The organism is uncultured Methanobrevibacter sp. (assembly GCF_946184425.1).
Taxonomy (GTDB): domain Archaea; phylum Methanobacteriota; class Methanobacteria; order Methanobacteriales; family Methanobacteriaceae; genus Methanocatella.
This window is the reverse complement of sequence record NZ_CAMHFP010000004.1, coordinates 1-57,671: the sequence shown is the minus strand read 5'-3', so window position 1 is coordinate 57,671 and position 57,671 is coordinate 1. Positions and strand designations below refer to the sequence as shown.

At 34.2% G+C, this 57,671-nt stretch carries 50 protein-coding genes and 1 tRNA gene (1 of these 51 running past the window's edge); 15 read left to right on the top strand and 36 right to left on the bottom strand.

Annotation, left to right across the window (positions count from 1 at the left end; all coding sequences use genetic code 11):
* On the bottom strand, positions 1-4,564 hold the 5' portion of the coding sequence (locus Q0P94_RS01415; protein WP_295112918.1) for a right-handed parallel beta-helix repeat-containing protein. 953 nt of this gene lie to the left of the window's left edge; only the first 4,564 of its 5,517 coding nucleotides appear in the window; the start codon lies at positions 4,562-4,564; its stop codon lies off the left edge, out of view.
* Between the two features lie 588 nt (positions 4,565-5,152).
* Here Q0P94_RS01415 and Q0P94_RS01410 point away from each other — a divergent pair.
* From Q0P94_RS01410 to Q0P94_RS01400, 3 genes are all read left to right on the top strand, one after another.
* On the top strand, positions 5,153-10,606 hold the full coding sequence (locus Q0P94_RS01410; protein WP_295112915.1) for a hypothetical protein: 5,454 nt from the start codon (positions 5,153-5,155) through the stop codon (positions 10,604-10,606).
* A gap of 184 nt (positions 10,607-10,790) precedes the next feature.
* Positions 10,791-14,369, top strand: a complete 3,579-nt coding sequence (locus Q0P94_RS01405) for a C1 family peptidase (RefSeq protein ID WP_295112912.1) — start codon at positions 10,791-10,793, stop codon at positions 14,367-14,369.
* Positions 14,370-14,492: 123 nt separating this feature from the next.
* Positions 14,493-14,708 carry a hypothetical protein gene (locus Q0P94_RS01400; RefSeq protein WP_295112909.1) on the top strand — a complete coding sequence of 72 codons (216 nt, stop codon included), beginning with the start codon at positions 14,493-14,495 and terminating at the stop codon, positions 14,706-14,708.
* Between the two features lie 179 nt (positions 14,709-14,887).
* Here Q0P94_RS01400 and Q0P94_RS01395 read toward each other — a convergent pair whose 3' ends face one another.
* Complete coding sequence (locus Q0P94_RS01395) at positions 14,888-16,345, bottom strand: sodium-dependent transporter (protein ID WP_295112907.1); 1,458 nt, start codon at positions 16,343-16,345, stop codon at positions 14,888-14,890.
* Between the two features lie 65 nt (positions 16,346-16,410).
* On the opposite strand from Q0P94_RS01395, the gene Q0P94_RS01390 reads away from it, so the two are divergent.
* Positions 16,411-16,788: a hypothetical protein gene (locus Q0P94_RS01390; protein WP_295112904.1), complete on the top strand. Its 378-nt coding sequence runs from the start codon at positions 16,411-16,413 to the stop codon at positions 16,786-16,788.
* Positions 16,789-16,801: 13 nt separating this feature from the next.
* Here the strand turns inward: Q0P94_RS01390 and Q0P94_RS01385 are convergent, their stop codons facing one another.
* The 25 genes from Q0P94_RS01385 to Q0P94_RS01265 form a co-directional block, all read right to left on the bottom strand.
* Positions 16,802-18,352, bottom strand: coding sequence for a hypothetical protein (locus Q0P94_RS01385; RefSeq protein ID WP_295112901.1), 1,551 nt, complete (start codon positions 18,350-18,352; stop codon positions 16,802-16,804).
* 31 nt (positions 18,353-18,383) lie between these two features.
* The gene (locus tag Q0P94_RS01380) at positions 18,384-20,207 is read right to left on the bottom strand and encodes a putative glycoside hydrolase (protein ID WP_295112897.1); all 1,824 of its coding nucleotides are present in this window, start codon (positions 20,205-20,207) and stop codon (positions 18,384-18,386) included.
* Between the two features lie 443 nt (positions 20,208-20,650).
* Positions 20,651-21,739: a CapA family protein gene (locus Q0P94_RS01375; RefSeq protein WP_295112894.1), complete on the bottom strand. Its 1,089-nt coding sequence runs from the start codon at positions 21,737-21,739 to the stop codon at positions 20,651-20,653.
* Positions 21,740-23,293, bottom strand: coding sequence for a signal recognition particle-docking protein FtsY (gene ftsY, locus Q0P94_RS01370; protein WP_295112890.1), 1,554 nt, complete (start codon positions 23,291-23,293; stop codon positions 21,740-21,742).
* Between the two features lie 166 nt (positions 23,294-23,459).
* Complete coding sequence (pfdA, locus tag Q0P94_RS01365; protein ID WP_295112887.1) at positions 23,460-23,894, bottom strand: prefoldin subunit alpha; 435 nt, start codon at positions 23,892-23,894, stop codon at positions 23,460-23,462.
* A 19-nt stretch (positions 23,895-23,913) separates the two neighbouring features.
* Positions 23,914-24,138, bottom strand: a complete 225-nt coding sequence (gene rpl18a / locus Q0P94_RS01360) for a 50S ribosomal protein L18Ae (protein ID WP_295112884.1) — start codon at positions 24,136-24,138, stop codon at positions 23,914-23,916.
* A gap of 24 nt (positions 24,139-24,162) precedes the next feature.
* Positions 24,163-24,834, bottom strand: a complete 672-nt coding sequence (locus Q0P94_RS01355) for a translation initiation factor IF-6 (RefSeq protein ID WP_295112881.1) — start codon at positions 24,832-24,834, stop codon at positions 24,163-24,165.
* Positions 24,835-24,879: 45 nt separating this feature from the next.
* On the bottom strand, positions 24,880-25,125 hold the full coding sequence (locus Q0P94_RS01350; protein WP_295112879.1) for a 50S ribosomal protein L31e: 246 nt from the start codon (positions 25,123-25,125) through the stop codon (positions 24,880-24,882).
* A 12-nt stretch (positions 25,126-25,137) separates the two neighbouring features.
* The gene (locus Q0P94_RS01345) at positions 25,138-25,293 is read right to left on the bottom strand and encodes a 50S ribosomal protein L39e (RefSeq protein ID WP_004032463.1); all 156 of its coding nucleotides are present in this window, start codon (positions 25,291-25,293) and stop codon (positions 25,138-25,140) included.
* A gap of 20 nt (positions 25,294-25,313) precedes the next feature.
* Positions 25,314-25,898: a hypothetical protein gene (locus tag Q0P94_RS01340; protein ID WP_295112876.1), complete on the bottom strand. Its 585-nt coding sequence runs from the start codon at positions 25,896-25,898 to the stop codon at positions 25,314-25,316.
* 5 nt (positions 25,899-25,903) lie between these two features.
* On the bottom strand, positions 25,904-26,269 hold the full coding sequence (locus Q0P94_RS01335) for a DNA-binding protein (protein ID WP_295112872.1): 366 nt from the start codon (positions 26,267-26,269) through the stop codon (positions 25,904-25,906).
* A gap of 21 nt (positions 26,270-26,290) precedes the next feature.
* Entirely contained in the window at positions 26,291-26,728 is a 438-nt protein-coding gene (locus Q0P94_RS01330; RefSeq protein ID WP_295112869.1) for a 30S ribosomal protein S19e, read from the bottom strand.
* Positions 26,729-26,822: 94 nt separating this feature from the next.
* Positions 26,823-27,080, bottom strand: a complete 258-nt coding sequence (locus Q0P94_RS01325) for a YhbY family RNA-binding protein (RefSeq protein ID WP_295112867.1) — start codon at positions 27,078-27,080, stop codon at positions 26,823-26,825.
* The gene (locus tag Q0P94_RS01320; protein ID WP_295112864.1) at positions 27,049-27,414 is read right to left on the bottom strand and encodes a ribonuclease P protein component 4; all 366 of its coding nucleotides are present in this window, start codon (positions 27,412-27,414) and stop codon (positions 27,049-27,051) included. The genes Q0P94_RS01325 and Q0P94_RS01320 overlap by 32 nt, the downstream gene beginning before the upstream one ends.
* A 358-nt stretch (positions 27,415-27,772) precedes the next feature.
* Positions 27,773-28,192, bottom strand: a complete 420-nt coding sequence (locus Q0P94_RS01315) for a DUF4143 domain-containing protein (protein WP_295112861.1) — start codon at positions 28,190-28,192, stop codon at positions 27,773-27,775.
* 144 nt (positions 28,193-28,336) lie between these two features.
* Positions 28,337-28,516, bottom strand: a complete 180-nt coding sequence (locus Q0P94_RS01310) for a hypothetical protein (RefSeq protein WP_295112859.1) — start codon at positions 28,514-28,516, stop codon at positions 28,337-28,339.
* Between the two features lie 58 nt (positions 28,517-28,574).
* Positions 28,575-28,733: a hypothetical protein gene (locus tag Q0P94_RS01305; protein WP_295112856.1), complete on the bottom strand. Its 159-nt coding sequence runs from the start codon at positions 28,731-28,733 to the stop codon at positions 28,575-28,577.
* Between the two features lie 48 nt (positions 28,734-28,781).
* Positions 28,782-28,910: a hypothetical protein gene (locus Q0P94_RS01300; RefSeq protein WP_295112854.1), complete on the bottom strand. Its 129-nt coding sequence runs from the start codon at positions 28,908-28,910 to the stop codon at positions 28,782-28,784.
* A 126-nt stretch (positions 28,911-29,036) separates the two neighbouring features.
* Positions 29,037-29,582 carry an adenylate kinase family protein gene (locus Q0P94_RS01295; protein ID WP_295112851.1) on the bottom strand — a complete coding sequence of 182 codons (546 nt, stop codon included), beginning with the start codon at positions 29,580-29,582 and terminating at the stop codon, positions 29,037-29,039.
* Positions 29,583-29,610: 28 nt separating this feature from the next.
* Positions 29,611-30,705 (bottom strand): GTP-binding protein, encoded by a 1,095-nt coding sequence (locus Q0P94_RS01290; RefSeq protein ID WP_295112848.1) that lies wholly within the window; start codon positions 30,703-30,705, stop codon positions 29,611-29,613.
* 50 nt (positions 30,706-30,755) lie between these two features.
* The gene (locus tag Q0P94_RS01285; protein ID WP_295112845.1) at positions 30,756-33,458 is read right to left on the bottom strand and encodes an STT3 domain-containing protein; all 2,703 of its coding nucleotides are present in this window, start codon (positions 33,456-33,458) and stop codon (positions 30,756-30,758) included.
* A 197-nt stretch (positions 33,459-33,655) separates the two neighbouring features.
* Positions 33,656-35,812, bottom strand: coding sequence for a DNA topoisomerase I (gene topA / locus Q0P94_RS01280; protein WP_295112842.1), 2,157 nt, complete (start codon positions 35,810-35,812; stop codon positions 33,656-33,658).
* A 156-nt stretch (positions 35,813-35,968) separates the two neighbouring features.
* Entirely contained in the window at positions 35,969-36,130 is a 162-nt protein-coding gene (locus tag Q0P94_RS01275; RefSeq protein WP_292881453.1) for a hypothetical protein, read from the bottom strand.
* A 42-nt stretch (positions 36,131-36,172) separates the two neighbouring features.
* Entirely contained in the window at positions 36,173-37,765 is a 1,593-nt protein-coding gene (gene serB, locus Q0P94_RS01270) for a phosphoserine phosphatase SerB (RefSeq protein WP_295112839.1), read from the bottom strand.
* A gap of 12 nt (positions 37,766-37,777) precedes the next feature.
* Positions 37,778-38,323: a TATA-box-binding protein gene (locus Q0P94_RS01265; RefSeq protein ID WP_292605725.1), complete on the bottom strand. Its 546-nt coding sequence runs from the start codon at positions 38,321-38,323 to the stop codon at positions 37,778-37,780.
* A gap of 506 nt (positions 38,324-38,829) precedes the next feature.
* Here Q0P94_RS01265 and cyaB point away from each other — a divergent pair.
* The 6 genes from cyaB to fen are packed head-to-tail and all read left to right on the top strand — an operon-like array spanning position 38,830 to position 43,976.
* Positions 38,830-39,363, top strand: coding sequence for a class IV adenylate cyclase (gene cyaB / locus Q0P94_RS01260; protein ID WP_295112836.1), 534 nt, complete (start codon positions 38,830-38,832; stop codon positions 39,361-39,363).
* A 49-nt stretch (positions 39,364-39,412) separates the two neighbouring features.
* Positions 39,413-40,576: a homocitrate synthase family protein gene (locus Q0P94_RS01255; protein ID WP_295112834.1), complete on the top strand. Its 1,164-nt coding sequence runs from the start codon at positions 39,413-39,415 to the stop codon at positions 40,574-40,576.
* Positions 40,577-40,585: 9 nt separating this feature from the next.
* Positions 40,586-41,839, top strand: coding sequence for a homoaconitase large subunit (hacA, locus tag Q0P94_RS01250; protein ID WP_295112831.1), 1,254 nt, complete (start codon positions 40,586-40,588; stop codon positions 41,837-41,839).
* Positions 41,840-41,848: 9 nt separating this feature from the next.
* Complete coding sequence (locus tag Q0P94_RS01245) at positions 41,849-42,412, top strand: chorismate pyruvate-lyase family protein (protein ID WP_295112828.1); 564 nt, start codon at positions 41,849-41,851, stop codon at positions 42,410-42,412.
* A 10-nt stretch (positions 42,413-42,422) separates the two neighbouring features.
* Positions 42,423-42,983 (top strand): chorismate lyase, encoded by a 561-nt coding sequence (locus tag Q0P94_RS01240; protein WP_295112825.1) that lies wholly within the window; start codon positions 42,423-42,425, stop codon positions 42,981-42,983.
* A gap of 9 nt (positions 42,984-42,992) precedes the next feature.
* Positions 42,993-43,976: a flap endonuclease-1 gene (gene fen, locus Q0P94_RS01235; protein WP_295112822.1), complete on the top strand. Its 984-nt coding sequence runs from the start codon at positions 42,993-42,995 to the stop codon at positions 43,974-43,976.
* A gap of 224 nt (positions 43,977-44,200) precedes the next feature.
* Here the strand turns inward: fen and Q0P94_RS01230 are convergent, their stop codons facing one another.
* From Q0P94_RS01230 to Q0P94_RS01215, 4 genes are all read right to left on the bottom strand, one after another.
* Positions 44,201-44,806 carry a hypothetical protein gene (locus tag Q0P94_RS01230; RefSeq protein ID WP_295112819.1) on the bottom strand — a complete coding sequence of 202 codons (606 nt, stop codon included), beginning with the start codon at positions 44,804-44,806 and terminating at the stop codon, positions 44,201-44,203.
* On the bottom strand, positions 44,807-45,451 hold the full coding sequence (locus Q0P94_RS01225; RefSeq protein WP_295112816.1) for a flavodoxin: 645 nt from the start codon (positions 45,449-45,451) through the stop codon (positions 44,807-44,809).
* 86 nt (positions 45,452-45,537) lie between these two features.
* Positions 45,538-46,188 (bottom strand): DUF2119 domain-containing protein, encoded by a 651-nt coding sequence (locus Q0P94_RS01220; protein ID WP_295112813.1) that lies wholly within the window; start codon positions 46,186-46,188, stop codon positions 45,538-45,540.
* Between the two features lie 27 nt (positions 46,189-46,215).
* Entirely contained in the window at positions 46,216-47,466 is a 1,251-nt protein-coding gene (locus tag Q0P94_RS01215) for an adenosylhomocysteinase (RefSeq protein WP_295112810.1), read from the bottom strand.
* 146 nt (positions 47,467-47,612) lie between these two features.
* On the opposite strand from Q0P94_RS01215, the gene Q0P94_RS01210 reads away from it, so the two are divergent.
* From Q0P94_RS01210 to Q0P94_RS01190, 5 genes are all read left to right on the top strand, one after another.
* Positions 47,613-47,722 (top strand) — tRNA-Met (locus tag Q0P94_RS01210).
* Positions 47,723-47,840: 118 nt separating this feature from the next.
* Positions 47,841-49,007: an aldo/keto reductase gene (locus Q0P94_RS01205; RefSeq protein WP_295112808.1), complete on the top strand. Its 1,167-nt coding sequence runs from the start codon at positions 47,841-47,843 to the stop codon at positions 49,005-49,007.
* A gap of 8 nt (positions 49,008-49,015) precedes the next feature.
* Complete coding sequence (locus Q0P94_RS01200) at positions 49,016-49,753, top strand: HesA/MoeB/ThiF family protein (RefSeq protein ID WP_295112805.1); 738 nt, start codon at positions 49,016-49,018, stop codon at positions 49,751-49,753.
* Positions 49,754-49,966: 213 nt separating this feature from the next.
* On the top strand, positions 49,967-51,337 hold the full coding sequence (gene glnA, locus Q0P94_RS01195) for a type I glutamate--ammonia ligase (protein WP_367270191.1): 1,371 nt from the start codon (positions 49,967-49,969) through the stop codon (positions 51,335-51,337).
* 83 nt (positions 51,338-51,420) lie between these two features.
* Positions 51,421-53,103, top strand: coding sequence for a DUF128 domain-containing protein (locus tag Q0P94_RS01190; protein ID WP_295112799.1), 1,683 nt, complete (start codon positions 51,421-51,423; stop codon positions 53,101-53,103).
* Here Q0P94_RS01190 and Q0P94_RS01185 read toward each other — a convergent pair whose 3' ends face one another.
* The 5 genes from Q0P94_RS01185 to Q0P94_RS01165 all read right to left on the bottom strand — a co-directional run.
* Positions 53,104-53,394 (bottom strand): DUF2097 domain-containing protein, encoded by a 291-nt coding sequence (locus Q0P94_RS01185; RefSeq protein ID WP_295112796.1) that lies wholly within the window; start codon positions 53,392-53,394, stop codon positions 53,104-53,106.
* Between the two features lie 124 nt (positions 53,395-53,518).
* Positions 53,519-53,809: a DUF2097 domain-containing protein gene (locus Q0P94_RS01180; protein ID WP_295112792.1), complete on the bottom strand. Its 291-nt coding sequence runs from the start codon at positions 53,807-53,809 to the stop codon at positions 53,519-53,521.
* A gap of 46 nt (positions 53,810-53,855) precedes the next feature.
* Entirely contained in the window at positions 53,856-54,731 is an 876-nt protein-coding gene (locus Q0P94_RS01175) for a formylmethanofuran dehydrogenase subunit C (protein ID WP_295112789.1), read from the bottom strand.
* Between the two features lie 2 nt (positions 54,732-54,733).
* Positions 54,734-56,449, bottom strand: a complete 1,716-nt coding sequence (locus tag Q0P94_RS01170; RefSeq protein WP_295112964.1) for a formylmethanofuran dehydrogenase subunit A — start codon at positions 56,447-56,449, stop codon at positions 54,734-54,736.
* A 7-nt stretch (positions 56,450-56,456) separates the two neighbouring features.
* A partial coding sequence (locus Q0P94_RS01165) for a formylmethanofuran dehydrogenase subunit B (protein ID WP_295112786.1) occupies positions 56,457-57,671 on the bottom strand: 1,215 nt, incomplete at its 5' end.

Genomic DNA, 57,671 nt, shown 5'->3' with positions numbered 1-57,671 from the left:
CATAGCTTGCGGAGTTATTTGAGATGACTGTTCTCATCACAATGAAATTATCTGAAATATCCAAAGCACCACCACTTATTCCGGCAGTGTTGTCAGTAAATATTGAATCAATAATTTTTCCGTCTTTTGCCCTTGCCTGTATAGCTCCACCATTTTGAACCGCCTGGTTGAAGTAAAATTCACTGTCTGAAATATGGAATTTATTGAAATTTCCGCTTATGGCACCGCCAGCATATCCTCTTGAAAATGCAAAATAATTTAAGTTGTTTGAACCTAATGAACGCCTTGTATCGTTTGCCCTGTTGTTTAAAAATGTACTGTTCTTTATTTCTAAATCCGGCAAATCAGTATGGGTTGCTATCGCTCCACCGCTTCTTGCTGAATTAGAAATGAATTCTGAATTTTCAATAAGCATGTCATTGTTGGCATAAATCGCTCCGCCCACTCCAAGTGGCAGGTCACAGTCTGAACCTATCTGATGGCGATTTCCCTCATCAATAGACCATCCGGTTGAATATAATCTAAGTTTACAATAGTCAAGAGTTGTTAAAGCAGTATTATTGTTAAACAAAGAATTCCTAATGGACATTTTATATGTAGTATTGGAGTAGATTGTCCCCCCATGAACGCCCAAATTGTTGATAAATAAAGTTGATTCGATGGATGTTTTTCCAAGATTGGCTATTGCTCCTCCATAATGGCCCAAATTATTTGAAAATACGCTTGAATTTATGATTAATTCTCCTTTGTTTAAAATAGCTCCACCCATACCTGTATTCTTGCAGTCTACGGTATAAGCTGTTTTCAATCCTCCATCATCATATGTTCTATTTTCACTGAATTCAGGATGGGAATTATCGAAATAGGAACTGGAATCAGATATGAAAGAATTGTTTATTATTAGCTTACCGTTGTTAATGAATACTGATCCACCTTCAACATTGTGTGCATTTCTGATTTTAAATCCTGAAATGGAAAATGTGGAATCAAGAGATATATTGAACAGCTGATTTGTGTTTGCATCAATAACAGCATTGCCTAAAGCCATTAGAGTTAAATTTTTATTAATCTGAATATTTGATTCATTGTAGTTTCCGCCGGAAACATAGATTACTGAATAGTTCAAAGCATTTTTAATTGCTTTAGAAATGGATGCGTAAGGATTTGATTCACTTCCATCACCTGTTTCATCGCTTCCACTGGAAGATACAAATATGTCACGAGGAGTGTTTAAGTCAACCACATCATATTTAGCATTGACCGCAACATCAGCATATTTTAAACCGTTTGAACTAATCAGATAATTTCCAACAATGAAATTAGAAAGATTACTGTTGGAAATTACTTCAACTGCATATTCTCCACCTTTCTTAGAGTGTGAAATAATACGGTTTTCGCCAATCATATAACCGGAAGAGTTTGTAAGTGAAACACCAGCCTGTTTTATTCCTTCCCCATCAATGTAAACATTGTTTTTTGTGAATTCCCCTTGTTTTGAATTAAATGCATCATATCCGTAAACTGAATTTCCAGATGCATAAATTTCATTTCCTGTGACATTATCCCTTAAAGAAGCATTTGAAGAGATGACAACCAGAGAATCGGAACTTGCATTTATAATATTGCTGCCGATTAATGTATCACAGGCATTTTCAAGAGAGATTATTTTACTTTTAGAGGATACGTTAAAGCAGTTATTGGAAATTTGATTATATTTTGAATTGATTATTGTGATTTTAGACAAATCAGTTACATTATTGTATTTGAAGTGATTGTTTTGTCCCCCGTTAACTGTTAAAGATGAATTGACAAATGCATTATTCTGAATAATTACATTAGAAGAATTATTTAGAATTAAAGTTGAATTTATAAGAGTAATTCCATATATCCTTGAATTTGAAGCGTTAACATCAAGAATTATTGAAGCAGATATAGGAATTTCAGCATCATATGATGATATATCGACATCGGAATTGACTTTAAGCATTCTGTTATCTGTTAAATTATATAATAATAAAGTTGATTTTCCCCCAATCAGGTCATTTCTAAGGCATCCTTCTTCATCAAAATAAATGTTATAATTATTGTTGTCAATGACATAGACATTATTTTCCACATTTTCAACGACGAAAATAGGTTTTGAGGTATTTGTGTAAATTAGATTATCACTTATCACCAAGTCCCTGCAGTCGGAATTGATTATTGAATTACCTGAATTTTGTGTGAAAACGGATAAGGCATTTCCCATGATTGATGCATTTTTCAAATCATTGGCAGAAATTCCATAAATCTCATTGCTTTGTCCATACAGCTTATTGCCAGATACATTTGTATTTGTAACACCCTGAAGATTTACAAGATATGCCTTTTTAAGAGAATGTATTATAATCTCATTATCGCACACATCCATGTCAGATAATCTTCCTTTTATGTTAAATCCGTAGGCTTCACCGTCTGCAATGATGTTGATGTTGTTTGATATGAACTGACTGGAATTCAGTGAACCTACTGAAATCGCTTCACAGTCTTTGGAAGAGATGATGATCATGGTATTGTTTGCCAATAGGAATCCTTTGGACAATTTCCTGTCGTTTGCACTAATTGCATAAACATTGGAAATTTTTGAATTGATAAATAGGTTATTATTGGAGATTACTGAATTTTCACAAACATTTCTGATTATGATTACAGAATTATCACCTTTAGCTTTATTGAATGCAGAGTTAATGTTGTTTTTAACAATACTGACATCATTTACATTATCAAGTACAATAGCTTTACGGTTGCTGTTTATAAAATTAAAATCACGAACAAGTGATCCGCTTGCATTGCTTTTGATGGTGATTGTTACATTGAAGAGCAAATTGCTTTGCTTATTGCTTATTACATTGATTTTTTCATTTAGGATTATATTCTTGTTTGTAAGAAATGTTAAAATCATGACTTTGGTTTTGCCTTCAGGAAATGTATATGTCAAAACTCCATTCCTATCAAAGTAATCATAATAATTGCTATCATTTACAACAATTGCGGTAGATTTTAATATTACCCCATTTATCATATTGTCCTGTTCGATATTTGATAACTCATCGGTGATATCCTTGTAGATACCTACACTGCTGTTGGTCTCTATAACATTGTCTATAATAGTAGTGCGATAAACCAAACCTGCAATATAAACACCATGACTGTCACTTGTAATGGTATTCCTTGAAATAGTGTTATTGTAATATCTTATACCATTGTCTTTTGCAGGTATTGACACTCCTCTTGCATTAGTGATAATTATATTATTGTCAACTTCATTTCCATTACCTAATATAGTGATTCCATCATCATGATTAACTTTAATCCTATTGTCATATACTTTGGAGTTGTCTTCACCAACAGCTACTCCAACACCATATCCTTTAACATTGATGATATTGTCATGTGCAGTGACACTGTTGAAAATACTCATAGCAGACACCACATCTGTAAATGTCACATTATTGGCATAAACATCACATGTTGAATTAATCCTACCTGCTATCTGAATACCACATTTCTGACTACTTCCACTGACAGAGTTATCATGTACAGTGAAGTTACTTCCGGTGACACTTATACCGGTAGCACTATTGTCCACCACATTACCATATACTGAAAGATTATTCCCCTGGAGATTAATACCGAATGACCCTTTAAGTACAGTATTGTTTGCAATCACTGTACCATCATGATTTGCATATGACATCTGTATGATGATTGACATAGGGAGACTGCAGAATCCTTTAAGATAATTATAGGATATGACATTTCCCAGACATAACGGAGAACCTGAATAATCAGCATGATTGAAGGGGTTGAAGTAAATAAGATTTGTGACAGACATGTCGGAATATGAGAGAACCTCCAGACTGTTATGGGAAATCAGATTGTAATGGCACTGACCCATAATCATGACAGAGGAGATGTATGTCTTCATGTCATTGTAGACAATCCGATTATTGCTGGACCATCCCATAGGCATTGCATAAACTCCAGCCGCATTGGCAATTCTAATTGTGTTGTATGAAATAAAATTGTTGTTGGAATTGGTTAGCCATATACCGTGTAGCTGGCCTACAGTAACGCCTCTGAATGTCAATGTCCCCTTGGTATTGTTTATTGTCAGATTAGTTATTGTTGACCCATCACTGCCTTTGATTAAATGAATATACCCGTTTGTAATCTTATCGTTTTGAGTAATCGGCATTACGGTAAGAGGACGGTCAATAACAAATGCTCTGTTTGAAATATTTCCGATTTTTATTGTATCGCCACTTGAAATTCCAGAATTTGGCAAAATTTTTCCATCCCTCGGATTGAAATATTTCTCATATGAAATCTGAGTGATTTCAAATGTTTTGCCGCCATCTGAAGACAGATTATTTGAATCTGCACCATTTTCCACATCATCGGAAATTTCAAGTTCCTGAGGTGAACTTTCATCAGCGACAGAAAGTACATTATCAGCTGTTTGATTAACCGCAGCCACTACATTGAGTGACAAGCTAACTGCAAACATGACCAGCAATAACATGAGCACATTTCTGTTTTTGATAATTTCACCCCATAATAAATCTTATTTGAAAATAAATAAATCAAGTAATTTATGATGTTATACATTATTTACGTGAACCTATTTAAAATTTGTTAAAAAAACAAGTATACTTGATAAAAAAATGAATTTTAAAATAAAATAAAATTAAAAATCAAGCAATATATCCCACCAATATTACAATTAGAATCATTTTAAAGATATAATAAATCAAATAAATTACAATCTATTTAAATTTTATGTAAAAACATTTTTAAGGTATTTTTAAATTTCACAACATTTCCCATTTTCGTTATGTTGTAGGTTATTATTGAGCAGATATGTAGAATATTCAGTATTTCAATTAAAACCCCCCGAAACTAACAATATTTATTCAATAATTTTTTAAAATGAAATGAAATATTCAAATATTTATAAAAACTTGTGATTATTGAATTTATAGGGATTTAGAAAACTTTTAAATATTATTTTATATCAAACATACTTATCATGTATTCAAGTTAGATTGAATACATATGATTATATAATTATATGAGGTAATCAAAATTGAAATTTAGTAAAATAATGTTTTTGACAATTGTTTTATTAACCATATTATCCATTGGAGCAGTATGTGCTCAGGACAATGTGGCAGATGACAGCGTAATGCTCAGTCATGATGAAACAATTCAAACAACTTCCGATAATATTAAATTAACTGACGATTCTACCGATTCTGTAAATAATGATAAAACTGTCTATGTAGAAACAGATGGGGACGATACAGGATCAGGTAGTGAAAATAGTCCTTACTCTTCAATAAATAAGGCAATATCAAGCGTAAATGCATCTGACAATGCCGTTATTTATTTAGGTAACGGAAATTTTGTAGGTGAAAACAATACTGATTTAAGTATTGACCTTGCTCATAAAAACTACAATGGTAGTTTGACAATAATCGGACAAGGTGAAAAAACTGTAATCGATGCAAGTGGATCATCCCAAATTTTCAAATCAATCAGTGCTGATTCCATTGTAACCTTAATGAACATTACATTCATTAACGGTAAAGCAAATACCGGGTCAGCAATTTCCAATTCAGGTGATTTGACTATCATAGGATGTACATTTGAAAACAACACAGCTACTGCTTATGCTGCCGTTTATCAAAACAAAGCAAATAACTTAAGAATAGTTGATTCCGTATTTAAAAACAATATAGCAAACTCCGGAAATTCAGCTGTTTACTACTCTGCAATGGCTAGTGAAGAATACAACGTTACAATAACAGGCACCAAATTTATTAATGGAACCACATCCTACAATTGGGCAGATTCCTCCTGTACTTACATCCAAGGTACCAACGTTTTAGTTGAAAACAACATCTTTGTTGGAATAAGTGGTACAGGTAAAGGTTCTGCATTATATGTAAGAAGTCCTAACGGAAAAATAATTAAAAATACATTTAAAGACTGTTCCTATGACGGATCAAGCGACGGCGCAATATTATACATTGCAGGAGACGGAATGTATCTTGAAGGAAACACCTTTGAAAACTACACTTCCAAGAAAGAGGTTCCTATTTATGCATTAATGAACTTCAATGCAAAACTAGCATATGATGATATTACCGTAAATGGAACTTCATTTAAATTAACCTGTAATGTAAGCGATGACCAAAACAATCCGGTATCTTCCTATTACAAAGTTAGTTTCTACTTAAACGGTACAAAAATAGGTGAAACAACCGCAAATAAAGGTGTTGCAACATTATCCGTATCAAAATTATTAGATAATGGAAAATACCTATTGACTGGTACTTACGGTGACCAAGACAGCAAAATGGAATGTAATGTGACCGACGGAACTGTAACCGTTGATTTCAATCACAACCCATCCGAATATTGGGTTTCTGCTACCGGTGATGATGAAAATGGAACTGGTGCTCAAGACAGTCCGTTTAAAACAATCAAACATGCTTTAGATACTGCATTAACTGATTCAGTAGATATTACCATTCATTTAAAAGATGGATTATACAATGAAACTGGAGACTTTGATTTGTCCTACAGTAATGTTGCTAAAATATCCATCATTGGTGAAAATTATGGAAAAGCAATTATCAGCGGTAATAATGCTCATAATTTCGTTACATTTGGTGTAAACACCGAAGTATTTATGAAAAACTTGACTTTTGTAAATTCATCTTCTTCTGCATACGCTAATGCATTCAGCGTACGTTACATAACTATGGAAGATTGTATAGTGGACAATGCAAGAAGATTTAATGCTCAAAGCAACCCTTCCCACGTAGTATTCAGAAATGTTAAATGGTTCAACTCCGGAAACTTAATGATGTACAATGGGGAAATTTATGATTCCCACTTTGAAAACATCACATCTTCCGGTACAGGTAACCTCTGGTTAGCTGCTGTCGGAGATGACTGGGTAATCATAGAAAATTCCAAATTCATCAATATGGAATGTACCGGTTACTCAGGCGCTGGTGTAGCTTACATTAGCGGTAACTTCAGGAGTGTAAACAACATCTTTGATTCAAATAAAGTAACCAGAGATGCTGGAGTATTATATGTATCCGGAAAACAAATTATTTCCATCAACGATACATTCATAAACAACCACGCTGACGGCAAGTACGGTGCTGCTGTATTCTACCCAAACGGTGAAAATGCATTCTGCCAAATTGTAAATGCTAAATTCATCAACAACACCGCAGGTGCAGACGGTGGTGCAATCGGATTTTACGGCGGAGAAATAATCAACACAGTATTTGAAAACAATACTGCTGGAGGAAAAGGTGGAGCAATATTAATGCCTACCCATTCAACATCCATACACTTATACGACTTAACTTTAGATGAAGTATCATTTAAAAACAATAATGCAACCGACGGAACTGACATTTTCATAACTGCGGATACCAACGTAAATAATCAACACTGCAACTTGAAAGGCATGACCGTAACCTTTAATGACCTGACAACCAAAACATTAGAAGATGCAGTTGTTGCAGAAGTAACCCACGAATCCGGTGCAGTAATTAGTGGAGGAATAGTTACATTCTATATGGACGGCTCCCGTATGGGTGAAGCTACTGTAGAAAATGGAGTTGCAAAATTAAATTACTTAGGATTTAAAAATGACGGTAAATTCTCATTATCCGGAGAATACAATAATGCAGCTGACGATACCAAATACGTCAACGGCACTATAACTGTTGTTTTAGACCCATTAAAAGAAAATATTACATTATATGTTTCCGATGCAAAAGGTGACGATGTAAACGGTAACGGAACTATCGAAGCTCCTTATAAAACAATCCAAACTGCTTTAAGCAACGGATACAAACAATCCGCTGTTATTGTTGTACGTATTTTAGAAGGAACATACTCCGGTGAATCAAACACAAACATCACAGTTGCAAGTTCCCTTGATATTACCATTATTGGTGACGGCGTGGATAAAACCATCATTGACGGTAAAGATTTAGACTGGTTCTTGAACATTGCTGCTGGTGACGGAAGCGTTAAAATAGCTAACATGACCGTTGCTAACATAACCATGAACTATGTTGATGCTAAAAAATACAACCAGCAACCTGCAATCACAATTGAAAAAGGTGCAACCGCATCTATCGACAATGTCAAATTCGTAAGATGTCACGGTACCGAAGGTGGAGCAATCTATAATGCCGGTGCTTTACTTGTTGAAAATTCATTGTTCTTCAACAACGGTGATTCCAACAACGGTGGAGCAATCAAAAACTACGGTACATTAACCGTATATGCAACCGAATTCATTGCTAACCACGCAAAATACTATGGAACCATATTCAATGACGGTGAGCTAAACTTATACAACTCCCTCATTCAGGACTCCATGCGTGTAAACGGTTGGACTGGAAACGCAATGGTTATCGGTGGTAAAGGTAACATTACCATGGTAAACTCCACAATTTCAAGATCAGGCCAAACCAGTGCTGAACTCATCGGAACCGGACAAACCTGGGCAAATAATCCTGGATTTGAAATTTCCATCGGTTCAACTGGAAATGTTAAAGTAATCAACTCCACAATTGACGGACACGATAAAGCATACACTGCACAGTACATTACCAATGTAGCATTCGGAGGATCCGGAAGCATAGGCGTATTTGTTCCTTACGGATTACATGTTGAAAACACTAAAATCCTTAACTTAAAAGACATCATTTCCAATTCCAAAGGAACCAACTATATTGATTCCTGTTATATTGAAAATGTAACATACGTATCTGAAGGACCTTCAAACGATTATAACATGACCGTTGTCAATTCATACTTTGCTGACGGAACTACAATGGTAACTAAAAAAGACACCGCAAATGTGATTTTAAACAACAACTGGTGGGGAAGCAACGATAAACCTGTATACAAAGTCGGTTCAAACGAAGTAAGTCCTGACACCTGGTTAATCCTAGCATTAGATGTTAAAGATTCAGGTGACTTGCAAAAAGACATTTCATTAGCATTCAAAGTAACTGACGGTGAAAACGTAACAGATTACGATGCATCCGTATTCGAAAGAGAATTCACAATTTCCGGTGAAAATGCTACATTAAATGTAAGCGAAGGAACTATTGCTGATAATGTAGTCATCCCTATTACAGCTGAAGAAGGCAAAGGATATGCAATTACCGCAACCGTAGATAATCAAACTGTTGAATTGACCAGATTAGTTGCTGACATCTCTGCAAGTGCAGAACCTGTATATGTCGGTAAAAACGTGACTGTGGAAATCATCCTTCCTGAAAACGTGACCGGTAATGTGACCGTTATTGTTAACGGAAAATCATATGATGCTGTTGTAAACGGAACTAAAGCTACTGCAATTATTCCGGATTTAGCTAGCGGAAACTATACTGCAAGCGTTTCATTAATGAATGATGAAGTCTATATTTCCAAAGTAGTTGACTTCCCTGTCAAAGTAATCGGCATTGACATTCAGGCTCCTGACGTTGAAAAATACTTCAAAGGATCTCAAAAATTAGTTATTACCGTTGTTGACAGTGAAGGAAGAATTTTAGCTGGTGAAAAACTCCAAGTAACCATTGACGGTAAAACCATTGAGTTAACCACCAATGAAACCGGTGTTGCAACCGTGGACTTGGATATGGCAGTAGGCAAATATCCTGTTGAAATTGCACTCAACACAACCAAAGTCAATGCAACAGTAACAATCAAATCCACCACTCCTATTGACAATAAAACCGCAGACAATAATGTCAATGACGGATTTGAAGCTAAATTTGTTGATTCTGAAGGTAAACCATTAGCTAATACCACTGTCGTAATGAATGTCAACGGCAAAAATATTACAAAAACCACCGATGCAAATGGTGTTGCAAAATTATCCAAAGCAGAAATCGGTTCTAAAGCTGGAACATATAATATTACCACTTACAATCCAGTAACCAATGAAACTGCTGTATACACAGTTAAAATCACCAATGTATTGGTTGGAAACAAAAACGTTGTAATGTACTACTATGACGGACACAGCTATAAAGTACGTGCATTAGGCAAAGACGGTAAAAGTGTTGGTAAAGGAAAAACAGTCCTCATTAAAGTTGGCAAAAAATTATTCAAAGTAAAAACCAATAAATACGGATATGCAGTTCTCAAAATACCATACATTTACACCCCTGGCAAATACATTATTGCTGCAGCATATGGTGGTCAATTAGTTAAAAACGTTTTAAAAGTCAATCAAGTGCTTAAAACACCTAGAGCTACAATAGCTAAAAAATCAGCTAAAGTAGTATTATTGAAAGCTGTCCTTAAAAAAGGAAAAGTACCATTGAAAGGAAAAGTTATTAAATTCAAACTCAACGGTAAAATATACGCAGCAAAAACCAATAAATACGGAATTGCAGCTGTAAAACTTAATAAAGTAGTTTTAAACAAATTAAGCATTAAAAAATATCTCGTGCAAACAATATATTTAAGAGATATAGTAAAATCAACATTAATCGTTAGACGTTAGAGAAACACATTCTCTAACACTTTTTTTATTTTATACTTTTTTTAATTTTCATGAATTTAAGATAATGTAATGAGCTATTTTTTAAGAAATGCATTAGAAATTTTAATATCACCTAAAAAATCTTCATAATTTTTATATTACCTTATACAAATATATAAATGTCAAAAAAATTTGAGAGATTATTATGAAATTTTATAAAAAAAGTATAATCCTTCTATTTTTATTGATACTGACCATGGGAGTTGTCTGTGCAGAAGATGCAAACCAGACAGTACAGGACACATTGGAAATATCCGACTCCCAGGACGTCATTTCAGATCCAGTTGAAAAGACATTTTCAGACTTGGGTAACGATATACAGAAATCTGATGATTCAATAACTTTAGAAAGCGATTATAAATATAATCAAGAAACAGACAATGGTACAAAATTCATTTACTTTAAAAATATAAAAGATTATACCATTGAAGGAAATAACCATGTAATTGATGCGAATTACCAGACATATGTATTTAAAGTGGAAAACAGTGGAGTGACCATAAAAAATCTTGTTTTTAAAAATACAAATGATACCGCAATCGTATCCCAAAACAGTATAGTGACAACCATTAACGTAACATTCATTAATACAAAAAGTGACGATAACGGTGGTGCAATATTCTGTCAGGACAGTAATTATTACAGTACCAACGACAGGTTTATAAATAACAATGCAAAAGATCCGGGATCTGCAATATATGGATTAAACTCCAAAATTTACATTGATAACGGGACATTTACAAGCTCAGAACCAATTAAATGGGCCATGATTTATGGAAGCAATTGTGTAATAGACATTGCAAACAGTGTCTTTGCAAACACAACTTCAAAATATGCAACTGCAATCCACAACACAAGAGAAACAACCATTAAAAATACAAAATTCATTAACCTGCATGCAGATGCAACCGCAGGAGCTATTGCCATAAAAGGTGGAAATCCTACCAAAAAAACTTATTTGAAAATCATTGACTGTGAATTTGAAAATGTTAGTGCTGCCAAAAACGGTGGTGCAATATTTGCAGATATCTACGGTACAGGGAGAAATGCTGTTGATGGAACATCCATAATTGAAAATACAAAATTCAACAATAATGCAGCTGAATTTGGAGGAGCAATACTTCACCTGGGAGGACATCTCAACATAATAAACTCCACATTTACAAATAACATTGCAAAAGAAAGTGGAGGGGCTGTTTACACTTCAAATACAACTACCGTGATAAACAGAAGTACATTTATAGGAAACAAAGCTCAAGCAAATCCTAGTTATGGTGGAGCAGTATATATCGATTACGAAACAGCCACCATAGACAGCAGCACTTTCACAGACAACATTGCTGCAAAAGCGGGTGCAATTTATTCATTCTACTCCAAATACAATATAATTAACTGTGAGTTCAATGGAAACAGCGAAGACATATACACCTCATATGATGCAAAAGGATCCCGTATTGAAAACTGCGGAAATACAACAGGAAAAACAAATGACAGAAACTATACATTTGAAATAAGATATAACGGTGACACAATCGTATTGCAGCCAAACCCAATCAAAGGTTCTGCCAGTGATTCATACTTCAACTTAAGAGAACAAGGATTGGTGACTCCTGTCAAAGACCAAGGATATATGGGTTCCTGTTGGGCATTTGGAGCAGCAGGTGCATTTGAATCATCATTTTTAATTGCAACAGGACAAACAATAGACGTTTCTGAAAACAACATTCAGAATTTGGAATTACGTTATTCCCCTTACGGAAACATAAACAATGTTGAATCCGGAACATTCATCATGACCACATCATACTTTACAAGCTGGCTTGGAGTAGTAAATACCATTGATGATACCTATGACGAGCTTGGTAAAATCACCGCAGTGCAATACGGTCCAGACACATATCGTACAGTGAATGCTCATTACATAAACATTAAAGATAAAAAAGCAATTAAGGAATTCCTGACCAAATACGGTGCAATGAACCTCTTTGTATACGGTGCAAATCCAAATAACCCATCATATAGTAAGGAGTATAAATCCGTCTACAACTCAAAATATAGTGGAAACCACTATGTCACATTAGTTGGATGGGACGACAATTTCTCAAAAAACAAATTCTCAACCACAGCTCCTGGAAATGGTGCATGGATATGTAAAAACAGCTGGGGAACTGAATTTGGAGATGAAGGATACTTTTACATATCATACTACGACAAATCCCTGACCGTATCAGCAGTCGGATTCACATTTGAAAATAACGAACAGTATGAAAAACTCTACCAAAATGAAGTAAAAGGTACTGCTGAATTCAACAGCAAATATAAAGTCTACGGACAGACATTTACCAGCACCGGCGGAGACATAATTGCTGCTGTTGGAACTTACTTTGAAAAAGCAAATACTCCGTACACAGTTTCAATTTATCTCAACGGTTATGTTGCATACACACAAAGCGGAGTTTCAGACCATGCAGGATATGAAACAATAAAACTAAACAAATATATTGCTGTAGATGATAACACAACCTTCGAAATCAGAATAAAATCCAGTTCCATACCCCTCGTTGACAACATAAGAATGCCACTTATGGGCGGAAACTACGTAGTCATCGACGGTGAATTCGTAGATCCTACAAACCAATCAAATCCTCTTGTTGCACCTATTAAGGCATACACTTATCATGGCCAAGGACTGATTACCAAAAACATTGTGAGATACTACTATCCGAATCAAACAATATTTACCGTTTACAATGTATATGAAGCAGACAACATTCTTGCAAGCTTCAACGGAGCAAATTACACAATACCTATTGCCAACAATACCGGAAGCATATCTTTAGGAGTATTGCCTGCAGGAGAATATCTGGTAACTGTAACCTATAAAAATCAGACATATTCAAGTCAGGTATTGGTAAAAACAAGTATTGACATCGGTGAACAGACTTCCGTAACCGTAGGATACAATACAAAACTAACCGTTACAGCGGTATACTTTGACGGTACCGGAAAACCTCTCAACAATACCAAAGTAAGCATCATAGTAGATGGCAAAACAATGAATGTAACAACCAATAAAAACGGTGCATACTCTGTCCCGATACCTGCAGGATACAAGATTGGAAACCACAATATTGAGTTTGCAAACCCTGCAACAAATGAGGAATCTAAATTAACAATCAAAATCGTTTCAAGATTTGCCGGAAACGCAAATGTCAACATGTACTACTATGACGGACACACATACAAAGTACGTGTAAGAGGTGATGACGGTCAATTTGTTGGTAAAAACCAAATCGTGCTTATTAAAGTTGGAAAAACATTATTCAGAGTAAAAACCAATGCAAACGGCTGGGCAATTCTCAAAATACCGTACACAATCACTCCAGGAAAATACATAATAACTACAGCATATGCCGGACAAACCGTTAAAAACGTTTTAAATGTCATCCAGGTGCTTAAAACACCGAAAACTGCAACAGTCAAAAAATCAGCAAAAATACTTTTACTAAAAGCAGTACTCAAAAAAGGCAAAGTACCGATTGCAGGAAAAATAGTTAAATTCAAAGTGAACGGTAAAATCTACAGTGCAAAAACCAACAAAAACGGACTTGCAATTGCTAAAATCAACAAAGCCGCAATCAACAAACTGAGCATCAGAAAATATATCGTTCAAACAATATATCTGAAAGATATTGTAAAATCAACATTAATCGTTAGACGTTAGAGAAACACACACTCTAACACTTTTTTTATTTTTTCACCAATTGCCAATCATTCTGAAATCGCACTATTTTTCAAACAAAAAACAATATAACATATTTTTAACAATATTATAATAGGTGATACTATGGAAAATGACGCATTGGTAAACGGATTTCTATCTTTCGTAATTCCTGGACTAGGACAGGCAATAAATGGATACAGAAATAAGGGAATTGTAATGTTTATAATAGCAATACTTATGAACATCTTCATATATTTCTTTATAAACAATCCTTTCGGCCATATCATAAGTGTAGCTTACTCATTATATGCCGCATATGATGCATACAAAACATACTGATTCCAAAAACAGGACCTGGAAACCATCACCAATAATTAATTTTACTGTAAATAATTTAATATGAAAATAGAAAAAACTATATTTTAATTAATCGTTTCATTAATTAAAATAACTTAGAAAACAAAAAAGACTCTTTTTAAAATGAAAATATATATTAAAAAAATAAAAAAGTGAATAAATTAATTATCCACCCTAGGACGGACTTTTGTAAGTATAAATCCGAAAATCAGAACAGCCATGATAATGACTACATCAATCATGATTTCGAAGTGTTTGGCTGTGCTGAATAATGTGACAATACCTATTGCCCACATTACAATAAGTACTACAGGAAGAAGATATTTGATTACAAAAGACCAAATTGTACCAACTTTGAATGTTGAATATTCGTTTAAAGCAGGTAAAAAGTGTTCGACACCACAGAACCATGCAAATATGATACATTGAACTCCAATCAACAGCAATATTCCAAATTCATTAACAAATGAATCGATGATTCCGACCAGATAGCTGCTGATACCTGTTGTTAAAATCAGTGAAAATGCACAACCGATGACAGCTAAAATTGTTGCTGTTTTTTTACGGGACCAGCCCAGCTTATCAGAAGTTGAATTCAGCATCGGTTCGAAAAATCCTAACGCTGAGGTAATTCCTGCAAATAAAATTGCTAAGAACAATAATGGAGCCAATATACGTCCAATAGGACCCATAATATTGAATATCATTGGGAACACTACAAATATCAGTCCAGTACCTTCTGTAATTAGCTGAACCATAGGAGTTCCCGCAGTCACTGACATATAACCCAATATTGAAAATACTCCAAATGCAGTGAATATTTCAAAAGCTGAGTTGGATGCAACGACAATCAGTACATTATCAATCAATTTTGAGTTTTCAGGCAAGTAACTTGCATATGTAAGAGCAATAGCCTGACCCATACTTAATGAGAAAATGATTTGGGCAAAAGCGGCCAGCCATATATTAACATTAAGAAGCGCACTCCAGTCAGGAGTTAGTAAAGTGCTGATACCTACACCTGCACCAGGCAAAGTCAAAGCATAAACAACAATAATACCCATTATAATAAACAAAGCAGGAATGAGAATTTTTGAAACCTTACCAATACCCTTATCGACATTCTTATGAGCAATAAACCATAAAACAATCCATAATAACAATACTCCAATTGTTGTTGGAATCAGCAGGAAACTTGCATTGGACAAGTTTGAACTTCCGCCTACATTCTGAGTAAAGTAAGCTGCAGCATCAGTTCCCCAACTGAATGTGAAACTGCTTAGCAGATATACCAAATCCCAACTTAAAATTACCATATAATAAATAGTCACTATAAACACAAAAAGAACCAGAATCCAAGCAATAATCTCAAATTGAGGCTTAATTTTCCGCATAATCTTTGAAAACGATTCCTTGAAACTGAATCCCACACCATATTCTAGAATTAAAAATGGAACTCCCATTATAGCGATTGCGATAAAGTAAGGAATGAAAAATGATCCCCCACCATTAGAATAAAGCACATAACTGAAACGCCAGATGTTTCCAAGACCAACTGCAGCTCCAATCATTGCGAAAATGAATGCTATAGACGAATCCCATTGAGTTTGTTCAGACATAATATTTTCCTCGACAATGTAAAATTTATTAATTATACATAATAAATGTAATTGTAGTGAAAAAAATGAATGTTTTTGATAAATTTATTATGGGAGATACCGCAAGCATAAACTGGTGCTTTGAAAACAGACACTTCCAGGAAAGACTGGATGAAAATGGAATTTCAAGAAGTTATGTTGTAGACTGTTTAATGGAAAAAGACCCCATAAGCTGGGAACACGTTGAAAACAATATGTATGCAGTGGTTTATGAAGCGCCCCAATCAAAAACATACAAGGAAATCAGAGTTCTATTGGCATGCAGCGGAAACTCAATAGACCTGATAACAATCATGAGAAATAATGAGACCACAACCAGTCGCCAACGCAGACAGTATCAGTCCGATAAAAAGAAAAATATAGAAAAAAAGAGATTAAAAGCTATTTCTAAAAGAAAATGGTGAGAAAACAGAGTTTCTACACATTTCTGAAGTTAAGATAATATGTTATGCCGACTCTAAACAGCACAACACCAGCGGCTCCGCCTTTCATTGCAGACCTTGCATCAATCATCAAAGCGTTATATGGCAATTTGGAAGTGTCCTCTTCAGACTTATAGGTTTGAAGACCTGTCCAGATTTGTGCACCGTTGGACTGCTTTACAAAGGTTTTGGTTACGGACTGAATCCATTTCGTGTTTTGACCATAACTTCCCTTATAGGCCATAGGCAGCAGAGCATCGACATATTTGGACAGAGTAGGAACATCCTGACCATAATAGTAATGCATCATACTAGGTTCAGGCATAATTGCAATTGACATGATGGCATTTGGATTTACACTGTGAACTGCATAGCTTATTTTTTTAACAATGTAGTTAATGGATTCGATAGAATTGATATGCTTATGGGCAGTACCTCCGTATCTCATATAATCCAAGTGTATTCCTGCAACTCCCTTGATTTTAGCATAGTATTTGGCTTCGTTTATTTTCTTGTTGATGAAATAATACTTAAATGATCCGTCATCCCTTACAGGAGAAACCCAGTCACCGTTATAGCAAACCATCATCCAGATGTGAACGCTCATCCCATAACTGTTGGCCTTTTTAATCCATGATGTCACATATGACATACCATACGAATGTACAGCATCACTAAGCAGGAATATGTGTTTGGTTCCCCTATTTGCAAGAGTTTTAAGATTTATGGAAGACATATGCATCGGCCACAACCAATATCCGTTACCTTTAGCCATTTGAGGTTTCACCTTAATAGTGAACACTTTTGAACATCCAAGATAAGGCTTATTCTTTGTAAATGTGGCTCTGATTTTATATGTTCCCTTCTTAAGGCTCAAATAAATCTTTGCATAACCTATGGAATTTGTTTTGACCTTATAAGTCTTTCCGGCAACAGTGAATATAACCAACTGATTTTTCAATACTCCTTTTTGAATGTAGAGCTTAACATAGAATATTGACTTTAAGCCCTGACGGAAATTAAGGTAATTGTCTGTAATGAGATTTGTCTTTAAAGATTGCTTGACAGTTATTTTACTGGTTCCCTTTGAAGAAGTGGTGTTTACATCACCGGCATATACAAAATTAACATTGTAAATACCCTTCTGAAGGTTAATATTCATAATAGCTTCGCCGTTATTATTGGTATAACGTGTGTAGTTATTCTTATTTACATTTATGATAATTTTCTTGCCCGCAGCAGGTTTGTTGTTGATTTTCAGTTTAACCACGAATTTTGTTGGAAATGATGAATAGCCAGATACAGACGAAGCTGAAACGCTGGATTTGGACTTTTCCATCGGAGGAGTTGAATTTTCCCCAAGTATCTCCCCGTCATTAGTTTCTGTTACCTGTGATAAATCTTCATCACTTAATGTTTGCTTTTCATCATCCAAAAAATTTTCAGCATTAACCGTATCGGTCGAATTTTCAGCCGCAGACACAGAAGAAATTGCCAGAATTAATGTAAAAAGAAAAAGTATTGGAATTAGTAGTTTTTTGTTCATAGTTCACCTGAAATAAAAAAAAGAAGAGGAATTAAATCAAAGCGAAATTGATCAGTTTGGAAATTCCCCATCTAAATGAAATAACACCTGTTGCCCCACCATTTGCAGCTGCCTGGTAATCTTTTAAAAGTTGTGTACTGGATAATGCAGTTACATCATCATCGGAGTTGTACGCCTGAATACCTGTCCAAATTTCTGCACCGTTACTCATGTCAACAAATTTTTTGGTAGTGGACTGAATCCAAGAGGTTCCAGCTTCATAATTTCCCTTATAAATCATAGGAATCACTACATCAAGATATTTGGATAATGTTGGAATGTCCTGACCGTAATAATATTTGTTGGAATCAACTTCAGGCATTACCGCAGCAGATACTATAAGATTATTATTGATTTTGTGAACCGCATCACATAACTGTTTGGTGAAGTAATTTATAGCTGCCGCACCGTTTTTGTACTGATAAGCAGTTCCAGGGAATCTTAAGTAATCCATATGAATGCCTGCAACACCTTTGAGAGCAGCATACTGTTTAGCTTCATTGATTTTGGAATTGAAGAATGAATATTTATAACTGCCGCCATTGTTTACAGGAGAAACCCATTCCCCGTTGTAGAATATCTGCATCCAGATATGGACTTTTATTCCTTTTTTGTTTGCATTGCTTATGAAAGTCTCAACAGCTGTCTTTCCATGCTTACTTATTGCAGCATAGTTTAAAAAGATATGTTTGGTTGAAGTTTTAGCCAATGTGTCCAGGTTAACATTTTTCATGTCATATCCGAAAACCCAATATCCGTTATTACTGCAGTAATTTAAAGACCTGACAAGAATGGTTTTTGAACCACTTACCGCATTGAAAACGGAGTTCTTATAATAATTATAACTGATTTTATAAGTTCCGGAACTTAATTTGATGCCCAAAGTAGCAATACCGGCGTCCAAAGCTCTTGTGTATTTTTTGTTGTTGACTGTGAAGACCAAATTACCTCTGACGGGATCTCCCCTTACATCAACAACTTTCACCTTAAATGACCCTAAAACCTTATTATAATAAGGAACTGTGAGGACTTGAGAAATTTTAGTCGGCATGCCCTGCTTAACTGTTATTACTGATTTGCCGTTAGCAGCATCAAGGTTTGCATCGCCATAGAAATAATATCTGACAGTATATGCACCTTTAGCCAGGTTAATGTTCAAGCTAGCCTGACCATTTCCATCAGTAGTCCTGTAATAACTGTTACCGCGAATGATGAATCTTACTTTCTTATTAGCCAATTTGACTCCATCGGCACTTAATGTGACAATATATGGATTGAGAACACCCCTATATGCAACATAATTAGACCCTTTAATAACAGATTGAATGTTTGTTACAACCAAAACGCTAGTTTTACCTGAAACAGGAGCATATCCATTTTCATTAAAGGAATATTCAATTGTATAGTAACCTTTAGCAAGATTTAAATTCAAACTTGCAACACCACTGTTGTCAGTTGTCCTTTTGAAAGTTTTTCCAATCACTTCGAAAGATACAGTTTTACCGGATATTCCTTTCCCATTTGCATCCAAAAGTTTTACATCAAATGAATCCCCTCTGATAATTGTTGAAGGGGAAGTGACTTTAATGGAAGTTTTAACTTCACTTAAAACATCGGAAGAATTACTTTCACCAACTTCCTGTGAATTTTCATCAATACCTAATTTATCATCATTAACATCAGATATTTCTTCATTTGAAGTTGAAGAAATGTTATTTTCCAATTCAATATTTGAAGATAATATATTTGAATTATCGTCAGAATTTTCAACGCTTGAAACATTGCCATCCTCACTAGCACTTGCAACTCCCAGCAAAAGGAAAAAAATTAATGCAAATGCGATGAACAATGATTTATTTTTTATCGAAATTTTTTCACCTTCTGAATTTATTTTTAAAAAAAAATGTATGTGAGTAAAAATATATTAATAATACCTATATAAATGTTTTTACAACTTTAAACTTAAAAAAACAAACAAAAATAAAGTAAATTAATTAAAAAAGATAAAAAACATATAGAAATATGAAATAAAAGGACAATCTACTTGAAATAGAATATAATAAACTTAAATAATATAAATTTAAATTAGATTAATACACAATCAATCAAAAATTGAATATTAATATCAAGAGTTATTATAGACAATATAATACGATAAATACGAAATATAAGAAAAATTAGGAAAAAATAATAAGAAAATAAAAAAATTAAACAAAATAGTTAATTTAAAAAGAAAATAAAGAATTTAAATAAAAAATTCTATTTTTCATCAGTTAAATTGAATTCCAACGTGCCGACACCATTGCCAACTTTAAGTTCATTGCACTTTGGAGTTAGTCCATTCAATAGTGAATTGCCGGAATCATCATCCATGAACTGTGGCAGGTTATTGGAAATGTAAACCGGATAGACAGTGCATTTACCTGTGTTATTGACCAAATCAATTTTAAGAATATATGCATTTTCCACACCATTTCCTGACATGTCAAAGACACAATTTCCCAAACTGTAAAAGATTGGTTTTCCTTTATACATCTCAACCCCCTGAGTAACATGAGGATGAGCACCTATGACAATGTCTGCACCATAATCAATCAACTCATGAGCAATTTTCATCTGGTCTTCATTTGGAGATGTGGAATATTCATTTCCAAAGTGCAAGTATGCAACAACAAAGTCAGAACCGTTTCCACGTGCATCAGCAATTTGTTTTTGTGCCAATTGTGAATTGTAAGCAGAATAACCCGGTGCTGAACCGTTAGCGTAAGGCATCACATCATAATCATATTCGGCAAAATTATTTGAATCCATATAATTGAAAATGGTAATATTTCTTCCGCCAATCTCTTCAACTGCAGGAGCATGAGCCTCATTTTCATTAGACCCTGCGCCGATTGGAGTCATACCCACCTGTTTGACATTCTTGATAGTGTCATTCATCCCACTTATTCCGTAGTCACATACATGATTATTTGCAAGAGCTGCAACAGTACGGTTATTTCCTTTAGCCAATATTACGCTACTTGGATTACACTTAAGTGGAATATCAGGCTTAACCGCATTTTCTGATGATGTGGCTGCATTTTCCAGGTTAATCAGCAGCAAATCAACATTTGAAGTTACATTGCTTATGCCTGCAAGAGGAAGTGAATCTGAACTTATAACACTTGCAACAGTACGTCCAAGCATGACATCACCTGTTACAGCCATAGACACATCTTCCTTTACGGAGTTCGCCTTCAATGATTCAGCCAAAGGATTGTTATGTTCAAACCCCATCAGATTAAATACAACTGCAAACAACACCAGAACAACCAGCATTGCAAATAATAATTTTTTAATATTCATTTATTCTTCCTCTAATGTAACAGCATCTTCATCCTCACTGAACAACTGATCCAACATCCATTCGGCATCATATTCCTTGATATCATCATAACCCTGACCCATACCTAAGAACATGATAGGTTTTTTGATTACATATCCAATTGAAAGTGAAGCACCACCTTTACTGTCTGCATCAGCCTTGGTTAAAATAACTCCGTCAATATCGATTGCATCGTTAAATTTGACAGCCTGTTCGGTAGCGTCATTACCTGTCAGTGCATCACCGACAAATATGACCAAATCAGGTTTGGCAACCCTTTTGATTTTTTTCATTTCATCCATAAGATTGACATTGGTCTGCATTCTTCCTGCAGTATCGATTAAAACCAATTCTTTTCCCTGTGCTTTTGCATGTTCAACAGCATCATATGCAACAGCTGCAGGATCTGAACCTTTCTGGTGCTTTATGATTTTAACACCAACATTGTCAGCGTGATAAGTTACCTGCTCGATAGCACCAGCCCTGAATGTATCTGAAGCCGCAATTACAGGAGTATAACCTTTCTTAAGGTAATAGTTAGCCAATTTACCGATGGTTGTTGTTTTTCCTGTTCCGTTGATTCCAACAAACATTACGACAAGAGGTTCGCCCTGAGCTTTTTTCTCTTCAATCATTTCTGTCATGGATTTTCCAGGAATGTCAATGATTTCAGCTACGGCATTTCTCAAAGCAAGGAATGTATATTCTGTAATATCATTGCTTCTTTTGATTTTTTTACCGACCAGATCATTTTTAACATTCTCAACAACCTCTGTAGCCACTTCCATAGCCACATCACCTTGCAAGAGTTCCATTTCAAGTTCCCATAAGATGTCTTCGACGTGTTTTTCAGAGATGGTTTTTTCACGAACAAAAGAGAAAAGACCGCCGGTAGCCTCACCATCTGCGGAAATCTCATCAGATTTTGATTTGTTTCTACTCCAAAAGTGAGATTTTTCCTCTTTTTCCTCATCCTCAGACTCATCGTCTTTATCTTCATCTTCAGATTTATCCTTAGACCTACTCCAAAAGTGAGATTTCTTCTCTTCCTTAACATCCTCTTCAGACTCATCAACCTCATCTTCAACAACATTCTCATCCTCAGACTCGTCAGCCCCATCTTCTTCATCAGATTTATCCTTAGACCTACTCCAAAAGTGAGATTTCTTCTCTTCCTTAACATCCTCTTCAGACTCATCAACCTCATCTTCAACAACATTCTCATCCTCAGACTCGTCAGCCTCATCATCTTTATCAGATTTCCTTGAAAAACTCCAAAAACTAGATTTTTTCTCCTCTTTAACTTCTTCAGCTGATTCAGCTTCAGCTTCTCCAGTGGATTCGGGAATTAAATTGGATTCATCCTCTTTCTCATCCTCTTCCTGTTTTTCTTCTTTTTTACGACCGAATGAGAAAAATGAAAACCTTTTACCGGATTCTTCTTGAAGATTATCTTCTTTTTCAGCCTCTTCAATGAGTTCTTCTTCTAATTTTTCACTTGTACGTGAAAATTTCTTTTTTAATGATTCAAACAAAAATAACCCAACCTAAAAAGTTAGTAAATAATTTAATTATGAATATTTATATGTTTTATATTATTTAAATTATGAATTGAAAATGAAAAAAAGGACTTCAATAAAAAGTTTTAAAAATTATTTAGTAAAAATTAAAAAATAGAAAAAAGAAAAAATTGTAAAAGTATTATCTCATTTGAGTCATATTGCCTTGAGCAGCAGCAGCTAACTGTTCTGCTTGAGCTTGAAGATTGCCGACAATGTCAGTTACTTGCTGTAAGTTAGCCAACATTTTGTCCAAGCTGTCTTTTAAATCTTCTTTTTGTCCAGCAATAATTTCGCGAGCGCCATCCGCATCTTTTTTAACAGCAATACCAGAACCAATACTTACAATAATTTCATCAGTACTTTTAAGTTCCCCTTTAATGAAAGAACCAGCACCTACAGGAACGAAAGCTTCAACAGAATCTTTTCCTTCAATGTCATCTAAAGTGTTGGATAATGCATCAACTTCAGCAATGGAAGCTTGAATTAATTCTATTTGATGTTGAATTAATTCAGCCTGTTGTCGGTATGCATTAATTTCATTAAGAAGATTGTTTAATCTTTGCTGATCTTCCATAATTACACCTTAAATGCATTTATAAAATTTCTTTTACAATTGGGTCTTCAACATCTTCAGGAGCAATTTCTACAATTTCATTAATTGAAATTTGGTTCCTGTTGATACCATGTTTACTTCCGAAACGTTGATAGATTTTATCTTCTACATCAGCCTCACAAGTAGCTTTGTATTCTTTGGTAAACTTATGATATTCATCGCCCATTACAAAAGTACCTTTAACTCTGTAAATTTTTGTTATCATATTAAATCCCTCATGATATATTAATTAAAAATCATCTAAAAAGCCTAATGCTTCTTCAACTCTAGCCATTTCAGGACCAGTACTGTCTTTAGCAACAATTGCACCATTAGAATTGGAAATGATGCATGCACCAACTAAAGGAATACCTTTACCCACAGTACCAATGTCTCCTTCTACACCAAATACTTCTTGAGCAAAATTAATTTCACTATTAATAGCCTGGCCACTCATTAAAAATCCTTTGTTAGTAACAGAAATCATAGATCCGATAATGTCACTTCCGACAATGGAAGCAGATTTTACATCAACGTCCAAAGTTTCTTCAACTACCTGAATAGCTTCATCTTCCAAGAACGGACTTGCAATAGCACCATTATCGTTTGCTGCAATAATATTACCTACAGCAGTGTATTGGCCCGGAAGTGTTGCTACATTTAAACCAAGCTTTTCAAATTGTTCAATTTCTCTATCTAACGCATGTGGGGAAACAACGATACCATTTGAATTAGCAACAGCTAAAGCTCCAATGAGACTACTACCTGATATAGAAGACTTAACAACATCTACATCTAAAGTTTCCTTAATAATATCTGCTTTTTCATCTAAAAGAGTATAAGGAACAATTGCTAAATCATCAGTTGCTAAAATAAACACTCCTACATTCGGATTTCCTACTATATCGACTCTTTTCAACATATTGTCACCTCACATCACTCAATAGCATGGTAAAAGGTACGATAGCTATTCAGCTAAAGTAGCTTGTACAATACCATCATCATCTTTAACTGCTTTTACAGTAATTTTAGAAGGTATTTTTTGGATACCTCTTTCCCAAATAGCATGATTGATAGATTCATCAATTTTAACTTCTTCAGCTTTCATGTGTTTGGTTAAAAAGTTTTTAACTTCTCTGATAGCTCTAGGAGCTCTGATAGTCCTTTTAACATTTTTCACATTTCTAAGTGGAATTGTGTAAACTCTTTCCATAATAACCCCTCATTATAATTTAAGACTGTTTCTTCTCCAATGTCTAGGTTTTGGTCTGTATCTAAGTTTACGGTTAGTTTTAGCATAAGCCCAGATTGGAATTCTCCTATTTTGTTTGTTTGCTTTTGCCATTCTTAATTTTTTAGCTAATGGTTTATTTCTACTCATTTTCTCACCTGTAACAATAATTATTTTTTATATCCAATAACACGAGTTTGATAATGTTCCGGGAAAATATCCAATGAGTTTCCTCCTTTTTCATCAATCAAAGTCCTTATTTCAACCTCATAATCAGAACTGTTATCCTTGTTAGATTTTTCATGAGAAATTTCAAATAAATTAGATGTTATCAATTTTACAGATTTGTGACCAAAACTGTCCAAATTAATATACTGAACATCTTTTCTATCTTCAAGACTTCTTATCTGATTGATATTGAGTTTTGGAGTTCTATCATCCCTTCTTGTTCCATCGGCAATAATATCATATTCTTCAGCAACTTTTTCAATGACATTTTCATGAATGAACTTGATTCCATCATTTGGAAATCCATCATGCAATATCATGTCGCAGGTCTTATCCAACAGTTCAATGTCCAAATCAAGGACCCTGTGATTAAAACCTAATGCCTTTGCTGATTTTGATGCTGGAATGTATGATTTGTAAACACCAAAGTTAGCAGTGCATAATTCAACATCAAGACCCAATCTTTTAAGCATAACTGCCATAAAAGACGAATCTTTACCACCACTATATAATACACCAGCTTTCATCGATATTATTTCCTTGTAATTTTAATTTCTCTTTTCTGACCAGCAATTTGTCTTAATAAGACTTTTAATTGGTCGTCAGTAACTTTACCTCTTAAACTACCAGCTTGGGCTGATTGAATTAACTGAAGTTCAATTTGTTCAACAAGTTCCGGTTTAGTTAATTTGAGATTTCCTAATCTAGTACGAGCTTCAGGAGTCATGATCTGACCCAAAATTTGCTTTTTCTGAGCTTCGAACTGACGTCTTTGTGCTTCTTGCTGTTGTGCTTGAGCAGCAGCTTGTTGTTGCTGCATTTGTTGATTTTGCATAGCAGCTTGTTGAGCTTGTAATTCAGCCATTCTCTTTTGACGAATTTCATCTAAATCGCTCATATCAAACTCTCCGAATTATAATTAGTATTTTTCAAGTTCAGGAATATCTTTAATGATTTCAGCAGAAATTTTATCTAAGAATGATCTTCCTGCTGGACTGACAACTCTTCCACCTTCAACTTTTTCCACATATCCTGCGTCTTCTAATTGGTGAAGTGCGTGTCTGATAATAGATCCGCTACCTTTTCTGAATACTTCAGGACGTACACCACGGTCTTTTTTACCACCGTAGAAAGTTCTTAAACTCATTACTCCTACAGGACCATCCATGTAAACCCTTCTGATGATAGAAGCAGTTCTTACATACCACCAATCTGCGTTTTCTGGTTTTCTTTCTTTGTGAACACCAGTTTTAACAAAATTGGACCATGCAGGGGAATTGATTTTATCATTGTTTTTAAATTCATCTGCGACTTTTTCAATTAATAAATCTGCAGGTACATCAAATACAGTAGTCATATTAATTCTCCAATATTTATTTATTATTGTAGCTTAATCCACTGTAAATTTAAGACCTAAAAAAATAGGGCCTGTAACTCTAAATTTATAATGTTTAAGGCTTTTTCTTGTAGATTACAGCAACATGTCCTCTAACGTCTATGAGCTTGGCTCTAGTTTTTGTGACAATTTCGTCGATATAATCATCTTTATCTCTAGCGATATTTTTTGCAAATTTAAGTTTAACAATTTCATTAGCTTTAAGTTGGCGTTTAATCTCTTCAATAACATTGTCATTAACACCAGCTTTACCAATATTAATTGTCATCGCGGAAAGAGCTCTATTCATCATTTCTTTTTTTGATTGACTCATATTTAGCTCTCCTTTTAATTTTCTTTTCCTTGTGATAAGGAATTTTCATAACATGGCCACATTCACCACAAAAAATATTAACTTCTGAGTTAATTAGCCGGACGGTGCAATTATGACCTGGGTAAAGGAATTTCTTACATTTCCTACAATATCTTCTTCGCCATTTTTCTGGAATTTTAGTATTGTACTTTGTGGATAACTTTAAGGCAAGCTCAACATAGCGATTACTGCGCTCAGGATGGGTGATGAATTCCATCTCAGCACGTTCAAAAAGAATATTCATCCTTTCAATAGCTATATCAATCATCCACTTTGGTCTTTTTCCTCTACTCAAAATATCCTCCTCATAATAATGAAAATAGGATATAATATTCAAAATTGAATTAAAATGATTTGCGCAAATTAAAACAAAAACCATAGTTAAAAATTAACCTTAGGTTAATATGAATATTAAGAATAAATATGTTTATTACCCTTTATAAATGTTGTGAATTAATGAAATTTTTTGCAAAAAACAAGAAAAAATAAAAAATATTTAATTGATAATTATCTTAATGTGCCTATTGGAATTACCATAACTCCATCTTTTCTTACCCGAACAATATTATCGCCAGTTATAACTGCTAAAAAACTTGGTTCTGGAATGTGAATATTGCCATTTGCAATTTTATCTTTGATTAATTTATCAATTTTTAATAAAGTTTTGCACCTTCAATCCTTTTATCCCCTAATCTGAATTCAATTAGGCCATATCGCCCGTCAGCTAGTTGTAAAACACAATCAACATCCAAAGTACCATCATTATAATACAATACTTTACCGCCAAAGGGTGCAGAATATACCTTTAAATCACGTATACATAAAGTTTCGAAAATAAATCCAAAAGTTTCCAAATCATACAATAACATGTCTGGAGTAACATTAAGTCCTGCAATTGCAATTGATGGATCTATAAATTCTTTTTTATCAGTTTTTCTAATTTTTTGTTTAGATCGGATATTTGGAGCCCATGCCGGAATATTATCTATAACAAATAATTTTTTTAAAACACTTATATAAGAGTAAAAAGTTGGTTCAGAAATTCTGCCATAATTCTCTTCGATATCTGACATTATCTTAGAATTATTAACCAATGTGGAAATATTACGAGAATATGACCTAAGAATTGCTTCAAATATTTGTGAATCTCGTTTTACATTATCTATACTAAATGCAACATCATGACAAATGTTAGTGAAATAAGAAGAAACAACTTTTTATTGTTTCTCTTTATCCGGAATATTTAAAGTTTCAGGCCAACCTCCACGAGCAGCTAAAAAAATTAAATCTTTTAATGATAAATTTGAATTTATTCCATTAATTTTAACATTTTTATCATTAAATATATCCATCAATGAAATTTTACCGTTAGAATCACCACTTTCATACAAGCTCATAGGCCTCATAATTAATCTATGAATCCTTCCAACTCCACTGTGCATTATTTTAGAGTTATCAACAACAGTAGAACCAGTCTAATATATAAAGTCCATAACCTTCATTTTTATCTACTGAATACCTTACAGCATCCCATAATTTTGGAACCATCTGCCATTCATCTATTAATAAGGGTTTTTCTCCCTCCAATAATAATAAAGGATCATTTTCAGCCAAATCAATATATGCATTACCTAATTTGGATGTTGCAATTCAATTATTGATTTAGCAAATTGAGAAGCAGTTGGTTGTTTTTCCACACCATTTTGGACCTACAATTAAAACAGCACCCATACACTCCAAAATATCCTTTAATTCTTCATCTACGTATCGTGGAATATATTTCTTCATCATATCTACCAAAATTATTTATTTAAGTAATTATACTAATTTTAATTAAGTGATTACACACAATTAAAAAAAAACCAGTTCATATTATAAATTTAAAAAAAATAAGAAAATATGAAAATTATTTCATCATCAGAAATTATTTAATAACCAATCCATAAAGTCGACGCTTCCTACATGAAAGTCGCCATTACCAGAAATAACACAATTGATCAAATCAGAAGTATCGTCTATACTTAAATCAGTTACATCAATTTCAAACACATTATCTCCATATTTATCAAAAGCTTCAGCACTGCACACACCCATTGCCTCAGCTTCAAGATTTTCACGGATTTTAGCTTTGGAATACTTGCGCTTTGCAAGACGTTTTTCCAATATTTCAGGCCTGACTCTTAAAATGATAACCTTATCCGCACCATCACATAAATGAGACAGATGTCCTTCAAAAATAATCATCCCATCATTGGAATCAATAATTTCTAAAACTTTTTCATTAAGACTGTCAATATCAATGACCTTATAACCTTTATCTTCATCAATTCCCAAAACAAAATTGTTTTCAATAGCCAAATCATTGATTTTAATTAGTTTACAGTCTAATCTATCAGCTAAAACTTCACTGACTGTGGTTTTCCCGGTACACGGAGTGCCACTAATAAAAATAGCATTGTTCATAATATCAAAAAATATAAAAAAAGAAGAATTATTTCTTTAAAATAATTCTTAAAACATCTTCATCTTCAAGTACATGGTCAGGACCGACTTTTTGTCCCGGAAACTTAACAGAAGTTCCCCAAACTTTAGCATGTCTAAAGTTTTTAACAAATTCCCTGTGTAATTTCCTACAGGCATCAATTACTGTAGAACCTTTTTTAATAACCAGAGGATCTTCCATATCTGCTTTTCTTCCTTGAGGTTTTAAATATACTCTAACCAAATCCAAATTATCAAATATTATATCTTTCAACTCATCAATATTTGTATTTTTATCCGCAGAAATTGGAATAAACTCAGGAATATATTTCTTAAGCTCTTTAATATAAGCGTCGTCAACCAAATCCACTTTATTCAATAGAACCAGCATTGGAACGTATGATTTGTTCCTGTCAAGAACATCAATGAACTGGTCCATTGTCACATCATCTCTAAAGAGTACATCAGCATTGATATATCCATATTCATTAAGTATGGACCTTATTGTTTTTTCATCCAAATGAGATAACGGACAAGTTGATGAAACTTTTACACCACCAAGCTTTTTCCTTTTAACAGTAACATCAGGAGGTTGCTCATTCGGCCTTATTCCAATAGCTCTTAACTCGTTTAAAATTACATCAATATGCTGTGGATTTAAAGTGTCCAGCACAACCAATATCAAGTCAGCAGTTCTTGCAACAGATAGAATTTCTTTACCTCTTCCTTTACCACTACTTGCACCGGTGATAATTCCCGGAATATCGAAAACCTGAATTTTAGCATTTTTATGTTCCATTACGCCCGGAACAATATCTAAAGTTGTGAATTGATAAGCTCCAACTTTACTTTCAGCGTTTGTAATATTATTTAAGAGAGTAGATTTACCTACAGAAGGAAATCCCACAAGAACTACAGTAGCATCCCCGGTTTTTTTAACATGAAAACCTTGACCTTTAGAACCGCCGCTGCTTCTTTGCAAAGATTCTTCCTTAAGCTTTGATAATTTAGCCTTAAGTTTTCCGATATGGTGTGAAGTAGCTTTATTATATGGTGTCTTTTGAATCTCTTCTTCTATATCTTTTATTTTCTCCTCTATTCCCATAAAATCACCATAAGTAAAATAAAAAAAAGAAAGATTAGGAAACTCCTAATCTAATTGCCAGATGTTGTATTTGTACTGGTTGAGTTGCTGCCGTCAAAGTTTACATTGAACAGCATTACACCAGGTTCTGCATGCACAAGAGTAAATTGATCTTGACCTGCACCACCTAACAGGTATAGTCTAGTAAACATGGAATTTGTCAACTCATTACTCATAACGAATGGTGTATACTCATTGTCGCTACCGATTAAGAATATAGTGAAGTTTCCATCAGAAGCGCCTTTGACTGATTCGTTTTTCATGATTTGATTATTTTCAATCACAATAAGATGTGATGCCTTATATGGATTATATTCTGTATCGTTAATCATGATTTTCTCACCATTGTCACTGCGTGAAGTTTCGATATGAGCATTAGTTGTATTGTTTCCTGTTCCTCTTTCAATAATCATGTCCACTTTCATACCGTATTCATCCATCAAATTGAAGTTGCCTGTTTGACCAGGGTTTACTTTAATTGTATGGTAAGGTACTAAATACTGATAGTTTTCAGAAGATTGGTTTTTAAAGTTCCAATTACCGAAGTAAGTCCACCAACCAGCTTTTCCAAGCATATCTGAAGATGCTACAAATGTAACAGGACGTGGATTTGCAGGATGTGTTAACTTGACAAGATCACTGGCCTGTGCTGAAGTTAATTTATATTTGTCAACCAAAGTTTTTTGAGCATCACTCTCTGATTTTGGTAGAACATCAAGTAAAATATCAACAGATTTACCTGAATCTCCAGTAATATTGACCAGCATCGCAGTTGCATTTTCACCAGTAGTATCCAACATTCTAAATATACCCACAGACAGATCCAAATTATCCGTAGTCATTGCTTTACCCAGCCAAAAAGCACGGCTTCCTGTCTGAGAACCTCCGTCGAAGGTTACTTGCTTATCAGCAGCAATCTCGAAGAGGTAACCGTAGTCCCACCAGGATGTGATAACAGTGTCATTTGATTGAGTTTCATTAATCCATTGCATTGCATTCCACATTGGGTCACTAGTACCTGGAGCAACATTAGTAGAAGTTTGGAAAGCTCCGCAGACTGTAGGAGTGACAAGTGCAATAATGATTGCTGCAATAACGGCATATTTTTTAAGTGGAACTTTTACTGATGCATCAGGTTTAATACCGTAAATGGTTACTAAACCAATAGCTGCAATCACTGCAAATAATGCAATTCCATAAATAGGATTAATAGTTGATAATGGAACCGCAGCCAAGAATCCGCAGAATAATAAAATTACAACTAACCATTTATCATTGTTTAATCTGTTCTTAATATAATCAGATATATAACTTATAAATAAACCTGTCAATAATCCGAACGGCAATACGATTGTTGTAATGAACCTTGAACCTCTGGTTACAGCAACAGCAGTAATTACAACCCACACTAAAAACAATGTAGCATAGAGCACTGTCAGTCTTTTATCGGATAAAATTTCATCATGACCTCCGAATTTCAAATCGGTCAGTGAAAGTTTGAATTTACGTTCATCATCTAATTTTTTAGATGCAGACAATCTTTTTCCTTTTTGAGGTTTACCAGTAGTTTTAACTTCTTTTCCTGATTTTCTGAATTTCCAAGCCCTTGATACTAATATGTATAATACGGATAATGCTGCGAAGAACACTGCAATTCCACCAATACCGTTAATGAATCCGTTGGTATTAGCTAAGAACATTGAATTCATTCCAGGACCTAACATTGAAGGAATTTGCATCTCTGCAACGGAAACAAGAACGTTAGGGAAACCACCTACAACCCTAGATGCAGATTGCAAACTTAATAATCCAGTTAAACTTCCGAATATTCCTAATACACCGTCAAATCCTCTAAATACGGCAAGGCCTATAAATCCTATAACACCTAGAATCACAATTGACAGCAATGCATCATGGTGAATAAACCATGACAATTTACTTGAATACTCGCTTTGGTCATCGCCAACATTAAAGATGTAACATGCAATTAAATATACGATTGAGAATATTCCCATTAAACCAATGTAAAAGATATAACCTGTCCAGGATTGTGAGAATAAACCTATTGATAAAATAGATATCAATGCATAAATTACTTTTAAAATAATTTTGTCTGTTCTAATACATTCAACAAAGAAGAATATAAAGAGCAGTGAGAATATGTAATAGAACATATCTGTATCGAAAAATCCTGGGAATGTGTGCGCAAAGTAGTTTGGAGCGAGAACGATAATCAATGTAGCAACAATTGCTCCCCAATCGTTTGAGATTCTTCTAGCAAATATGAATGCAGGAATTACAGCAAATGTTGAAATAATTGCTCCAGTCCAGAATGCAACTTCCCTAAGTGAATAATCTCCACCAAAGAAAGAATTTACCACATCATGCAGCCAGTTTGTAACATATACGATACCCAGTTCATAATTAACCTGATTTCCATAAGGTGCATACCTATGCATATCCCATGGACTACCATCTTTTAGTTCATCTCCTACATGACCATGATCTGCAAAGTTCTCTGTCAACCTTAAGTTATAATATGAATCCATTTCACTGAAATAAGGAAGACCAGATGCATCTGTATATTCCGCTTTGAGATTATCAGATAAACCCGGCAAATCAGCAGCAGGAGCTTTTAATGCAAAAACAACAGCTAATAAAATCAAAATAATAACTATTGATTTACCTACTGTTAATATAGTTTGTTTGTTCATATAAAAATCCTCTATTCATTTCATTCGAATAAAATTCTATAAATTTTTAGAATTTCAAATAAATTTAATTAAAATTATTGAGAAATAAATAAAAATATTAATACAATATGTGAAAAAATATTTTTATTGAATAATATATATTTAATTTACTATTATTAAATATTATGCATTAAAGAAAAAATAAGAAAAAGTAAATTTTATTTTAATTTACTTTCGAGTTCATCTACCGAACATGTGAATCTGCATTTCGGAAATCCACTGCAACCAATAAATTCACCATAACGTCCTGAACGTTTCAATAAATCCTTACCACAGTCCGGACATTTTCCAACAACCTTAGGATCATGAGGCTTGGTCTTGTCCTTTCCACAGTTAGGGTCAAGGCAAGCACGTTGACGAGGTTTGCCGAAAGATATTATCGGAAGCCCACATTTTTCACATTTTTTCTTCAGGAAATTTGTTCCTTTAGGAATAGAATAGATTGTAGTGCAATCCGGATAATTGGAACAACCGACAAATGAACTTTTGGTTTTAGGAGAATATCTTTTAACAAGGTTTCCTCCACAGGCAGGACATGTCCCTACAACATTACTTTCCTGATAGGATTCATAAAGTTTAGAACCTATCTCCTTGGAATTCTTATTGATATCGCCAAGAATAACATTAACTTCCTTTTCACCCTGCTTAATTACATCTTGTCTTGTGGAAGTATTTTTATCAATGCCCTCAAGTTTATTTTCAAAATCACGGGTAAGCTCTTCGGAAGTTAAATTATTACAATATGTACTTAAAGTATCAATCATGTTTTCTCCAAGCTGATTTACTTCAATCTGCTTATCCCCAGTTATGTATTTTCTATCATACAACTTATCAATGATATCAGCACGGGTTGCTTTTGTTCCAAGTTCCCTTTTTTCGAGTTCCCTAATTAAAGAAGCCTGATTATATCTTGCAGGAGGTTTGGTTTCCTTTTCATCGGAAATGATTTCTAAAACCTTAATCAAATCCCCTTCAGCGATGTCTGGAAACTCATCATCATCAATTTTTCTGTAGGGATAATGTTCCATCCATCCTTTATGGATAACTCTTCTGCGTCCGAATTTGAACTTTTCACCTTCAATATCAACAGTGGTGTTCATTGATTCAAATTTGGCAGCTTCAAAGAAAACAGAAATAAATCTGTATACAATAAGATTATAAATTTTAAAATCATCTTTGGACAGTCCTGAAGGCAATATTCCGGTAGGATGAATTGCAGGGTGAGCTGCATCTTCTTTTTTACCTTCATTAGGTTTCAATTTTGAAGGCAACTTGGCAATATGCTTTCCAAATTCAGGATTATTCTTTAGCTGATTGAAAATGGACTTATAATCAAGGCTTTCAGGTAATTTTTGAGAGGAAGTACGTGGATAGGAAGTATAACCTGCAGTATAAAGATTTTGAGCAATGACCTGAGTTTTTTTAGGTGAAAATCCAAATACATTATAAGCCTCAGTTTGAAGACCTCCCAAATTGAATGGAACCGGCGGTTTGGTAGTGGAATTTGAAAGCTTAATCTTATCCACAACAGCATCGGCATTCTGGCATTTTGAGAGAATCTCTTCAGCCCTTTCACGGTCGAATATTTTTCCGTCAACATGATTGACTTCAATATTTCCATCCAAAATAGCTCTAATCAACCAGTACGGTTCAGGAACAAATTCTTTAATTTCCTTTTCACGTTCAACCAAAATAGATAAAGTAGGAGTTTGAACACGACCTGCAGATAACTTTAAAAATCTGTGTTTGGCATTGCTTACAGATTTCATTAATGCCTTGGAGATATTTACTCCAAAATAATAATCCAGTACATGTCTTGCAATACCAGTATCGACCTGATTCATATCCAATTCAATTCTATTGTCATATGCTTCAAGCAGATCCTTTTTTGTTAATGTTGAAAACTTCATACGGGAAATTTTACTTAAATTATTTTGTCCGCAAGCATATTTTAAAGCATTATATCCAATCAAAGTTCCTTCAGTATCATAATCGCATGCATGAACATATGAATCTGCATTTTTTCCCAGCTTTTTAATAGCCCAAACATAATCTTTTGTAAAGCCACTTCCTTTCTTGTTGACCTCATAGGCAGGTGCCCAATGAAGATCAAAATAGACTTTATCCTTAGGATTGTTAGGAGTCAAAGAGTAAAGATGACCTACAGCGGAAACAACAGTAATATCCTTTGAATCCTTTTTAAGTTCCCAATACTTAACTTTTTTATTATAAACTTTCTTTTTAGCACTTGGTGATAGCGCTTTAGCAATTTTCTCTGCAGAATTTGGTTTTTCGCAAATAATTACTTCGTGCATTATATACTTCCTACCTCAATTTTTTATAAATTATTTTAATGAAATTTTTAATATAAAAATATTACTATTTGAAGTTAGGAACAGTTACCTGCAAAAAAATAGCATTACAAAAACAGTTAGAAACAGAATGTTGTTAGTAAAAATAGAAAAAAATAATTATTCATTTTTAGAAGTTAAATCTTCATTGTAAAAACGGTAAAAATCAGCGCAAAAATCACAAATTGGAAACTGACCATTTCTATAATATGCCAAATCCGCCTTGTTCATATCAAATTTCTTACCGCAGATAAAGCAAGTTTCAATTTTTTCTTCAGACATGCTAAAACCTTTAAAAAAAAGTAAAAAAGTAGGTTAAATTATTTAACCTATATTGTATTTTTGCAAGAGTAAAATCTCTTCGGTAGATACTTTTCCACCTTTTTTGAATTTTTCAAAGATTTCTTCAGCTCTTTCTTTTTCTTCACGGTTTTTATTAGCACCGGAGTGTCCTTTGTTATCAGATTTTCTGCGTTTAGGTTTGTTGGAACCTAATTTTTTGTTGATAACATGAATATCACTTAAGATAGCTTTGAATTCTTCATGTTTAGCTGAAGCATTTTTACGAGCTTCGATGAATTTTTTGTGAGCTTCATCAGCTGCAGTTCTAATGTCATCAGTTTTTCTGAAGTAAGTGAGCATTTCTTCGTGAGCTTCTTGAGCTTTTTCGGAAAGTTCAATAACTTTTTCGTGTTCTTCTTCAGATACTTTTTTGAGCTCTTGAGCTTCGGATTTAACGGATTCATCTTCATGAATTTCCATTAACTGTTTTCTTAAATCATTAGCATTTTTAACAAGCTGATTTTCTTTTTTAATGTCTAAAACACGAGTTTCAATGATTTTATCAATCTTTTTGATTTCATTTTCTATTTTGATTTTATCGCGTTTACCTGAAGACCATTCGAGATTTTTAATTTTACTGTTTGCTTCATTACGAGCTTTTTTAGCAGCTTCAACAGCTTTGTTGATTTCATTACGCTCGTTTCTGAATTCAATAGCTTTGTTTAAGTTTTCTTTTAAAGATGCGTTTAATTCATCTCTAATTTTACGTTGTTCTTTAGCTATTTTGTTGAATTCTTCCCTTTCGTCAGCAACTTTGGAGATTTCAGCTTCTTTTTCATCTTTTTGTTTTCTTACACCTTCCATAGTGTCAGCGAGAACAAAATTGGATTCAGGAAGACCTTTATCAGCTTTTTTATCTTCAGCTTTTTCAGATTTTTCTTCATCTGCAGCTTCATCATCAGCTTTTTCTTCTTCTACAGTTTCAGTTTCAGCATCATCAGTGGTTAATTGATTAAGAATTTCATCTAAGACTTTAGTCAAGTCTTTTTCATCTACAACAATATCAGCAATTTCTTTTACAGAATCTTTAGCATTAAATGCAATTCCGCAGCCTGCTGATTCAATCATGGAAATGTCATTAGCGCCATCTCCAACAGCAACTACATTATCTAATGTAATTTCTGCTTTTTCAACATGGTCTTTTAATACATCCAATTTGGATCCAGATACTAAAGGACCAGTCACTTCGCCAGTTAATTTACCATCTTCGACTGAGAAACTATTAGTGTAAACTGTGTCAACTCCGAGTTTATCTTTAATTTTTTCAGCCACTACATCAAAACTACCACTAATGATAGCTACATCTACGTCTTTTTCTTTTAAAGCATTGATGGTTTCTTCAGCTCCAGGCATTAATGGAAGTTCATCAGCAAGTTTTTCAATTTCTTCAATAGAAGTTCCTTCAAGAAGTTGAACTCTGTCTTTAATGGAAGTTTCAAAGTCTATTTCACCTTGCATAGCTTTTTCAGTAATAGCAGCTATGTCCTCTTCAACATTTGCTAATTTTCCTATCTCATCTATCGCTTCACCATCAATAATAACGTTATCTAAGTCAAATACTACAAGTTTAATCAATAATACCACCAATTATATTAAATCTAGCTCACTTAATCTATCGTAAGCTCTTTCGACACCAAGTTTAGCGTCGCTTTTAGTTTTAGCTCCAGTACATACAACTTTACCGGAACCGAATAATAATAAGACCACTTTAGGGTCTGATAATCTATATACTAAACCAGGGAATTGTTCTGGTTCGTATTCAGTATCTTCAAGTTCTAAAGCTACTGCTTCTAAATTTAATGTGGATTCTAAGTTTGCAGAAGCCACAATATTTTGAATTTTAATTTCAAATTCTTCTGGAATGTCAGTATCGACAGTCCTCATTAAATCTACAGTTTTCTTGATTGCTAATTTAGAATCATCTATAGATTTTGCCCCAGTACATACAAGCTTACCAGAGCTAAAAATTAATGCTGCTGTTTTAGGATCTTTAAGTTTAAAAACTAATCCCGGAAACTGTTCACGATTAAAATTAACCCCTTCCAAAGCTTGAGAGACTTCAGTAAGAACTATGTCTTTACCAATGCTTGCAGAAGCAACAATGTTTTCAATTTTTATGTCAACATCGGTCAATTTAAAACCTCCAATTTATTATTAAAACAAGTAAGTAAAATTTAAGAAAACAAAAAATTAAGTTAAATTTTTACTAATAAAATATTTAATTTAAATAGTATATAAAGGTATGTTTATTTAAATAATATATAAAAATTTATTAAAAAAATTAAAATTTTTAAATTTTGAAAAAACCCAATATATTATATAAAAAACCAAAACAGTAATTTAAAAATACTTATTAATAAATGTTACTACATTTCAACACCACACTTATAAAAACAAATAATACAATTAATTTTTTCAAATAAAATTTTTGTTATTCTAACAAAACTCCGTTTATTTATAAAATAAATATAAAGCACCAACCCAATCAATAATAAATTAACACATCAAAACACAAATTAAATCTCAATAACATTTCATCTAAAAATAGTGAAAATACCCTCATAAAATTAATTATGGAATTTTCATTATTTAGAAATTTATAACTAAACTAAAAACAAAAATTTAATCAGTTGATAAATATGATTGAAGTTGAAGTGAAAGCGAAAATTAATAGCTTTGAAGAAATGGAAGAAAAGCTCGCAAAAATTGGTGCGGTAAAAAGTAAAAAGGAATTTCAGGAAGACATTTATTTTGCAAGTCCAATTGTTGATTTTGCCCAAAGTGACGAAGCTTTGAGAATCAGAACCACAAATAATGATATCTTCATAACATATAAGGGACCAAAACTCAATTCACAGGCAAAAACAAGAAAAGAAGTCGAAATGAGTATTGAAAGTGCTGAAAAGGCAAAGGACATCTTTGAAGAGATTGGCTTCAAAGAAGTCAGAACAGTCAGGAAAAACCGTCAGTATTATACTTATGAAAACTTTGAAATTTCACTTGATGACGTTGAAGGTTTAAATCCATATATGGAAATAGAAATAGCTCTTAAAGATGGAAATAACTATAACGATGCTCAAAAAAGTATATTTCAATTATTTGAAAAATTAGGCATCACAGACGGTTTTGAAAGAACATCATATCTAGAGTTATTAGAAAACTTATATAAATAGGAACACCTATTATATTATAATATTAAATTGATTATAGAAGGGATTATTTTTGCAATATTTTATAAGTCACTATAATAAAGAAAGCGAAATAGCTTTCCCGGAAGATTTTATTATTTATGATACAACTTTAAGAGACGGTGAACAAACTCCTGGAGTTTGCTTTAGCCTTGAAGATAAATTAGAAATAGCTCGTAAGCTTGACCAGTTTAAAATACATCAAATTGAAGCTGGTTTTCCAATAGTTTCACAAAGAGAAAGAGAATCTGTAAAAACAATTGCAAATGAAGGATTAGATGCAGATATTCTCGCACTAACAAGAACAAAACCTGAAGATATCGATGCTGCAATTGACTGCGATGTTGATGGAATCATCACATTTGTCGGTACATCAGATATCCATTTAGACCACAAGATGCACATTACACGCCAAGACGCAATTAATTTATGTGAAACCGCAGTCGACTATGCTAAAGATCATGGATTATATGTCGCATTTTCAGCAGAAGATGCTACAAGAACAGACATTGAATTTTTAAAAAGAATTTATTCAAAAGCTCAGGAATGTGGCGCTGACAGAGTTCACATTGCAGACACTACCGGTGCAATCACTCCTCAAGGTATCGAATATTTGGTTCGCGAACTTGTCAAAGACCTTGATGTCAACATTGCACTTCACTGCCACAATGACTTCGGTCTTGCGGTAATCAACTCAATTACAGGTGTGCTTGCAGGTGCAAAAGGAATATCCACAACTGTCAATGGTATTGGTGAAAGAGCAGGTAACGCTTCACTTGAAGAATTGATTATGGCTTTGAAAATCCTTTACGGAAAAGATTTAGGATTTAAAACAAAATACATTACAGAACTATCAAACATCGTATCCCAAGCCAGCGGACTTCCAATACCTTATAACAAACCTGTTGTCGGAAATAATGTGTTCAGACACGAATCAGGAATTCATGTTGATGCAGTTATCGAAGAACCGTTATGTTACGAACCTTATGTTCCGGAATTGGTCGGTCAAAAAAGACAACTTGTTTTAGGAAAACATTCAGGTTGCAGAGCAGTTAGAGCAAAATTAAACGAATGTGAATTGGATGTTAGTGATGATGAGCTTATTGAAATTGTAAGGCAAGTTAAAAAACAAAGAGAAGAAGGCAAATACATTAACGACAAAGTCTTTAGAGAAATTGTTAAAAATACAAAAAAATAAGGTCATATTATGAATATTACTGAAAAGATATTATCCGCCAAAGCGGGCCATGAAGTTAGCCCTGGCGAAATAATTGAAATACCTGTGGATTTGGCAATGTCCCATGACGGAACCTCACCACCTGCAATCAAAACATTTGAAAAAGTGGCTGACAGGGTATGGGACAGCGATAAGATAGCAATCATCTTTGACCACAATATTCCTGCCAACACAATCGGTTCAGCAGAATTTCAAAAGGTTTGCCGTGACTTTATCAAGACCCAAAACATTACTAAAAATTTTATCCACGGTGAAGGGATTTGTCATCAGGTAGTTCCCGAAATGGGACTTGTCGAACCAGGAAAAGTAATTGTAGGTGCTGATTCACATACCTGCACTTATGGTGCATTCGGCGCATTTTCCACAGGTATGGGTGCGACTGACCTGGCAATGGTTTGGGCTACAGGAAAAACCTGGTTTATGGTTCCTGAAGCAATAAAAATGGAAGTTGAAGGAGATCTCAACCCTTATATTGCTCCAAAAGACATCATCCTTAATATAATCGGCGAGGTAGGAATAGCCGGCGCCACCTACAAGACTGCGGAATTCTGTGGCGAAAGCATTGAAAAAATGGGTGTTGAAGGAAGAGCAACCATGTGCAACATGGCTATTGAAATGGGTGCTAAAAACGGAATAATGGAACCTAATAAAGAAGTTATTGATTATATATGTACAAGAACAGGTAAAAAAGAATCCGAATTGAATATTATTAAATCAGACAAGGATGCATGCTATGAAAAAGAAATGCACTTTGACATTACAGATATGGAACCTCAAATTGCCTGTCCAAATGATGTTGACAATGTTAAGGACATATCAAAAGTTGAAGGAACACATATAGACCAATGTCTGGTAGGTTCCTGTACAAACGGAAGATTATCCGACCTGAAAGATGCAGCAGAAATACTTGAAAACAGAAAAATCAACAATGATGTCAGATTATTGATACTTCCAGCTTCACGCGAAATCTACAAAAAGGCAATGCATGAAGGATACATTGACACATTCATCGATGCGGGAGCCATCATATGCAATCCCGGATGCGGACCTTGTTTAGGTGGACATATGGGAGTATTATCTGAAGGTGAAGTCTGCATATCAACAACAAACAGAAATTTCAAAGGAAGAATGGGTGATCCGGCTTCTTCAGTATACTTATCTAACTCCAAGGTAGTTGCTGCCTCAGCAATCACAGGAGTTATTACAAATCCAAAAGATTTATAGTTGATTCAAATGACACAAACAAAAAATGAAGCTAACAAAGCACTAATTGATAAGATAAACGAAGTAGAACAAAAATACAACAAGAAATTCTCCAATACGCAAAAAATCCTATTAACAACAGACGGATCAATTACTGCAATTTTAGATGTTTTATATGGGAAAATTACATTAACAACCATTGATCAGCATTTTGAAAATGCAGATGAAGAGCATGCGAAATTGGTTAATGTTGCAATCGGTGAGGAAATTAACTTCAGGGAAGTCATGATGCACAAAGATGGAAATCCTCTGATATATGCTATCTCACATATTCCATTATCCAGATGCAGCAGGGATATCTGTTCAGATTTGATACGAGCAGATATACCAATTGGAAGAATCTTGAAGAATTATGATATTGAATCTCGAAGGGAAATTAACAACATCTACATCGAAAAGCCAAGTGATAAACTTAAGGACATATTCGGAACCGATGAGGATATGCTGGCTAGAGATTATGTTATAATTAACAATGACAAAATTTTAATGTGGATTAAGGAAATATTCCCAATTACACATTTTACAGAAGTTTAGGAGAGATATCATGATTGTCCAAGGATATCGCATAGAAAATAAGCTTAAAAAAACAATAGAAGACCTTGAAAGAGATTACAATATTGAAATTTCAAAAATACAGCAGATACTACTGTCCATTCATGGTCCCATCACAACCGTCCTGGATGTATTATATGGCGATGTCAATTTATTCATATTGAATCAGCAATTTAAAAATGCAGATAAGGACATGGCGGATTTGATTGATGTTAATAAACACGATGAGGTATTTCACAGAGAAGTGATTGTACACAAGCATGGCAAGCCATTAGTTTATGCTTCATCACTTATTCCAAAATCTAGATGTCCTCCCGAAATTTTTGATGAAATACATAGAAAACAACTAACAACAGGCAAAATAGCTTATAAATTCAATTTTGAAACTTTTCGAAAGATTACTAAAATTTCAATTGAAAAATCAACACCACTATTTGAAGAACTATTTAAAACTGACGAAGACCTGTTAACACGAGAATATGTGATGATACATGATGGAAAAATATTCATCCATACCAAGGAAGCATATCCTTTAAGTTATTTTAGAGAATAGGTGATAATAATGGGTGTTAAATTAAAAGATATTGTAGAACCAAAAAATATTAATTTTAAAGATTTAGAAGGAAGAAGTGTTTCAATAGATGCGTTTAACACTCTTTACCAATTCTTATCAACAATCAGACAAAGAGACGGAAGACCATTAACTGATGAAAATGGAAATGTAACATCACACTTAAGCGGAATATTATACAGAAACTCTTCAATGATTGAAAAAGACATAAAGCCAATCTATGTTTTTGATGGAAAAGCACCTGAACTGAAAAGTGAAACCCAGGCAAAAAGAAGAGAAATCAGAGAAGAATCCGAAAAAATTTATAAAGAAGCATTAGCCCAAGGAGATACAGAAAAAGCTCGTAAATTTGCAATGAGATCAAGTAAACTATCTCCAGAAATAATAGACTCTTCAAAAAAGCTATTGACATTAATGGGAATTCCTTATGTTGAAGCTAAAGGCGAAGGAGAAGCACAAGCGGCATACCTTGTTGCAAATGGTGATGCATATGCTGTTGCATCACAAGATTACGATTGCCTTTTGTTTGGAGCAAAACGAGTTGTCAGAAACTTGGCAGTCAGTTCCAATTTAGGAAATCTTGAATTTTATGAGCTAGACAAGGTATTGAGACAGCTGGATATTACCCGTGAAGAATTGGTGGATATGGGAATACTGATTGGAACCGATTTTTGTGATGGTTTAAAAGGAGTGGGTGCTAAAACCGCTTTGAAATTAGCTAAAAAAGGCCAATTAAAAGAAAAGTTGGCGGAACTTCAAGAAGAATCAACCCATGATTTAAATGAAGTTCGTGAAATTTTCCTAAACCATAACGTCAACACCGATTATAAAATCAAATGGGAAAAACCGAAACAGGATAAAATCATAGAGTTTTTATGTTATGAACACGGATTTTCCGAAGACCGTGTGATAAAAGCATCAGACAAACTCAAAAATTTAAATTCAGCCCAAGGCAGTCTGGATGCCTGGTTTTAAAGATTATAAATAATTTACACATTGATTATGTATTTAAATAATCTTAAATAGTAAAAAAAATAAATAATATAATTGATTCAGATATAATCTACAATTACCACCACAAACATGTTGTAGATAAAAACACATTAATGGCAGCTGTTGAACGAATGGTGAACGCCATTAATACCATTTTCTGAATCGGGGTTGATGATTCCTCACCACCCTTAGATAGGAATCATTGACTATCTAATTACTTTTTTGAAAATAATATTTGTCAATATTGTAACCATCAATATTATGGACAGATATTCAATTGAATTAATCACAAAATTTCCTGTAACCAAGCTGAATCCTGAATTTCCAAGAAGATGGTTTAAAAAATCCAGTTGAATAATGGAATAAATTCCAAATGCAACAATTATCAAATAAACGGTATAGACAATATTGCTTTTCTCAATTCTTTCAAACAAAACATTCAAATTTATTCCCAGATGCAAACCCAAAAGCAGCAAACTAAGATATGCTAGTATTTTATGAAGATAGACTGTGGTTAGATTTCCAATATTCATGAATGTTAATACGTATTGGCCTGATAAAAGACCAAAAATACAAGTTAAGGCAAATACAACCATAAATGCCACATTAATAACAAGCATTATAGCTCTTTTTAGATTATATTTGCCTTTAGGTATTGCTTTAATATATCTCCTATTTAAAATCAGATGAATAATAACTAAAACAATCAGACAAATGCAAATTATCTCATGCACCTCAGGTGGCAGGTATACCTTTGAAAATTCCATCAACATTAAAATGAATAACAGAATATCCACAATCATCTTTTTCATTTAATAACCTAATCCCTTTAACCATTGAATAGTCTGCTGTTTGCCGTCAGCGCTTCTTGCAGTTTTTCCATCTAAAGCAAGACCATTTGTATTTACTTTTGCAGATGGCAATTTGGATTGAATTTTGGTATAAGTTCCCGCATCACCAGAGCCTTCATGAGTATTGAACGGAATAACATTTTTACCATCGAATTTATAATCCTCCAAGAAGGTATATACAATCATAGGCAAATCTCCCCACCATATAGGATAACCTACAAAAATAGTATCATATTTATCGAAATTAGCAATCTTACCTTGTATTTGAGGTCTTGCATTGTCTTTTTGCTCTTGAGAAGCCTTTTTAGTACATTCATCATAACTATCAGGATATTTCTCCACAGGAACTATTTCAAAAGAATCGGCCTTCAAATATTCTTTTATATAAGAAGCCACCATTGCAGTGTTTCCGACTTCAACATTTCCCACATTGTAATTATCACCGGTTCTTGAAAAATACACTACCAGCACCTTACTGTCAGTACTGTTTTTATTTAAAATATCATTTGCTGCAGATTCCTCACTGCTCAGGGCACTAACCTCAGCAACTGCGAAACTCAGCACAATTAGCACCATCATTACTAAAATAATTAATTTTGATTTCATAGTAAAAACCCATAATTAATAGTAAATATGGCCCACAACATTTAAATATGTTGTTATTTGCAACATTAATAAAAAATAAAAAATAATCAGTATGGTGGAAAATCTTCACCGAATACCTTTTGAGCATATTTAATAGCCAAATCCACCTGATCTTTATAATGAATCAGCATTTCTTTTTCAAAGTATTCTCTGGAAGGTGATTTTAAAATTAATCTAAGGAGATTTTCATAAGATTCGATAGCCAAATCCTTATTGAAACCATACTTTTTTTCCACTTCAGGATTTAACTTTTCGATGCAGGGAAACTCCAAAGTTTTACAGACCGTATCCTGTGAAAAATAGGTCATTCTTATCAATGGCGATACAGATGATACAAGTACATGATTTCCTAATTTAATCAAAGGAGGAATGCCTGTGCGTTCATACCTTTCCATTGAAGTAAGTTTGTTATAATTCTTAAGATTATAACAGTGAAGTTCTGTGTAAAAATCAGGTTCGAAATACTTTATCAAATCCAGAATCTTCAATCCCAATTCAGATTCGTAGTACTCCTTCTTAATTGTTGATATATACGGGGTTTTGTCAAAATTATAAAAGTAGAATTGGCCATCCGATAAGTCTTCATCACGAATTCTTTTAAGAAATCTTAAAGAGGTTACACCTTCATTTCCATGAATTCCACCAATGAACAGTTTGGTTGGACCTTCACCGTTATCAACATATCTAAAATAAGACATAAAAATAAAAAAAAATAAAGAAGAAATCTATGTTCCTTCCTGCCAGTTTGCCATGTAAGCTTTTTGTTTGTCTGTTAATGAGTCGATTTCAATACCCATAGCGTTTAATTTCATGCTTGCTACAGTGTAATCGATTTCATCAGGAGCTTTGGTTACTCCTACAGGCAAGTCATTTTCAAGAATGTGTTTTGCAGACAATGCCTGTACAGCAAAACTCATGTCCATAATTTCTGCAGGGTGTCCTTGACCACGAGCTGCAGATAAGTTTACTAAACGGCCATCAGCAAGCAAGTATATTTTTCTTCCGTCTTTAGTGGTGAACTCTTCAATACTTTCCCTTACTTCTTTGACTTCAGTTGAGATTGCTTCAAGGTCAGGTCTGTTGATTTCTACATTGAAGTGTCCGGAGTTTGCAAGCATACATCCGTCTTTCATGTATTTGAAGTCATCACCTGAAATAATGTCAGCATTACCAGTTACTGTGATGATTAAGTCTGCCTGTTTTACAGCTTCACGAATGGTCATTACTCTGTAACCGTCCATTCTTGCTTCTAATGCTCTGATTGGATCTACTTCAGTTACTATTACGTCTGCTCCGAGACCTGCTGCTCTGAGTGCAAGTCCTCTTCCACACCATCCGTATCCGCATACGACTACAGTTTTTCCTGCGATTACCATGTTGGTTGTTCCCATGATTGCATCGAAACTTGATTGTCCGGTACCGTATCTGTTGTCGAACAGATATTTGGTGTATGCGTCATTAACTGCGATTACAGGGAATTTTAATGCGCCATCAGCGTGCATTGCTTGTAATCTGTGAACACCAGTAGTGGTTTCTTCACATGCTCCTTTGATGTGTTTTAAAACATCAGTTCTTTCGTTGTGGAGCACCATAATCATGTCAGCACCGTCATCAATGATTATATCAGGTTTGTGATCCAATACCATGTTGATTGTCTGGTAGTATTCTTCATCATCCTGTTCTCTCCAACCGTAAACATTTAATCCAAGATCAGCTGCTCCTGCAACTGCATCATCATGGGTGGATAATGGGTTACAACCAGTCATTGCTACTTCAGCCCCACCAGCCATCAAAGTTAAACCTAAATTGATGGTTTTAGGTTCCAAATGTAAACATGAACCAATAGTAATACCTTTGAAAGGTTGAGTCTCTTCATATTCAGCTTTAATAGATTCCAAAACAGGCATGTGTTTTTGAACCCACTCAATCTTACGAACACCCTCAGGTGCAAGTGACATATCTTTAACTTTACTCATAATAATCACGATAAAAAAATTAATTATAATAAGGTATATTTTATTACGCCTTATTAAATATAATGGTTTTTATTGAAATTTTCCAAAAAATGCCCAAAAAACAAAAAGTTTAAATGTAATGATAAAAATATATATATTTGTTAGATGCCGGGGTGGCTCAGCTGGTTAGAGCGCACGGCTCATAGGGTAATAAAGCAGTGCTCTGACTTATTCCTGGGATACCGTGAGATCGCGGGTTCGAATCCCGCCCCCGGCATCCTAAATCCCAGGAATTCCATCTTAACTACTTTTTTTAAAAAATAATTTTTCAAATCATAACTATTTTATATCTCGTTCAATTAAAATATCATTGTTAAGTTATTGAGGATTTGAAAATGTTATATAATAAACTTGGAAAAACTAATTTAGAAGTCTCAAGACTCGGTTTTGGAACTATGAGACTTCCAACAAAAAACTCCAATGATGAAATCATCAAAAATGAAGCAACCGAAATGCTAACCTATGGAATTGAAAATGGAATAAACATTATTGATACTGCTTATCCCTATCACAGTAAAACTCTAGAAGGTAGCGGCAACAGCGAAAGATTTCTTGGAGAATTCCTAAAAGAAAACAGTTACCGAGAAGACATCATACTCTCAACTAAATCTCCCTCATGGGCAATAGAAGAAAAGGATGATTTTGATTATTACCTTGATGATCAGCTTAAAAAACTGCAAACCGATTATATAGACATTTATCTACTTCACTCCCTTACCGTTCCGGATTGGGAAAAAGTATATAATTTGGATGTGCTGGATTTCTTAGATGAATGCCTTTCCAATGGGAAAGTGAAGCATGTCGGATTTTCATCACACATTGAAGTGGACTATCTGATTGAAATTCTGGATGAATATCCTAAATGGGAAGTTGTCATGACCCAAATGAACTATCTGGATGAGTACTACCAATCAGGAGTCATGGGACTTGACTATCTTAAGCAGACCAATGTCGGAAGCATGATAATGGAACCTCTACGGGGAGGAAGACTAGTTCAAAATATTCCAACTGAAATTCAGGAGTTATGGGATAGTGCTGAAGTTAAAAGAACACCTGTTGAATGGGCTTTACAATACCTGTGGAACAGGGATGATGTGGATTGCGTTTTTAGCGGTATGACCACTTTAGAACAGGTGAAAGACAATATCAGAATAGCTTCAACTGAAGACATAATTTCTGAAAACGACCAGGAACTTATTAGGGAAGTTTCAAGAACCTACAAAACATTTCTTGGAAACAACTGCACCAGATGCGGATACTGCATGCCCTGCCCTCATGGCGTAGACATTATAAACTGTCTGACAGAATACAACATAGCACACATGATGCAAGACCCTAAAGCCAGTGCAATGCAATATTTCAGTTTGATAGATGATGATTCACGGGCAGACAGCTGTGTCGAATGTATGGAATGCATTCCTTTCTGCACTCAAATGATAAATATTCCCGAAGAACTTCAAAAGGTTTATGAATACTTCGGCAGTGACTTTGACCATTTCTAGGTGGAAAAATGGAAAACAAATACTGGCAAATAGCTACACGACAAATGGATCTGGTTACAAAAGAAGAACAGGAACGCTTTAAAAACACCAAAATTTCAGTTATAGGCTGTGGAGGAATTGGCGGCCAGGCCATTGAAATGCTTGCAAGAATGGGTGTTGGAGAACTTGTTTTAGTGGATGAGGATTCATTTGACTACACAAACCTGAACAGACAAAATTTTGCAACATTTGACAACATCGGATTATCAAAAAGTGAAACTGCAAAAAAGAAAGTTGAATCAATCAATCCATACGTTAAAGTGACATCCTTCAGCGAACATGTAGACGAAAACAACATAGATAAAATCCTTAACGACTCAGATATGGTAATCGATGCTTTGGACAATATCCTTACAAGAATAATCGTGTCTAGAAAAGCCAATGAATATAAAATTCCATTTATTCATGGAGCAATACATGGAACGCTAGGACAGGTTACCGTATTTTTATCAAATACCAAAAATTATGAGGAAATGTTTAATTTGCCTTCACTTGGAAAAGAGCTGGAAACTGAAGTTGTGGAAGAATTGGATAAACTCACATCAGGCGTTCCCCCTGCCATCGGACCTACTCCCAACTTAATCGGGTGCCTTCAGGCAATGGAAGCCTACAAAATAGCAACCAGAATCGGAAAGGTAACCGTTGCACCTAAAATTTTAACATTTGATTTGCTCGACTTCGCTTCATTTTCAATTGATGAAATCTAAACATTACACCAAAATTATTTTCTTTTTTTATAATATTTTAAACAAAATTATAATAAAAATTAAAATTAATAAAATAATTTAAACTAAAATAAATTAAATTTAAACATATTTAAGCAATTGATTGCTCTTTCAAAACTTTTATATAACATAAAAAGAAGATATAAGAGCAAGTAGGAAAGTATTTTCCGACTATTTTTAATTCAATATTACTACATTTGGATTGATTCTATGAGCGATATTAACGAAGAAAAAATGCAAAGTGTAATCGAACAGATGAAAGAGGACAATATTAAATTTATTCGTTTACAATTTGTTGACATTAATGGAACTGTAAAAAACATTGTTATTCCATTTAATGGAGATGACATGAGTGAACTATTCAACGAAGGAATGTTATTTGACGGATCATCTATTGCAGGATTCGTTGGAATTAATGACAGTGATTTAATTTTAAAACCTGACATCAACACATATTCAAGATTATCCTGGAGACCTGAAGAATCTGCAACCTGCAGATTCATCTGTGATGTTTGGACTACAGAAGGAGAACCATTTGCAGGCGACCCAAGAAGTGTCCTTAAAAGATCATTGGCCAATTTGGCTAAAAGAGGTTTGCAATATAATATAGGACCTGAACCAGAATTTTTTATTGTAGACATTGATGAAAACGGATATCCAATGCCATACGATGAAGCTGGATACTTTGATGTTGAACCTCTCGACAAAGGTCCTGATTTCAGAAGAGAACTGACCTTGAACCTGGAAGAACTTGACTTCGAAGTAGAGGCTTCTCACCACGAAGTGGCACCAGGTCAAAACGAAATCGCATTTAAATTTAAAGATGCATTAAAAACTGCAGATGCAGTAATTACATTCAAACAAGCTATTAAAGCTATTGTAGACAACATGGCTACTTTCGACCAAATGGATTACAGAGTAACATTCATGCCAAAACCATTCTTCGGAGTAAGCGGAAGTGGTATGCATTGTCACCAGTCTGTCTTCAAAGGAGACAAAAACTTATTTTCAGACCCTGATTCTGAAACTGGTCTTTCAAAAGATGCAATGCACTTTATGGGAGGACTGTTAAAACATGCTCCAGCAATAACCGCAATTACCAACCCAATTGTAAACTCATACAAACGTTTAGTGCCAGGTTATGAAGCTCCAGTATACCGAGCATATGGTTTTAAAAACAGATCCACATTAATCAGAATTCCTGCTGCACGTGGAAAAGCAACCCGTATTGAATATAGGGCGCCGGATCCAGCATGTAACCCCTATCTTGCATTCGCAGTAATGTTGGAAGCAGGTGTAGATGGTATTGTAAATAAAATTGATCCTGGTGAACCTACTGAAATCAACATTTACGAATTAAATGAAGAAGAAAGAGAAGCAAGAGGCATTAAAGTTTTACCTACAAGTTTATGGGAAGCTTACCACTCACTTGAAGAGGACCCTCTCATATTGAACGCATTAGGAAAACATGTGAGCGAAAAATTCCTAGAACTTAAATACAAAGAATGGGATGAATACCGTGTGCAAGTATTCGGATATGAACAAAGGAAATATTTAGATATCTAATCTAAATATTATTTTTTATTTTTTAAATTTAATGATAACTAATGAGTTAATTATGATTAAATTTAAAAAAGGGAGCTTTTTTAATGTCAGAATCAGAACACCGAATGATTGAAATTTTAAGAATATTGAGTGCGCAAGAAAAACCCATAGGTTCCAAATTCATTGCTGATGAACTGAAGAACAAAGGATTTAATTTAGGGGAACGTGCAGTAAGATATCATATGCAAATTTTGGATGAAAAGGGATATACTGAAAGGAAAGGATATTCTGGAAGAGTGATTACAGACCTCGGCCGTGAAAAATTAGAAAAAGGACTTATATATGATCAGGTTGATTTCATCCATTCAAAATTTGAAGAAATGATGTACTTGACTGATTTCAACTATATGGAACAAAAGGGAAATGTTGTTGTAAATACATCAACTGTTTATAATAAAGAATCAATCAATATACTCCAAGAATTTTTCGAAAGTGGTCTTTCTGTTAGCCCTTATGTTAATTTAAATAGAGTCCCTAACACAGAAGAAATTGAAGTGACAACAATATGCGGAACAACAATTGACGGAATACTATTGAATGAGGGAATACCGTCACAACTTCAATACGGAGGACTATTGGAAATTGAAAATTCAAGACCTACAAAATTCACAAATCTGATATCATACAAGAAAACATCAATAACACCATTGGATTCATTTACAAACTCAAATTTAACATCTGTTTTGGACGTGATTACCAAAGGAAGCGGAGTTATTCCCGCAAATTTCAGATTGATTCCAGGAGTCAGCCGTCAAAAAACAATAGATATTATCAATAAATTAAATAAAATTGGAATCGGAGGAGTATTGGCAATTTCCAAAGAAGGAAAAGATATTCTGGGAGTTCCTGTTCCTGATGGAATGATAGGAATAAGTATCATAGGTGGAATAACACCATTCTGCGCATTAAAAGAAATAGGGGAAGAAATTGATATTAAAATAGCTGAAGAAATAAAAGATTTCAATACATTATCCCCAATTACAACAAAAATCCACCATAGTTTGAAACCTGCAAATGAATCAAAACAACCAAAAATACCATTTGTATTATCTAAATCATGGAATTTAATTCAACAAGTTAATTTCGATGTTGAAAAAAGAAAAGGAGACATAATAGCTAATGTTTCATACATAAATAAAGATGAAATTGACAAATCATTGAATATAATGGAAGAAACTTACAACAACAATCCGAAATACATCAACCCATACTATAAACTGCTCAGCCATCCAACCGATGATGAAAAAATAGGAATAGCTACAATTTGTAGTTTAAGTATTGACGGATTACTGATAAATCATGGTATTATGAGCACTCCAAAATACAGCGGACTGCTTGAGCTGACAGAACCTCCATTATTTATCGAGTTAATTTCATACAATGGAACAACAGTAGACCCCCATAAAATATTTTTATCAAAAAATATGACTTCCATCAGCAAGACCAATAATCCCAATAAAATATTGGCAAGCGTAAAAGAAATTCCATACATTGCAAGAGACTATGCAGTCCATCTGCTGGAAAGATTGAACAACATCGGGTTTTCAATTTATAAAATAGGCAAACCAAGAGAATTAATTTACAATTCCAAAGTTGATAACTATAATTTCGGCGTTATTGCTGGAGGCGGTCTTAATTCAATAGGATCAATTAAAGAAAACGGAATAAATATTGAAGTAAAAGCTATAGAAAAATTAATACCATTTGAAAGCATGGACAGACTGTAATTAAATTACAGACACATCCACAGCTTCCCCTTCTTTAGGTTTGTGAACAAATTCAATAATATCCTCTTCTACCTCATAAACATCAATTTCAATTGTAGCACCCAATTCACTTTCATCAAGGGAAACCAATAATTTAAATCCAGGTTTTCCAAAATATTCTGAAAAATCAACATTTAAAACTTCACCAGACGCATAAATCCTATTATAGGAAATTTCCAACAAATCATGAATTTTAACATTTTCTTTTAAGTATGATACTGCTTCCTGGGTTGTTAAATCTAATTCTTTCATGTCAATCAACTCCTCAATAAGATTACTTATTTTAATTTAATATATAAATGTTTGTATATTTACGAACAAAATAATTTTTCAATGAAAAATGAAACTAAAAAAAGGAATAATAAAAAAAGAGGATTTAAAGAATTTCAATAATTAATTCTTCATCGTCGTGAATATGACGAATTTCTAATAAATCATCAGCAATTTCATGCAAGTCAACTTCAACTGACTGATTTAAAATTTCACCAGTTAACTGTAAACCTACCCTGAGACCTTCTCCAGTTACTTCATCTTCTTCAGTAAGACCTAATACTTCACCAGGAGCAAAAATACGATTATATGAAACTTCAAAAACATCTCCAACATACACATTGTTTCTAACGTATTCTACAACTTCATCAAAGGTCATTTCTACTTCTTTCACCATATTATCAGCCTAAAAAATTATTTAAAAAAAAGAAAAGAGAAAGGAATTATAAATTCCTGTATTCTCTAATTGAAGTATATTCGTCGTCGAGTTCTCCGTAAGAAGATAATTTTTCTTTATTTGCTTCAGCATCTAAGTATAAATTACCTTTTCCGTTAAGACCAATATCTCCAGTATATTTAATGTATTTACCTTCGAAAGTGGTACCTTCAACTTCAGGATCCACAACAATACCATCGAGAACAAATCCTTCGAGTAATCTTCCAAGGAATCCGTGGATGATAATGTTACCGTTTTTCATTTGTCCACCAGGCCAACGGTTTACGTCACCGTCAATTTCAATGATACCTTTGGTCATGTGAATACCAGCTAAGATATCACAGTTACCTTTAACGTGGATTTTACCACCGGTTAAACATTCACCACATTGTTTTCCAGCGTTACCGCCAACAACGATTTGTCCTCCGGTCATACCTCTCCATTCACCAATGTAAGAAGCACCAGTGAATTCTTTGGTGTTTCCTTCGATTTCAAGGTATCCACCAGACATTTCTCTTCCAGCGTGAGCAGCTGCATCACCTTTAACGAGAATAGATCCACCGGACATTTCTGCACCTACGTGTAAATCTACACTACTGTTACAGACAATGTTTCCAGCGCTCATTTTACAACCGATGTATTTTACTCTGTTTAAGTCTCCGTTTAAAATCATTTCGACTTCTTCAGGTCCGTTAGCTTCTCCTTCTACAGTAATGTCGAAGAAGTCAGTGATTGGGAATCTGGAATTTCCAATAGGAACTTGATATTTAGCGAAATCTGCTTCGGTCCATGAGTAAATTTCATCAGGAATTAATTCATCAAATTCTAAAGCGATTGATGAAGTTTTGATTTGATCAAATGTAATTGTTTTCAAATTAAACACCCCTATTTACCGTCAACGTCTACTCTAATTGGGTTGGATACGTAGTGGTCGTGTACTGGATAGTTTTCCCATTTGACTGAGTAGTATTGGGTGAAGAACGGCATGATGTTGTCGATGACTTTTTGCTCGTTTTGTTCCCATCCTTTTACGTTAACCCAAATGTTTTGACTTTCTTTAACTTTTACAATTTCTTTGTCTTTTACTAAGATTTGACCATCTTTAATTGTGTATTGAGCTACGTTGAAACCTTTTTCGATGTCAGCAGCTTGTTTGGATGGGTCAATATCATTAGGATTTATGTCATATACTGCAATGTCTGCTCTGTATCCAGGAGTAAGTGCACCTCTGTCGGTGAATCCGTAGATTTTAGCTGGAGCAGCTCTTGTAATAGTTGCAATATCGTAGAAATCGTATTCTCTTTCAAGAGTTGGGAGAAGAGTTCTTTTGTGTACCCATTTGTGAACTTCATTGTCACACATGTCTTGCCTTTTCTCATTACTCATTAACCAAGAGATGATTCTTGGATATCTGGTGAAAGGACCTGCGTTAGGGTGGTCAGTTGTTAAACATACTCTCCATGGATCTTCAATTAACAAGAATAATTCAAGACCGATAGCCCATTGTAATGTGCTAACTGGACTTTTTTTGGAGTAGATACATGGGATGATACCTGCTGCAGTTTCACATTCAATATCCTTGTTGGTCCATTTAAGACCGGATAATTTGAATAAGTCGTATTCCATAGGAGCGTCTGCAGTCATAGTAGTGGTTTCGTCGAAAGTTACTTGACCAATATCACAAGTTAAATTGTCAGCTTTGTTGAAATGTTTAGCGACTTCTTCAGCACCAGATGTTACATCTTTCCAGCTGTTACCTAAGTAGGAGTGGAATTGTAAGTGAGTTAAGTGCATAACTTGGTCCCTAACTTCAGCTGCGCCTTTACCTTTTTTAATTCCTTTAACAGCATCCATGGTTTCGATAGTTGTAGGTACGTTACCAGGGTGTCCTAAGTCATTAGGGTGAATGTGGATAGAGTGAGGTAAGTTTAACATTTCGTTAGCTTTTGCGAGTGCAACGATAACTTCTTTTGAAGTTACATCAAAGTATGGTGCTTTGTCGTTTACACCATGTACGTTCATACCCCATCCCCATGCTTCACTTCCACATGGGTTTACGATTTTGATACCGTAACCTTTTGATATTTTTAACCATGCAGATACAAATGCTGCAATGTCTTCAATATTATTATCTTTTGCATATTCCATTACAAACCAGTTGTTACCGAATAATGGTAAAGCTGGAATGTCTAATTGAGGAATAGTTGCAATTTCTTCGTGAGTGTGTTTTGCTTCAAGAGGAGGCATAGCTGCTTCTACAACAGTACCGTAACCTAATCTTGAGTATCTGTAACCGGTTGCAGGACAACTTGGAATGGAGAAACCAGATTCTGATCTTAATACTTTGGTTTTTTGAGTAACACCTCTTCTGGAGTCTTCAGGCCTGTATAATCTTCCTACTACTAATTTAGGACCTGCAACGTGTGCGTGAGGGTCAACACCTGCTGGCATGACTATTTTATCGGTAACGTCTAAGACTTTAGCATCTGCAGAAACACTGTCTACAATAATACCGTCTTTGAACATGACGTCCATCTTTTCCCCATTAACTTCATTAGCTGGGTCGTAGACTATACCATTTTTAAGAATATATTCCATTATATCACCTTTATAGTGCGTTTGGATTTGGCACATATTTTGGAGCTACGTTTGGCTCTTCTCTGAGTTTCATTACTCTTTCTTTCAATTCACGGACAATCCATTCGTCATCACGACAGGTTTCTGGTTTGTCGATAGCTTTTTTCATGTAAATAGGAACTCCATCCATACGATAACTGGTACCAGCACATTCAACTGCAATGAATGAACCTGGCAATACTACATCAGCGAGTTCAGTTGATGGACCCCAGTGAATATCGATTTGAATAACAGGAATATCAGCTAAGTGTTGGTTAGCTCCATTAGGGAAGTGAGCACCTGGGTCAGCTGCAATAACCATGAAACAATCTGGTTCTTTTCTGGTTAATAAATCGATAGTGTTGGTTTCTCCTAACATATATCTTGGGTAACCTCTACAGTAGTCAACACCGAAAGCAAATCCACATTCGAATGCCATGAAAATGTTGAATCCGTTTACGTTAAAGTGACCTCTCATTGGAGTAAGACCCCATTTACTGTATTTGTTTAAGTCCTGAACCATTTTAATAGCGATATCAATGTTTCTTTGTTTTGATAAAGTATGGGTTAAACCTAAACCGAAGAAGAGAACACCGAATTCAGCATTTTTCATTTCTTCTGCTAATTCGTAAATATCTTCTTTAGGAATTCCAGAAATTACATCTTGGTATAATTCTTTTCCTCTTAAAACTGCTCTAATAGCGTTGTAGAAACCGTAGTCTCCGTTTTGTTCAAAACCAATCCATTTGTCTGAACATTTAGCAGTATCAGAGAATTTTGGATCCATAGTAACAACAGTTCTGTCGAATCTTCCTCTTTGTCTGAAGTATCCACGGCAGAATACAGCATATCTTGCCATGTGTCTTGGGTGAGAGTTCATTGCGTTACTTCCAGAGTAAACAATCATGTCAGCTCTGTTTTGAACTTCCCCTAAAGTTTGGATAGGGTATCCAGCGTTTTGTACAGCTTGGAGAGAAGGACCGTGACAGATAGTAGCTTGGTTATCCAATACTGCACCGATGTATTCTCCTAATGCTACTCCTTCTTTCATACATTCAGTAGAAGTTTCAGACCATCCGTAAAATACAGGTCTGATAGAGTTTGCAATATATTCAGCAGCTTTATCTAAAGCAGTATCCCAGTCCACTTCAGTGAGTTCTCCGTTTTCATCCCTAATCATTGGAACAAGTAATCTTTGATCCATATC

What these genes read in the sequence shown, in the direction of transcription:
- pfdA (WP_295112887.1), bottom strand. Translation starts at nt 23,894, where the DNA reads ATGGAAGATCAGCAAAGATTAAACAATCTTCTTAATGAAATTAATGCA.
- Q0P94_RS01200 (WP_295112805.1), top strand. Translation starts at nt 49,016, where the DNA reads ATGGAAAACAAATACTGGCAAATAGCTACACGACAAATGGATCTGGTT.
- Q0P94_RS01385 (WP_295112901.1), bottom strand. Translation starts at nt 18,352, where the DNA reads ATGAACAAAAAACTACTAATTCCAATACTTTTTCTTTTTACATTAATT.
- Q0P94_RS01220 (WP_295112813.1), bottom strand. Translation starts at nt 46,188, where the DNA reads ATGTCTTATTTTAGATATGTTGATAACGGTGAAGGTCCAACCAAACTG.
- Q0P94_RS01345 (WP_004032463.1), bottom strand. Translation starts at nt 25,293, where the DNA reads ATGAGTAGAAATAAACCATTAGCTAAAAAATTAAGAATGGCAAAAGCA.
- Q0P94_RS01355 (WP_295112881.1), bottom strand. Translation starts at nt 24,834, where the DNA reads ATGTTGAAAAGAGTCGATATAGTAGGAAATCCGAATGTAGGAGTGTTT.
- Q0P94_RS01395 (WP_295112907.1), bottom strand. Translation starts at nt 16,345, where the DNA reads ATGTCTGAACAAACTCAATGGGATTCGTCTATAGCATTCATTTTCGCA.
- Q0P94_RS01310 (WP_295112859.1), bottom strand. Translation starts at nt 28,516, where the DNA reads ATGAGCTTGTATGAAAGTGGTGATTCTAACGGTAAAATTTCATTGATG.
- Q0P94_RS01190 (WP_295112799.1), top strand. Translation starts at nt 51,421, where the DNA reads ATGTCAGAATCAGAACACCGAATGATTGAAATTTTAAGAATATTGAGT.
- Q0P94_RS01390 (WP_295112904.1), top strand. Translation starts at nt 16,411, where the DNA reads ATGAATGTTTTTGATAAATTTATTATGGGAGATACCGCAAGCATAAAC.
- Q0P94_RS01375 (WP_295112894.1), bottom strand. Translation starts at nt 21,739, where the DNA reads ATGAATATTAAAAAATTATTATTTGCAATGCTGGTTGTTCTGGTGTTG.
- Q0P94_RS01215 (WP_295112810.1), bottom strand. Translation starts at nt 47,466, where the DNA reads ATGAGTAAAGTTAAAGATATGTCACTTGCACCTGAGGGTGTTCGTAAG.
- hacA (WP_295112831.1), top strand. Translation starts at nt 40,586, where the DNA reads ATGAATATTACTGAAAAGATATTATCCGCCAAAGCGGGCCATGAAGTT.
- Q0P94_RS01315 (WP_295112861.1), bottom strand. Translation starts at nt 28,192, where the DNA reads ATGTCAGATATCGAAGAGAATTATGGCAGAATTTCTGAACCAACTTTT.
- Q0P94_RS01335 (WP_295112872.1), bottom strand. Translation starts at nt 26,269, where the DNA reads ATGAGCGATTTAGATGAAATTCGTCAAAAGAGAATGGCTGAATTACAA.
- topA (WP_295112842.1), bottom strand. Translation starts at nt 35,812, where the DNA reads ATGCACGAAGTAATTATTTGCGAAAAACCAAATTCTGCAGAGAAAATT.
- Q0P94_RS01290 (WP_295112848.1), bottom strand. Translation starts at nt 30,705, where the DNA reads ATGGGAATAGAGGAGAAAATAAAAGATATAGAAGAAGAGATTCAAAAG.
- rpl18a (WP_295112884.1), bottom strand. Translation starts at nt 24,138, where the DNA reads ATGATAACAAAAATTTACAGAGTTAAAGGTACTTTTGTAATGGGCGAT.
- Q0P94_RS01400 (WP_295112909.1), top strand. Translation starts at nt 14,493, where the DNA reads ATGGAAAATGACGCATTGGTAAACGGATTTCTATCTTTCGTAATTCCT.
- Q0P94_RS01245 (WP_295112828.1), top strand. Translation starts at nt 41,849, where the DNA reads ATGACACAAACAAAAAATGAAGCTAACAAAGCACTAATTGATAAGATA.
- Q0P94_RS01405 (WP_295112912.1), top strand. Translation starts at nt 10,791, where the DNA reads ATGAAATTTTATAAAAAAAGTATAATCCTTCTATTTTTATTGATACTG.
- Q0P94_RS01275 (WP_292881453.1), bottom strand. Translation starts at nt 36,130, where the DNA reads ATGTCTGAAGAAAAAATTGAAACTTGCTTTATCTGCGGTAAGAAATTT.
- Q0P94_RS01340 (WP_295112876.1), bottom strand. Translation starts at nt 25,898, where the DNA reads ATGAAAGCTGGTGTATTATATAGTGGTGGTAAAGATTCGTCTTTTATG.
- Q0P94_RS01225 (WP_295112816.1), bottom strand. Translation starts at nt 45,451, where the DNA reads ATGAAATCAAAATTAATTATTTTAGTAATGATGGTGCTAATTGTGCTG.
- Q0P94_RS01325 (WP_295112867.1), bottom strand. Translation starts at nt 27,080, where the DNA reads ATGAGTCAATCAAAAAAAGAAATGATGAATAGAGCTCTTTCCGCGATG.
- Q0P94_RS01230 (WP_295112819.1), bottom strand. Translation starts at nt 44,806, where the DNA reads ATGAAAAAGATGATTGTGGATATTCTGTTATTCATTTTAATGTTGATG.
- cyaB (WP_295112836.1), top strand. Translation starts at nt 38,830, where the DNA reads ATGATTGAAGTTGAAGTGAAAGCGAAAATTAATAGCTTTGAAGAAATG.
- Q0P94_RS01300 (WP_295112854.1), bottom strand. Translation starts at nt 28,910, where the DNA reads ATGATGAAGAAATATATTCCACGATACGTAGATGAAGAATTAAAGGAT.
- Q0P94_RS01295 (WP_295112851.1), bottom strand. Translation starts at nt 29,582, where the DNA reads ATGAACAATGCTATTTTTATTAGTGGCACTCCGTGTACCGGGAAAACC.
- Q0P94_RS01180 (WP_295112792.1), bottom strand. Translation starts at nt 53,809, where the DNA reads ATGGTGAAAGAAGTAGAAATGACCTTTGATGAAGTTGTAGAATACGTT.
- Q0P94_RS01330 (WP_295112869.1), bottom strand. Translation starts at nt 26,728, where the DNA reads ATGACTACTGTATTTGATGTACCTGCAGATTTATTAATTGAAAAAGTC.
- Q0P94_RS01350 (WP_295112879.1), bottom strand. Translation starts at nt 25,125, where the DNA reads ATGGAAAGAGTTTACACAATTCCACTTAGAAATGTGAAAAATGTTAAA.
- Q0P94_RS01185 (WP_295112796.1), bottom strand. Translation starts at nt 53,394, where the DNA reads ATGAAAGAATTAGATTTAACAACCCAGGAAGCAGTATCATACTTAAAA.
- Q0P94_RS01240 (WP_295112825.1), top strand. Translation starts at nt 42,423, where the DNA reads ATGATTGTCCAAGGATATCGCATAGAAAATAAGCTTAAAAAAACAATA.
- Q0P94_RS01285 (WP_295112845.1), bottom strand. Translation starts at nt 33,458, where the DNA reads ATGAACAAACAAACTATATTAACAGTAGGTAAATCAATAGTTATTATT.
- Q0P94_RS01205 (WP_295112808.1), top strand. Translation starts at nt 47,841, where the DNA reads ATGTTATATAATAAACTTGGAAAAACTAATTTAGAAGTCTCAAGACTC.
- fen (WP_295112822.1), top strand. Translation starts at nt 42,993, where the DNA reads ATGGGTGTTAAATTAAAAGATATTGTAGAACCAAAAAATATTAATTTT.